The organism is Nostoc foliaceum FACHB-393 (assembly GCF_014698505.1).
GTDB lineage: Bacteria > Cyanobacteriota > Cyanobacteriia > Cyanobacteriales > Nostocaceae > Nostoc > Nostoc foliaceum_A.
In genome coordinates this window covers 57,672-115,342 of sequence record NZ_JACJTD010000021.1, presented here as the reverse complement: position 1 = coordinate 115,342, position 57,671 = coordinate 57,672, and the positions used below count along the sequence as shown (strand labels likewise).

Here is a 57,671-nt window from a genome sequence, read left to right as displayed (position 1 = left end):
AGCCACATCAACATTATTGTCATTTAACGCCGATAGCAATTTAACTTTCATTGAGGAGGAGTATCTTGCAAAACTGTTTTGGAGACAATTCTGGTTTTCTTGCGATCGCTTTCAGATAAATCTCCACCAGATTGTAGCTGGGTGGCAGAAGTTTGCAACACCGTCGCTGCACCAGTGTCTCCCATTTGCAAGGCAGTTTTAGCAGCCGTTTGTAGCATTGTCGCTGCACCACTGCGATCGCCCTGCTGTAATTTCGTTTCGGCTAGCTGGGTTTGGCGATACTTAGCTAATGCCAAAATAGACTGTTGCACCTGCGGATTTGGGTCTGCTTGGTAATTTTTCACTACATGGGCATAAACTGGGACATTTGGTGTAACTAAACCTACCTTGTTGGCGGCTGGGTCATCGTAGCGGACTTGCACATTAGCGATCGCTTGTTCACCTGTTGGCAATTGTCCCAAATAAATATTAGCTAAGATTACCCGTTCTGCATCTTTCATTAAATCTCCCAACCGCACAGCGAAACGTCCATCAGCTTCTTGTTGCAGTGGTAACTCAATTGTGTCTGGAGAAACTTGGGCAACGGGTTTAAGTTCTGCTAATCTGACATGGGGCATCAGGGACAATAACAGATAAGCATTAGTCAATCCCACTGTTTGAATGCGGCTAAACAGGCGATTAAACTCATCCACTGCCTGTTCGGGTTTTTGAATATAAGATAAAGTACCTAAGCCAGCATCAGCAATTTTTTCTAAAATATCTTGGTTCCAATTGTCACCAAATCCCAAAGTATTCAAAGTCAAATTATAGCTAGCAGCCAATTGGGCGAATTTTAAACAGCGATTGTTATCACCGTGTTCATTTTCCCCGTCAGTTAATAGGAAGGCTTGGGAAACAGTATCTTTTTTGCCCTTTGCCAACTCTTCAATCCCCAATCGCAATCCTTCATCAATCGCAGTTCCACCATCGGCGGCTAGGCGATTAATTTGCTGTTTGATTTTTTCTGGATCTTCGACACTTTGATTGGGTACTAAGACTTTGGCACGGTGATCGAAAACTACCACACTGAGGCGATCGCCAGGATTAAGTCTATCCACCAGACGATTCGCTGCTTTTTTGACCGTTTCTAGCGATCGCCCATTCATGGAACCACTATGATCGAGAATTAAACATAAATTCAGTGGCACATGGCGATCTTGAGTCTCTGCGATCGCCGAAATCGAAATTCCCAACTGACGTTGACTATTCAGTTGATTCGCGTCCAAATTACCATCATTCAAGGCAGGCTGCAAGCTAACCTTCATAACTCAAAGTCCTTATTCAGGATATACATATTAATAAATAACTTCAAAGCACCACTTTAGCTCTACGGAAAACCTATCCAACACAAATACATTAATATAATCAGAATATCTTAGAAGCCAAACATTGGCAGATGCGAAGCCGCCTGAAGCATTAGGGAGAAATCCGCACCTTGAGGGAAGCTTGCATCGCGCTAGGATGTATTACAGTTAACGGCATAGTTTCAGGCGATCAGTTGCTATGGACATTTCCCCAATCAAAGCTGTTCAAGCCCCATATTACGGCGATAGCTCTTACCGGACACCACCGCCAGATTTACCTTCCCTCTTATTGAAGGAGCGAATTGTCTATATTGGGATGCCACTGGTGCCTGCTGTCACGGAATTAATTGTGGCCGAATTGCTGTTTTTGCAGTCCGACGACCCCGAAAAACCCATTAAAATCTATATCAACTCCACCGGCACTTCCGGTTACAGTGGCGAACCCATTGGCTTTGAAACCGAAGCCTTCGCCATCTACGACACCATGAAATATATCAAGCCTCCTATCCATACCATCTGCGTCGGTTCCGCGATGGGTATGTCAGCCATGCTTCTCAGTGCTGGGACAAAAGGTTGCCGCGCTAGTTTGCCTCACTCCTCGATTATCCTGCATCAGCCCAAGAGCTACGCCCAAGGTCAAGCAACGGATATTCAAATTCGGGCAAGGGAAGTTTTGGTAAATAAAGGGGCCTTAGTTGATATCTTACATCAGACCACCGGGCAACCACGAGAAAAAATTACTAAAGACATGGATAGGCTGTTATATCTAACACCTTATGAAGCGAAGGAATACGGGCTAATTGACCGAGTTTTTGAGAAAGAAGAACTCGCAAATCCCCCACTTCCAGCCAGTGTCCTTTAGTGAATGCTGAGTGCTGAGTGCTGAGTAGAGACGCGATTAATCGCGTCTGTACAGGAGTTATGAGTTATTCCTAACTCTCCTACCATCCGCAAATTATTAATTAAAAACGGAGTAAATTATGCCTATAGGCGTTCCTAAAGTTCCTTACCGGATGCCCGGAGGACAATATACAGATTGGATTAGCATCTACGATCGCCTTTACCGGGAACGAATTATATTCTTGGGACGAGACATTGATGATGAAATTGCCAATCAAATAATTGCTGTAATGCTGTATCTGGACTCAGATGATCCAGGTAAAGATATTTATTTATACATCAATTCCCCAGGTGGGATGGTCACCTCTGGCATGGCTATTTTTGACACCATGCAACATATTAAATCAGATGTCGTGACTATTTGTGTAGGTTTAGCTGCCTCAATGGGGTCTTTCCTGCTGGCAGCTGGCACCAAAGGCAAACGGCTAGCATTGCCTCACTCACGGATTATGATTCACCAGCCTTCAGGTGGCACCCGTGGGCAAGCAACCGATATCGAAATTGAAGCTAGAGAGATTCTGCGGATTCGTCACCAGCTGAATGGCATTTATGCCGATAAAACTGGTCAGACCATACAAAAGATTGAAAAAGATATGGATCGTGACTTTTTCATGTCTGCCGAAGAAGCAAAACAATACGGTTTAATTGACCGTGTGATTGAAGAACGAACCTCTATAGTAGCAGGGGAGTAGGGATTAGGAGAAGTAGGGGAGCAGGGAGCAGGGGGCAGGGAGCAAGGGGGAGAATATAAAATTACCTCTTCCTCCTCTGCTCCCTGCTCCATACCCCTCTGCCTCTTCTCCACTCCCCTTCTTTAAACAAACTGTCAACATTGAACTTTAAAATAGCAAATTTGCCCTTATTATTAATAGTTCAGGCTTAAAGCTCATAGCTGATAGCCCCTAGCTGGATATTCGATAGCTCATAGCTCAAGATGGATCTTGGAGATTGCTACCGTTTATTGGGTTTAAGGTCGGGAGCTTCTTTTGCTGACATCAAATCGTCTTACCGACGATTAGCGCAGCAATATCATCCCGATATCAACCCAGATGACAACAAAGCCAAAGATAAATTTATTGCGTTGACAGAGGCGTACAAACTCCTGCTGACAGTGGTACTGCCAGACGAAACCGCTGCATATTCAAATCAAGTGCCAACATCTGGTGGGCGTGATGGCCCTAAGGCAACGCATAGGCAAAAAACACCAGTAGCAACGGCGACAAGCCAAGAACCAGGAAAACCAAAGCCGCCTAATCTGTTGGAAATAGAAGAACGGCTGAAGTGGAAGACTTATGAGCAATTGCAGCGGTTTTTGCAAGAAAGGCGATTTCCGCAAGCGATCGCCCTGGCGGAAGCTCTAGCAGATCGTTTGTCAACAGATGCAGAAGTTCGCCAATGGCTAGCGATCGCTTATCAAATTTGGGGACGGGCGCTAATCTCCGAAAATCAACTCCTCAAAGCCAGAATTTATCTCAAAAAAGCTCTGAAAACAGATCCACATAATAAAAGTCTATGGTATGAAGTCCAGCGCGATTTCCAGCGCTTAGAACAAATTTTTTAAAGATTTACAAAATTTCTTGAAAATCAAAATCTCGTTTCCCGGTCAAAGAAGGAAATGGTATTCATTGTCTTGCGCCACTGAGATGGGAGGCTCCCGCCTCCCAAAGAGCATTCCCAGTCTCAGACTGGGAACGATGTACCAATTACGAATTAGGAATTACGAATTACGAATTACCGCAATCCGTGCAACACTGCTCCTAATGTAGCGATTCCCTCAACAATCTTCTGTGTTGGCTGAAAGCTGAAAGCTAATCTGATGGCATCATCGCCCTGTCCATTGGCGTAGCAACGAGTCCCTGGCAGAAAACTGATGCCGTGTTCGCTAGCAGCCATTAGGAGTGCTTTGGCGCTGATATCTGACGGCAATTTACACCAAACGAAGAAGCCGCCATCGGGACGCAAAGCAACTATATCACTTGGAAACTCGTGAGCGATCGCCTCTAACAACAAATTACACTTATGCTTGTAGCAGGCAATTAGCTCCTGAATGTGATTCTCTAATTTGCCTGTGGCACAATAGCGGGCGACCACATGACTGACAAATGGCCCCACAGGTCCCTCACTTTTAAACATTGCCAGCCGCTCAATAATCGCTGGATCGCCACAAGCCCATCCCAACCTTATACCAGGCGCAATAATTTTCGAGAAGGTACTTACATATAATACCCACCCCTCTTGGTCTAGGGTTGCGAGGGGGGGCACAGTTTCTCCTTGGAAGCGCAAATCGCTATAAGCATCGTCTTCTACTACCAGCACGCCATACTCAGCCGCTAATGCTACCAGTTTTTGGCGGCGAAATAAGGGCATAGTAGCGCCTGTGGGATTGTGAAAGGTCGGGATGGTGTAAATAAACCGGGGTCGAATACCCTGTTTTTTCAAGTCGCTCAATGTTTCTTCTAGGGCATCTACATCCATCCCCAACTCATCCACAGGAATGGTAATTACGCGTGCGCCAGCGTGGACAAATCTAACAACTACTCCCAGGAAGGTTGGACCTTCTACAATTACCACATCACCAGCTTCGATAAACACATCTGGTAGCAAGCCCAAAATCTGACCAGAACCGTAGCCAATGATCAGGCGATCGCGATCTGTAGCGATTCCTTTAGCCTGCAAGCGGAGGATAATTTGCTCATAAAGTTGATCTGAAGGTGGGCCGTAATTGAGGGCGATCGGAGCCTCTTCTGCCAGCACGGCAGCGCTTGCAGCCGCCAAGTCAGCATGAGGAAAGAGAATTGGGTCAGCTAGACCGTAGGCAAAACTGACAGTGGCGATTTTGGTTAACTCTGTACCGTAGGTTGGTGGTGCGAGGTTTTTTGCTCGTTCGGCGAACAAATCAGTAATTCGGTAAGCAGGGGTTGTAGAAACCATAAGTAGTTCAAAATTGGAAGTCAGAATACAGAACACACAAGAAGGCAATTGGCAAAAAGTCAGATCGGAAACTTCCTGTGATCTCGACTTTTCAAGAGAGTGGCGGTCTTAAAATTTCGTTAATCGCCTAGAATTCATGATGGATTGTGGCTGCTGACGTATGTATTCTTTCTTATAACATCATGACAAGTATCGTGAATCTTGACTTTGCAAGCTAAAAGAGTTGATGCCGCAATTAGTGGAATCACGATTACCGCCGAACGACCTTATTTTAAAGCCGGACTAGCGATGTCTATGACGGGCTACGCCTACGCTGTCCGCGAAGACAACCAAAATATTAAAGACTTCAATAGTCTTAAAGGTACAAAAATTGCCGTACAAATTGGTTCCACTGGGGCAGATTCTGCCAAAACCATCTCCAACGCCAAAATTAGTACTTTTAATTCTGGGCTAGAATTTTTCCAAGATTTGCTCAATGGCAATTTTGATGCTGTAGTTAGCGATGCTTTCCCTACTTTTGCTCCTCATCTTCTTCATGCGCCATTTATAAGGAATTGGCTGCCAATATATTAAATATTGATCTAATATGCGTCACAATTAATACTGCCACCAAAATTCATTGATCAACTACAATCTTTTCTAGGTCTACTGTAGTCAGGGACAGCCAATTGCGGCACCTTGGATCTTAGTGGCTAGAAGCACCTTGGAACGGGAATAAAGGAACTTCCACTATGCTGATTTGCCCTCAGTGTAAATTTGAAAACCCCAATAGCAACAAATTCTGCCAAAGCTGTGGCACGTCCCTGACTCACAAGGTTTGTCCTGAATGCAGTACTGATGATGTACCTGTGAATGCACTACGTTGTCATAACTGTGGCACGGAATGTGGAACAGTGTTTTGGGCAATTATTGCTAAGGAAACGACTGGAGAAGCTTTGGGAATAGACAAAAATGAGGGAGATGAAGGAGCAATATCCTCCTCATCTCCTCTATCCCCTAGTTCTCAGATTGCATTAGGCTCCTATTTAGACTCCCAAGAGCGGTATCAATTGTTAGATCCGCTACCTGCCAAAACTGAAACTGCAATCATTACTGATGTAGGTGTGAGAGTTCTAGACTCTCAGCCGTATCAAATATCACCCATTGAGGCAGTGCTAGCAAGTCAGCAACCAGATTTGCTAACGCCATCAGTGGAAGCAAATGGAATTCCTCACCTTGCGAAGGTTTATATTGCCTTACAATCCCAAGGTCAGCGGAGGATACCGCCGATTCACGATGCATGGCAGCATGGGGATGTGGAGGTAGTCATAATTGAAGACCGCTCACATTGGCAGCCTTTACTCGACTTGTGGCAAGAAGAAACAACGAGTTCGTTAAAAATTTTACACTGGTGTTATCAAATGACCCAACTTTGGGCATTATTGGAACCAGTAAATTGTCGTCAAAGCCTTTTAGATTTGTCTAATTTGCGATTGGATGAAGACCAAACGCTAGCGCTACAAAGGTTGTATGTGGAATCATCGAATTCTGTGCCCGCCACCGAGTCACCAGAAGATGCCCAAGTTCAAACATCTGCGATTCCAGATCAACCGTTAACTATTCAAGCTTTGGGGCGGGTTTGGCAAGCGCTATTTAGGCAGTCTCAACGCACTCAATTTGGTTCTGTAGTTCAGATGTTGGGGGATTTAGATGTAGGTAAGATTCAGACGATCGCACAATTGCGATCGCGTTTGGAAGAAATCTCTGTTGAACTGGAAGCACTAGGAACCGCAACTTTGCCCCCAATAAAGGAGAAAAATACTGCTGTGCCCACTATCCCGCAATCAGATGAGCCAGAAGATATCATTAGCAAAACTGATGATATGCCAACTGTTGTGCTGGCGATGCAGTTAAGTAGCTTGGAAGATGCAGGACGCACAGATGTGGGGCGTCAACGTCATCATAACGAAGACTACTTTGGCATTGAAACCAAAATTCAAAAGCTGGAGTTCCCCAAAAGTCGAGTCTTGCAAGGGCATGGTTTGTATATTCTCTGTGATGGTATGGGTGGACACGCTGGCGGCGAGATAGCCAGTGAGTTAGCAGTCAACACCCTACGGCAATACTTTCAAGAACACTGGACTGCCAACCAGCTGCCAACAGAAGATAGCATTCGTGAGGCAGTGTATTTAGCTAATGAGGCGATTTACAAGCTTAATCAACAAGATGCCCGTTCTGGAGTGGGGCGCATGGGTACAACTCTGGTAATGCTTTTAATTCAAGATACTCAAGCAGCAGTTGCTCATGTGGGAGATAGCCGTCTCTATAGCTTGACGCGTAAGCGAGGGCTAGAACAAGTCACAGTAGATCACGAAGTTGGACAACGGGAAATTAACCGAGGAGTGGAAGCAAGCATAGCTTACGCCCGCCCAGATGCCTACCAACTTACCCAAGCCTTGGGACCTCGTGATGAAAACTCGATTAGTCCCGATGTAGGCTTTTTCGAGATCAATGAAGATACACTTCTGCTGTTGGCATCGGACGGTCTATCAGATAATGATTTACTAGAAACCCATTGGCAGACTCACTTAGAACCGTTACTTAGTTCTGGCGTTAACTTAGAACGGGGTGTTACAGAGTTAATTGATTTAGCGAACCAACACAATGGTCATGACAACATTACTGGTATACTAATTCGGGCAAAAGTACGCCCAAATCTAGAAAGTTAGAAATAAATTGGCATAGGGAATGGGGCATGAGGCATGGGTAATAAGAAGAAAGAACAATCACCAATTCCCAATACACATATCAGCGTATTAACCTCAAAACCTTATAAATTAAGGGTTAAAACCTAATTTACGGATAAGTTTAATGCCTAATGCCCAATGCTTAATGCCCAATGCCCAATCCCTGATCCTTTTACCTTGTAGGTTGTATTGTGGTTAGTCTGACTCTGTTAGAACCGCAACAGAAAACGCCCCTCCAGCAGTGGTGCTTTGAGAACTCTTCCATAATTCGGATTGGTCGAGCGGCAGATAATCACGTTGTTTTAACTGATAGTTTAGTTTCGCGGCATCATTTAGAACTGAGACAAGTCGATTCTGCCGGCAATGGCGGTAATTGGCGGCTGATTAGTCAGGGTACTAATGGGACTTTCCTCAACGGTGTCCTTGTGATTCAGAGTCCGTTACCAGATAATTCCCTTTTGCAACTGGCACAGGGAGGCCCAATACTGCAATTCCAAATTCAGGAGGTAACAGTACTAGAAACTGGTGTGCGATCGCAACAACAAATACAAGAGACAGAAGAAAACGCCGCTGCAACTCTCTACTCAGCCCAAGGTAGATACACTTGCACACACGAAGGCAACTCCCCAAACAATCTGTTTTGCATCCACTGCGGTCAACCTCTCTCAGTGCAACAAAAAATTCGCCATTATCAGGTGTTGCGAACTCTCGGACAAGGAGGTATGGGTACTACTTATCTCGCTTGGGATGGTACTGGTCAGATTGGGAGTATCCCACAACTGCTGGTGTTGAAGCAAATGAATGCTGATATGGTAAGAATTGCCAAAGCTCAAGAATTATTTGAGCGTGAGGCGTATACTCTCAAATCCCTTAACCATCCTGGAATTCCCAAGTATTACGACTTCTTTGTAGAAGACGGAAAAAAATACTTAGCAATGGAATTAATCCACGGACAAGATTTAGAGAAACGTGTCTATACCACTGGGCCAGTTACGCCAAGCCAAGCGATCGCTTGGATGATCCAAACCTGCGATATTTTAGAATATCTTCATAGCCAAGAGCCTCCACTGATTCACCGCGACATTAAACCCGCCAACTTGATGGTGCGGAGTTCAGGAAATCGCATAGTAGTGCTAGATTTTGGCGCAGTTAAGGAAATTGGCACAGCGCCCGGTACTCGGATTGGTGCAGAAGGTTACTGCGCTCCTGAACAAGAACGAGGACAACCTTTGACTCAATCTGATTTGTATGCAATTGGGCCAACGCTGATTTTTTTGCTCACAGGCGAAAACCCTTTCAAGTATTACCGCCAACGGGGGCGAAACTTCAGGTTTGATGTGGCAAAAGTTCCCACCATTAGTTCCCAATTAAGAGATGTGATTGATCGCGTTACAGAACCATTGCCACGCGATCGCTATCAAACTGCAAAGGAATTAGCTGCGGCGTTAGCTGCTTGCAAAGTATAGGAGAGACGCGATTAATCGCGCCTGCACTGGGGAGAAGGGAATATTGAAAATCCCTATTCCCTATTCCTCATCCCAAGTTTCTACAGCTAGCAATTCACTAACTGGGTCTTGCATACTAAAGCCAAAGTCTAGCAGTTCTTGTTTCCAGTGCTGCCATTCATTACCGTAGAGCAAAGCGATTTTCCAGATGCTATCGCTTGGCTTGATAATATTCGATTCTATGAGTGATTGCACGTTGCGCTGCAATTTCACCATTGGGTGAATCACTTGCTGAGTCATAACCTCGATTGAATTCAGATTTGGTTGGTAAATACTTAATTAAAACTGCTTCCCATTCTGCAATTGTTGCCGGGCCGTAGAGTGGTGTAATTTTGGTAAAGCTAGTCTTAACTTTTTAACTATACCATAACAAACTCTACTAAATTACTGGTAAATTCACTTTTGTACGGTAATTACCACCACAAAACTCCAATTTTACCAAGCACTCCTTAAACTTTTTGCAGAAGTCAGGCAAAGGTTCAGGGCAAAGGCTTAAGGGATGAAGGGGTAAGGGATGTTTCTGTTTCCCCTTTTCTCTTTAACCTTTCGCCGTCTTCTTTTTCATCTTAACCTTTAACCTTTTTACACAAGAGTGCAACAGTACCTTTTGTAAGATATCTGTTGTGAACGCAGAGCAAAATAATTAGTCATCTGGGAAGTTGCACTAAGTAGTGTGACTGAGGACGACTGGGAAAATTCTATTTGTTTTAATCACAAAAAATATGTGTGGTTGTTGAAGAACCCATAGGACACGGGCTAGTTTGAAAGTTTTTGACTGACAGGTAAATTTGAAATTGAGTAGAAATATCTACTGTTTCTATTTATTTAAACGTTATTTAGAATATCGCAAACATCTGGCATTAGGTAGAATCATCGCAAATCTTTATATAATTTTAATGTTCCACTCACTGAATAAGACCTGGAAAGTTGCCCTGTTTAGGTGCAGGAGAGGGTTTTGTTGTGAAGCATGCGGGCGGGGGCGATCGCATGGCGAAATTGTCGGTACAGTATGGGTCTACCATAAAGTTGCCTCGTCTTCAGAGTCAGGATTTGAAGTTTGTGTAAAAAATTTTTAGCCAGAATGTTAGTTTTTCTTGGGCAGATGGGCATCCTCAAAACGAGAGGGTTGCTGGTATTTAATTATTAACCGCGTAGTAACTATTGAGACACAATTGCTTTGGTAGAGACTTTATCAAACCTAAATTTAGATACATTTACTTTATTTTTAATATGAACTCTGAGCGTGCTGTTGATGATATATATTTGCAATATATTCAAAAATTACTGCCAGCTATTAATGCTGATATGTTATCAAAAGTTACTGGAATTCTGTCACAGACTTCTTGGGATACTCCTAATTCTTCAGATGATTGGAATAACGTGGCAGTGGTAGCTTTAAGCGAGGCAGAAGAGTGTGTTGATAATCTAGTTCTGCGCTCAGTCTATCTGGAAATGGCTTTTGAAGCATTGAATAATGGTTTAAATATAGATGGACATCCACTGTGTGCTGCTCATCTTGCTTTAATTTATAGCATGATTGGAGAAAAACAAAAAGCAATAGAGATAGCACTTAATGCCTTGATAAATAATCTCCAGGCAGCTTATACAACTTCCAACAGTTATTCTCATTGTTTAATATATATATTTACAGATAATAAAAATATCTCTGATAATGATCGCAAATGCTTTGAACAAATTTTATTAGCTGAAAATAGCTACGAGAAAGCAGTTTTTTTGCTAATTGAAATAATATGTCATTCACAGTTAGTTTTTTACACTGCTGTGAGTCGCCGTTTCTTACATCTAGCTTCTCAACTTTTCCCAAATTCAGTTGATGTTGGGCTAAAGCTAGGAATATCTAGTTTAATGACTGGAGAGCTAGAAGGAATTTTATATTTACATCAAGCTAGAAAATTAGCACCAAATTATGCACCTATTCTTCAAGCACTGCACTTAGCTTACCGAGATTTAAACCAGATAGAAGTCTCAGATTATTGGCAGGAAATATCTCGTAAATTTTATCAGTCAAATTCTCCATCTTCAGATTGGCACTGGACACAATTAGCAAGCAATAGCCTATTTACTTATGTGCCTTTTGAAGGTGATTTAATAATGGCAGTTGAGCCAAGCTTGCGTAGTATTGCCACTAGTGTATTAATTGCCGAACAAGACTGGTTTGAGAAAGAAATGGAGTTTTGGCGCAATAGTATTAAACCCGGTATGACGGTAATTGATGTCGGTGCTAACGTTGGAGTCTATACTTTCAGCGCTGCTTTAAAAGTTGGTTCTGAGGGAAGAGTGTTAGCAGTTGAGCCTTTCTCAGGTTGTATACGTTGTTTGCAAGAAACCTGTAGAATTAATCAATTATCATGGGTTAATGTTTGTGAAGGGGCAGCTAGCGATCGCAATGGCACTGTAAAATTACTACTACATTCTGCTAACGAACTTAACCAGATAATTTCTAGTGATGCGGCAGAAAATATGTCTTCAGAGTCTTTTGAGGAAGCCACCTGTTTTACTTTAGATAGTCTGATTGAGCAAGAAAACATCGAGAGGGTGGATTTTCTCAAAATAGATGCAGAAGGCCATGAAATGGCGGTTCTTATTGGTAGTCAGAAGTTACTGACTGAGTTTTTGCCAATCATTTTATATGAAAATATTGCGGGTAGCCAAGGCAGTAATATTGAGGTTGCACAGTATTTAGCTGATAAAGGATATGAACTATTTCACTATCAACCTTATACACAAAAACTGATAGAAGTAGATTCAGTTAAAGATTTTCAAGAACAGCTAAATCTCATTGCTTTTCCGCCCCATAAAGCAACAGGACTAAAGTCCTGACTACCAACAAAAAGTTCGTAGTAAGCACTTCAGTGCTTAAACAAATTTATGTATGAATATCATAAACTCACGCCAGAAAAAAAAGCTGAATTAGTTAAACAACGCTTAAGTCGTGGCTATCCACCCCACTCGCCACCACATCTAATACGGGATAGACAATTTTATCTGTTAACGGCAGCTTGTTATGAGCATAAGTGTTACATGCAATCTGAATCGCGCCGTCAGCAATTATTAAATATGATATTTGATAAGTTTAGCATTAGTGAAAATGATAATGAAAGCGCTGAAGCGCTTACTACAAACTTAACAATCTGTGCTTGGATTATTTTGCCTAACCACTATCTATTTACTAGTTCAGGTTGTAAATTTTGATGTTTTGAGTGACTTGTTCCGCAGAATACATGGTGCGCTTTCGCGACAGTGGAATATAGAAGACAATATCACTAAGCGTAAAATCTGGTATTCTTGGAGCGATCGCGCTATCCGCTCTGAACGACATTACTATACAACTCTTAACTATATTCATTACAACCCAGTCAAGCATAGTTTAGTTCAATCGCCTTATGATTGGCTTGAAAGTAGTGTTCACTGGTATTTAGAAACTTGTGGAAAGCAATGGCTGCGTGATTCTTGGACTAAATATCCACTGCAAGATTATGGCAAAGACTGGGATAATTTGTAACCTTCCTAACGTTCCTAAAGTTCGTAGTAAGGGCTTCAGCCCTTATTAAAGTCTAATTTTAGGGCTAAAGCCCTTACTACAAGCTATTTACCCTCAATATAGCTTTGCCACATCTGCTCGTAAGCCTTTTCCATATCACGGGTAAACTGCTTACCATTCCACAGGGGTGCTGTTTGTCGAGATGCTTTCAACTTCAAAACCACCTGCTGGCGTAAAGCCTCATCTTTCCCCAAACGCACACCCCACTCTACATATTCTTCATCAGTCCAAGCAATACCTTCTGTGATACCCGCATTCATCATCATGGTGTAACTATTACGAGCTGCAAATTGCTGTCCGACTCTAGTTACTAACGGGATACCCATCCAGAGGGTTTCTAGGGTTGTAGTAGCGCCGTTATAGGGATATGTGTCTAATACAACATCAGCAATTGTTAAATTCGCTCTGTGGATAGCTTCAGAGGGATCTTGAGGCAAAAATCGCAGTCTGGAACACTCCACACCCTCTTCTTCAGCTATTTTGTAGAAAAAATGTTTAATCGCTTCTTCTTCAGCATCACCTTTAATCAAGAAATAACTATTTGGGACTTCTTTGATTATTTTCATTTGCCATTTTGTCGTTTCAGGGTGACGTTTATATCCACGTTGAGCGCTGAGATAGATTACAGCATCATTAGGAATATTTAACTCATCTCGACGTAGAGTAGGGACACCCACTTCAAAACCATCAACGGCAATATAACTATGGGGTAATCGCCAAATTTTTTCTGTATAATAATCCTGGGCTGAATTTGGTAATACATAAGGGTCGGCGATAAAGTAATCAATTGCAGGTATACCAGAAGCATCCCAACCGAGCCAAGTAACTTGAATTGGTGCTGGCTTGAGTGCCATCACTTCACTGCTAATATCTAGGGTTATACTATCTAAGTCTACTAAAATATCTATTTCATCTTCATATATTTGTTCCGTAATTTCAAAGGCATTAATTCCTAATTTTCGAGCCTTAGATGATTTATTTACATACCATTCTTGCAAAAAATCATCTACTAGTTTATAGCTAACTGAATAGTTATAAATTTCAAATTTTTCTCGATTATGATGCTGTATTAGCCAGCGAGCTAGCCAGCCTACAGAATGCCTTCTTAAGGCATAAGATATATATCCAATTTTTAATGGTTTGGTGGAAATTCCTGAACTTTGATTATTTATAATCCGCCGTGAGTAACGCGCTGTTTCCTCATGAGCTATGGCTTGAATATTATTCTGGAATATTTGCGCTACTTGATTATGAATTTTTCTAAAATCTGCTGGACTGTCTTTAATATGTGGTAATGCAAAGGATGGTGTAAGTAAACGTAGAGTCCTGACTTCATCTACTGCAAGTGGCTGCGCTTTGATAAATTCTTGTAGCACACATTCTAATTCTTGGCTGGTTGAGCATATTTCTTGCCAATATCCGCCAGCAGACATTAATCCACGTAGAACTAAATGAAGGGCAAATATTTTATCAGGTAATTTTTGTGATAGAGAATAACACAATTTAGCTTTTTCTATTCCCAGTGTATAGTTGTGAGAATCTTGATAAAAAATAGCTAAATGTCGTAAAGTTTCTAGTTCTTGTGGGTCTAGGCGCAAGTAGAACTCTAAAATCTGCGCTGCTAGTTTAGGCTGCTTGAATGTATGACCAATTTTAATTGCCGCAGGTAAAAGTATGCAGAAACCTTGATGTGGATTTGCAAAGTAAGGTAAACAAGCTTCTACTAAGTCTAGATATGATAGATGTAAAGGTTGAGTGTCAAGAACTTGTTGTAATACTTTATTTAATAGTTCTAAATTTAAATCTCCAATTTTTTGGGAATTTAATAATTGGATAATACCCACATCATTTAACTGTGCGCCATCAAAATTATTTAATTGGATGGACAATTGAATAATATTTAATAGGTTATTGATATCAGAAGGGCTAATTTCTCGGATGTGCTGACGGATTAGCCAGGATATAGAAAATTCTTCGAGATGTTCTCGTCGTTCTGCTTCTATTTTTAAAACTTTAATTAATTCCGTTGTGTGAAATTGGATTTTTTTTTCTTCAACTTCTGCTATTGCTAGCATCCAAGTCATTTGTGCTTCTGCTTCTTGCCCTTGTAATAGTAGGCTTAGTCCTAGATGCCAGTAATTGGAGATTACTTCAGGTTCATCAGTGATTGCTTGTTCATATAGATATGCTGCTTGAACATATTCACCTGCAAGAAAATTTTGATAGCCTTCTGTCTGAAAATTCGTGATATTAGTAATCATCAGTAATTAAGTAAGTATATGTAGTTATTAGGTGTAGGGAGCTTTGATGCCCTAAGATGAGGTTTTTTAAGGACTGAAGTCCTTACTACAAACAGGAAATACTCCCTGTCTCAATTAATAATACCCATTTAGAAAGCAAAGTAAGAAGATGGGTAATCTTTTGGAGGTCAGGGAGTATTTGATAATTATCTAAATAAATAACAGTGGATAGAATTCTCTAACCACTGATGTACAGTACCTAACTCAACTGAAGAACTTGATTGAAGTATTGAGTCGTTACTTTATGAATATCTAAATTATTTACTTAGCTAAGGAGTCGTACTTATCAGGACAACTTGTGGCACCTCCGGCAGCAGGAATATTAGCGTCAACAAATGTTTCTGTACCATCTGCTGCGTCAGTAACGTTACCAGGTAGTTTAGATTCACACAATAGAGCTACAGTAGTTGCTTCACTTGTGTCAGAAACAACAGCAACACCTACTCCACCAACATAAACTTTAAGAGGAGCACCCGCAGTTTTGAGTTGGGCTTGATTGGTTACAAGTTTTTCACCACCGACAATTCCATACTTGTAATTTTCAGTTTGTGTTTTCACACCTAGACCTAAACTACCAAAAGCCGCAGCACTGTCGTCATCAGTGCCAAAGACAAACTTACCGTTTTCAAGATAGTAGGCTTGCTGCGCTCGGTTCATTGAACCAGTTATTGTTTTTGCTTCAGACTGTTTAGCTTTATTAGCTTGGTTCAAGAAAGAAGGCAATGCAATAGCTGACAAAATACCGATAATGATGATTACTACGAGTAGTTCAATAAGTGTGAAACCCTCATTTTCCTTCTTTTTGTTGAGGATGTGTTGGATAAATTTGGCTTTCAATTCGGTTTTCATAAGTGTTTTCCCTGTGGTAGGAAGTGGTTGTGTGTTCTAGATGTAACTTACCCACTCCCGTTTTGTTTCATATCACCCCACCAAAAAAAGTTTTGACCAAATCATAGCGGTTATAGTTTGGATGCTATTAGTGCTTTGGTGGCAAAGCTGTGCTACCGTTCGAACAACCTGATATTGCATACAATTGAAAAAAAACAGATGTAAGTAGGTAGGCATAATTAGAAGTAAAATAAAATCTTAGTTCGTAGTGAGCGATTCATCGCTTCTTCAGGATTATCAGGACTAAAGTCCTTACTACAAACTTTAATTTATTTACGCCTAGCTACTTATCAATGAGTAACATCCTCATCTGATTGGCGTTCCAGCATTATGTAACCAAGACTCTCCAAACTCAGCAGCAGCTGTTGCACTATATAAAAGGCTTGTTTCTCATCTGTAGGCTTTAAAGTGACAGGATCTATCGGTCTGAATTGCTTCCAGTGCTGCACTAGAGATATCATCGACTGGGGTTGCTCTAACAAAGGTATCAAGCAAAGTGCTATTGAGCTATCTATACCAACAAATTCCTCACTTGGCGATAAATATTGACTAATGGGAAACGCTCTAATCTCTGTAATACAGGCTACGAGGTCTTCTCGGAAATTAGGAGTTTTTAACTGAGGATATAGATGCACCTTCGCTACTCGCCAATCAGAGTCAGTCCATTCTGAAACTGGTACGAAAGTTTGTGCTTGGTTGGGATGACCACACCAAAAGTCAATTAACCGATGAATAGGATGTATAAGTTCAAAAAGCTGTAGTTGCTGTTCTACAGAAATCTCTGGTAAGCTCATCCCCAGAAAGGCAGGTAAATTATCTGGCTCTTTAAACAGATTCATCAAGTCCCACTTTCGCCAGTTAACCATGCTGATAAAATCTAGATCAGCTGCTCTCAAAGCTGTGAACAAATCAGAGATAGTATAACCTTTATCACCATGAAACAAATAATTCATTAAGATTCGCTCTTTCCCGTCTTCTCCTTCATAATTAGAATTCCACGTTGTAGCTTTGAGTTGAACATTATCCTTCAAAGCTTTCATTGTTTCTACTACAATTCCCATTTCTAGGTCTTCTGGATTTTCGTCCATCAAACCCATCATTGTGAAGACTTTCTGAGCGCGGAAATAATTAAACCTCTGGATTGAACTATGCAAATTGCTGCGAATAATACCATCAGGTTTTAAAACTGATTTCATTGCTTGTAATGCAACAGTTAAATCAGGAAAAAGATACAGAAGCTCATCGCAATTAATATAGTCAAATTGGTAATCTAGCTCTGGTAATTCCTCAATTGGCAATACATGAAACTCTGCGTTGTCAAATCCATGATGTTCTAAACGTTGCCGTGCTAATTTAATCGATTCTTCTGATATATCAATTCCAACAATTTTCGCGCCTGGATTAGCTTCTGCTAAGATTAATGATTTATAGCCAGTGCCGCATCCAGCATCTAAAATTACTTTGCCTTTAGGATCGATAACTTTTTGATTCCTCAAATAGTAAGGTGTTACTAAGTTATGAATATAGAGTGAATTAGTATCATTTTTAGGAGATTTATCAAGAGGAATTCTTGGATAAGGAGAAGCGTCAAATTGCTGACGAATTTTATCCAGTAAATCAGATGATGGACTAATCATTGAAATTGCTCCTGTTACTAACTTTGTTCTGGTGCATTCCACAGCTACATAAACTCATTTTTGAGTTTTGACACACACGCGAATATTTCCCATGCTGCTCAAGCAGCGGGGTACACCCAACCTTGAGTATTCCCAACTTCTGAGGCTTTCTATCACAACATTAGGATTTATGCACTGAAAGCCTGAAACCTTTTCAATAACCGTAGGGTAAGCACTGCCCAACCTACTAGTCCATCAAGCTAAAGCTTGGTATGTTTTAAGCACTTCAGTGCTTAAAACAAGGACTAAAGTCCTTACTACAAACTTATAGTTCCCAACCTAGTAGCAAGTCTGGTAATGTCAGTGTGTGTCCATTTTGCAACACCACTGGAGCTTGGTTTAATCGGTAAACCATTACTATTAATTTGATTACAACAGCCGAATCGCAATTTCCAACCCTTCACATACACCGCTAAGAAAATCTAAATCCAAAGTAGCGATCGCATCACTAGGTTTGTGATAATGGGGATTTCGCAAGAATGCCGTATCTGTCACCATCATTGCTGGATAACCCAAATCCCAGAAAGGTGCATGATCACTAAGTCTGGTTTGGGAAACTATTAAACCTCGATTCGGCACGGGTAGCCATTGACTAGATACGCCAGCTTTGCGAATATTACGGCTCATGCCAATTAAGTCAGGCAATGTCCGCAAATTCCCAATTAAAGCAATAAAATCACCTCTGTCTGGATAGAAGCGTTCCAGAGGAGGGGGATAATTTTGGGAACCAGGCGTAGAATCCTTATAGCCCAGCATTTCTAGGGAGATCATTAAGCGTAGCTGTTGCTTTTGTTGGTGCAACAGGGCTGCATAGTCAGCACTACCCAGTAAACCATATTCTTCCATATCGAAAGCAACTAGCCTTAAGGGATATCTCACAGGTTCAGCAGCAAACTTTCTGGCTAATTCCAGCAACACCGCCACACCTGTAGCATTATCATCAGCCCCTGGTGTTCCGGGAACGCCATCATAATGAGCGCCAATTAAAATCGGTGACAAATCCTTTTTTTGCCATCTAGCTTGGGAAGGTAAATTTAATATCAAGTTTTTACAAGCTTTACCCCTGACTTCAAAGGTGTGGATTTCCACACTCCCCCATTGGGAAAATTGCTGGCGAATGTATTCTTGGACAAAAAAATGTCCAGCGGTTGCCATGTAAGGATCACGTTCTCGCGCGATCGCACTCAGGGAAGTTTGTAATCGCTCTGTTAAATTCAAATGTTTAAAATACTAGTAATATTAAGGTTTTCAGGCACTCAAAGAACCAGAGCAAGTATTATTAAGGTGCATTTACCAATTTGCAGATACAGTGCATAGAAGTAGTTAGATAACAAGAATTGAGGCTGCTTGGACACACCAATCATCGTCAATGCTATCCTAGTCTTGCAACTATCTCCTCTAGCTGCACTTCTTAGCTTACTGCCTTAATGAAGACTATTATACCATTGAGGTGTTTTCATCCAATAGCACAAAGCTAGAGGTAGTTCCGCCCAATCATAATAAATATATAAGACACTTTAGGAGAAGAGTAACGCATGGGCAAGGTAGTCGGCATCGACTTGGGTACAACCAACTCAGTAGTCGCCGTTATGGAGGGTGGCAAGCCGGTGGTGATTGCCAATGCAGAAGGAATGCGAACAACCCCCTCCGTAGTTGGCTTCAGCAAAGATGGCGAAAGAGTGGTAGGGCAAATGGCACGGCGACAAACCGTTCTCAATCCACAAAATACCTTTTTCGCAGTCAAACGCTTTATTGGGCGGAAATATGGCGAACTTAATCCTGATTCCAAGCGTGTACCCTACACCATTCGTAAGGATGAAGTAGGTAATATTAAAGTTGCCTGTCCCCGTCTCAATAAAGATTTCGCCCCAGAAGAAATTTCGGCAATGGTGCTGAAGAAGTTGGCAGACGATGCTAGTCGCTATTTGGGTGAACCAGTGACAGGGGCAGTAATCACAGTACCCGCTTATTTTAACGATTCTCAACGGCAAGCAACCCGCGATGCTGGCAGAATTGCCGGTTTAGAAGTGCTGCGGATTCTTAATGAACCGACTGCTGCATCTTTGGCTTATGGATTAGATCGGGGTGACACGGAAACTATCTTAGTCTTTGACTTGGGTGGTGGCACCTTTGACGTATCAATTTTAGAAGTAGGCGATGGAATATTTGAAGTCAAAGCTACCAGTGGAGATACGCAACTTGGTGGTAACGACTTTGACAAAATAATAGTAGATTGGTTAGCAGAGCAATTTCTGGAAACAGAAGAGGTAGACTTAAGACGCGATCGCCAAGCTTTACAACGTCTGATGGAAGCGGCGGAAAAAGCCAAAATTGAGCTTTCTGCTGTCAGCGTCACTGATATTAACTTACCCTTCATCACCGCCACGGAAGATGGCCCCAAACATCTGGAAACTCGTCTAACTCGTTCCCAGTTTGAAGGTTTGTGTGGTGATTTGGTAGGGCGATTGCGAACACCAGTGAAACGCGCCCTCAAAGATGCCGGACTTTCACCTAGAGATATTGAAGAAGTGGTGTTAGTTGGCGGTTCTACACGGATGCCAATGGTGAAACAGCTAGTGCGGGACTTGATTGGCACAGAACCTAATGAAAACGTCAACCCGGATGAAGTAGTGGGAGTGGGTGCAGCAATTCAAGCAGGCATTCTCGCAGGTGAACTCAAAGATGTGCTGCTTTTAGATGTCACACCGTTATCTTTAGGATTGGAAACCATCGGCGGCGTGATGAAAAAACTTATTCCCCGCAACACTACCATCCCAGTCCGGCGTTCTGACATTTTTTCCACGTCTGAAAATAACCAAAATACTGTGGAAATCCACGTAGTTCAGGGTGAACGAGAAATGGCAGCAAACAACAAGTCTTTAGGACGGTTCAAGCTCTATGGCATTCCACCAGCACCACGAGGAATTCCCCAAGTTCAGGTGTCATTTGATATTGATGCTAACGGTATTTTACAGGTAACAGCCCTAGATAGAACCACTGGGCGAGAACAGAGTATCACTGTTCAAGGCGCTTCTACCTTGAACGAATCGGAAGTGAATCGGATGATTCAAGATGCACAAAAATACGCCGATGTCGATCGCGAACGTAAAGAACGGGTAGAAAAGCGGACTCGTTCTGAGGCGTTGATTTTCCAAGCAGAACGACAGCTTAGAGAAGTAGCACTCGAATTTGGTATGCAGTTTGCCCGCAGCCGCCGCCAAAGAATTGATAATATTTGCCGAGACCTAAAAGAGAGTCTCAAGGAAAATAGCGATCGCGGTATTGACCAAGCCTACGCCGATTTACAAGATGCTCTCTATGAGCTAAATCGGGAAGTCCGCCAGACTTATGCTGAAGATGAAGATGACGACTTGTTTGGTACAATCCGTGACATCTTTACTGGTGATAAAGATAAAGAACGCGAATCCCCCAGAGATACATATCGGGAACGCGATTCCTATGGTAACGACTATGGCAGAGATTACGGTAAAGACTATGGCAGAGACTATAGCCGAGACAGTCGTTCTTCCTCCTATGACAGCCGTCCTCCACGCAAATCCCGTCCCAGCTACCAAGATAACTGGGATGATGAAGAAGATAATGATTGGTTGTAATACTCCTAATAAACGTTAGAAGTTAGGAGTGAGAAGTTAGAAGTGAGGAGTAATAAATTAAAAATTAAATCTTTCAACTCGTAATTTTCAACTCATAACTCCTAACCCTTAACTCCTAATTAATCCAAAATCGTTCGACCGAGCGCTCACGCCGAAGACTAAAATCTAAAATTTAAATAACTGACTATGCAAAATTTGCCGAATTTCCGCGATTACTACGAGATTTTGGGAGTATCTAAAGATGCCTCTAGCGAGGAAATTAAAAAGGTTTATCGGCGGTTAGCGAGACAATATCACCCCGATCTTAATCCGGGTAATAAAGCATCTGAGGATAAATTTAAGGATATCGGCGAGGCTTATGAAGTCCTTTCAGACACAGCCAAGCGATCGCAGTACGACCAGTTTAGCCGCTACTGGAAGCAAAAAGGCTTTGCGGGCAACAAACAGACACCAAAGGCTAAAACTTGGCAAAGTGCTCCTAGCGATCGCAACGGGAATCAGGACGTAGATCCAAGCCAATTCTCTGACTTTGAAAGCTTTATTAATCAAGTTATCGGCGTCAAAAATAAGAGTGCAGCAAGTAACTCCAATAATGGCAATACTAGCGATCCGTTTCGTTCCCCCAGAACAAAAGTTGCCTACACCGTTAACACTCCACCTCGCACTACCCGTCGAGATATAGAAGCCAGATTAACGCTCCCATTAGAAAAAGCTTATCAAGGTGGTAATGAACGCATTCGTTTGGAAGATGGGCGATCGCTAGAAGTTAATATGCCACCAGGGATGGTAACAGGTCAAACCATCCGTTTGCGGAACCAAGGCGTTGGTGGTGGTGATTTATACTTAAAAATTACCGTTGAACCTCATCCATTATTCAAGCTAGAAGGTTTAAATATCGTCTGCCAAGTACCGGTTACTCCCAGCGAGGCAGTTTTAGGAGGACAAGTAGAAGCACCTACTCTTGATGGGCCTGTAAAAATGACTACCCCTCCCGGAGTTAGGTCTGGTCAAAAATTTCGATTAGGCAATAAAGGCTATCCCAGTGAAGACGGTAAACGTGGCGATCAGTTAGTAGAAATTCAAATAGTTACACCGAAAAATATTAGTCAAGAAGAACGAGAACTTTACGAAAAGTTACGGCAAATTGAAACCTTTAAACCTCGTGCTGATTTAATCCGTTAGGGATGAGATAGCATATCCAGCTATTGACCAAAATAATTTGTAATTAATGCTATAAATCCCTGAATTTATTAATGGATAAAAAATGTAATCAATATTTCAAGCCCTGTCATCTATTCGTGGGGACTTAACTATGAATTACGAATTATTTTGACCATTAGCAGCGTTCAAATTATTTGGCGCTGCATATTTCCAGATATTTTCAATATCTTGCGCTGCTTGGGTAGAAATCCAAAATCGACTCATACAGAATCGCTGTCAGCCAATTTTTCCTGCTCTCGTGCTTTAATATTTGCAAAAAAAGCCGAAAGTGACTCGTCATTATATTCAGTATACTGGCCGCTTTCAAGTTGCTTAATCCCAATGTCGATCTGACTCCGTAACGCTTCTAGCTTAAGTTTTTGCAGTTCTTCCTCAAGGCGAGCGAGTTTATCTATCATCTGCTGAAACGCTTGCGCTTCATGTACCACAACCTCCGCTTTCCCGTTTACAGTTAGTACAAGCGGGGATTTTGTGGTCTTGATCCGCTCTAGGTAGTCTTTAGCATTGCGCTTGAAGTCGGTGAGAGTTTGAATATTGTCAAGATTAATTTTGATATCCATCGCATCTAATTAAATGCTTTATAAAATATTTTATCAGATACTTGAGATGCTGTGTCTTCTTCTGTCTTCGCCAATCACAAAGGATTTAGAATATAAAAAATATCTTTGAGCAAGGTGACTCAAACAGCCGTGAATCACAACGGGGCAATGCCACAAAGCAGTAAACCAACTTATTACTCCCTGCTAGGACTGCATCCCTCGGCATCGGTAATCGACATTCGTCGTGCTTATCGGCAACTGAGCAAACGCTATCATCCTGATACTACAGACTTGCCTACTGCGATCGCCACTCTCAAATTTCAGCAAATCAACGAAGCCTACGCTACCCTAAGCCATCCAGAACGGCGGTTAAGCTATGATTCAAAAATTGGCTATTCTCGCTTTGCGGTGATTCAACCACCTCCAGACTTGAACCGTCCCGTCTCGCGTCATGACTGGTCAAAATCAGCTTACCTCGATGCGAGCGATCGCCCTCTCTCATCTGGCGAAATTTTTGCTTTATTTATGCTGGTGTTAACATTTGTAGGTTGTCTTCTACTAGCAATTACCATTGGCTTAACTCGTGGTGATGCTGCGATCCATTCGCATTTGCTACAGCCAACTCCATCTGTACAACAGCAGATTACTCATGTATCGCAACTAATTACCCTTATGGTAATTAAAAATTAAAAGATTTCCTAATCCAAAATCGCAAATTCCTATGCCTCTTCTTCCCTCTGATACCCCGTTATATAATCATCCCCTGCCACAAATTGAACAGTGGCTAAAAGATCAAGGCTGTCAACAAGACGACACACAGAGACATTGCTGGCATGTGCAGCGGCCTAGTTGGAAAGCTGAACTATGGCTCGATGTTGAGCAAATCGTAGTGCGATATGTCCAATCTGGGGAAAATGGACAAGATATCCAACGTTCATTCAAGTATTCTCTTAGTCGGGATGATGTAGAACAAGCGGTGTTTTCTGGGCCATAAGGAAGAGTACAGTTCACCGTAATAAGTGCGTAATTTACCGCCGTAGGCATCGCCAATTTTATAAAGTAGGTAAACCAAAAAGTTTTTCCCTCTCAAATTAACTTTATTTGCATCGATGCTATTTAGATCGCAGAGTGATTGCACCCTGAAACCACTCAACAACGCCATCTGCCAAGACTCGCGCTAATTTTTTTTGTTCATCGGCATTGGTTATCCATTCAAATTCTTCGGGGTTGGTCATAAAACCCAGTTCTATTACCACTGATGGTGCTGTAGAGGGACGAGTTAGCGCCAAGTTATTCCAAAATACCCCCATTGATGAACGTCCTAGCTGGTTAACTAGATAATTGTGGAGAAAAACGGCTAGGCTATGGGCTTGGGAATGATACCAAAAAGTTCTAATGCCCTTGGTATTCTCTGCATCTCCATCGTCAGGTACTGCCGTGTAATGTATAGTTAGAGCGATCGCTGGTTGTTGTTGATCAATCATGGCTTGGCGATCAGACAAAGCTAGTTCTCTGTCATCTTCTCGCGTCATCACTACTAACGCGCCTCTTAAGACCAGTTCATCACGCAGCAACTTAGATACTGTCAGGCTGACATCTTTAGCTAAATATCCTGTTGGCCCAGCCGCGCCAGTTTCTTGCCCTCCGTGCCCTGGGTTAACTAAAATCTTAATCCCAGATAAGGGTTGTAATTGTAACTGTGCAAAAGCTGGTGAAGAAATGAATATGGAACTGATCGCTAAACCTAAAATTCGTTTCACTTCTTAATATAGACTCCTATGTAACCATTCTTCGACCTAAAGGTACGGAGCTTTGTCCCCCTCCCAACACTACTAACAATTGCTTGTTCACTTATGTTGTTTGCGGAACTTACAGGCGCGGTTACGTTTGACCAGAGGATGTACTCACCCCCACACCCCACGACTCAATTTGCGTGGATACGCGCTATCTCACTCGGTTACTACTTAAGCTTTGGAAACGAGTCAATTTCCTGCATTTAGTAATTTCACCGTATATTGATTTTATAGTAAAGCTGTCCTCCAAAGACGGGGTTTCTACCCAAATTTCTGATGAGGAAGATGAGGGAGATGAGGAGAATAAACCAATGCCCCATGCCCCATGCCCAATGCCCAATGCCCCTCCCTTAAACTTTCCCAAATCGCCGTTCCCGTTGCTGGTAGGCACACAAAGCGCGATGAAACTCAGCCCGATCAAAATCTGGCCAGAGAGCATCGGTAATATAAATTTCTCCATAAGCCATTTGCCAGAGAAGAAAATTTGAGAGGCGCATTTCTCCACTGGTACGAATTAACAAATCTGGGTCACTAATTCCTGCTGTGTACAAGTGGCTTTCAAACACCTGTTCATTAATTTCATTGGGTTGTAGCAGACCTTGCTGAACTTGTTTGGCGATCGCTTGACAAGCTTGTAAAATCTCCTGCCGTCCGCCATAATTAGTAGCTACCGAAAACCGGATACCCCGATTATCCTTAGTTTCTTCCATTGAACGGGATATTTCTTGTTGGAGCGATCGCGGCAAGTCCTGCAAATTTCCCACAAACTTAATTTGAACATTCTCTTCGACCATTTCCCGTAATTCTTGGCGCAAAACTCTTTGAAACAGAGTCATCAAAAAATCCACCTCTTCCTGTGGTCTTTTCCAGTTCTCTGTCGAGAAAGCATAAGCTGTAAGTGCCTGAATCCCCCAATCTTGACAACAGCGAAGTAAATCTTTGAGAGCATCTACCCCTCGCTTATGACCCATAATCCGAGGTAGACCCTGACGTTTAGCCCATCGACCATTGCCATCCATGATCACGGCAACGTGCTGCGGCAATAGTTCTCGTTTTAAGTCAGTAGGCAAATCTTGCAGTTTAGTTTGTTGTGCTGTCATTTTTTATCTCGAGAAGCGGTCGATGGTAATCCGAGTAAACGTGAAACCAGTGCTAGTGTCTTCCCACCTATCTGACGAACAAAACTCAACAGACCAGGAGCAACAGCTTCCCTATCGACGGTTGGGGATAAAAGAGCCTCTAATGACTCTTTCAGTTTCCTAATCGTCAGCGGTCTATTTAGGGTTCCCCTTTCCGCTAAGGAAATGGAACCTGTTTCTTCAGATACGACGACACAAATGCAATTTTCGACCCGCTCAGTAATTCCCATTGCCGCCCGGTGGCGTGTTCCCAACTGGCGCGAGGCTGTGCGTCCCGAAAGTGGTAAAATTATACCCGATGAAACGATCCGTGAGCCACGAATTAATGTTGCTCCATCGTGTAACAAAGTTTTTGGCTGAAAAATTGTCTGGATTAGTTCTTTAGAAACTTCCGCATTTAGCTTTACTCCTGGCACAGAAAAATCTCGCTCATCAATTGGCCCTGTGGTTTCCACAATTAGTAAAGCTCCAATGCGGTTTTTTGACAATTCTTTAACAGCCTCAACAATTTCATCAATTACACTATCAGATTTGGGGATTGCCAGCCGATCGGGTTGAAACAACTGGCGGAATTCGCCACGCCCCAATTGCTCCAAAAATCGTCGAAACTCTGACTGTAGAGCAACTGCCATCGCCACAGCACAACCAATCACCAACTTTTCCAGTACAAAACTTAGCAGAGGTAGTCCTAATCTGCCACTTAGTGCTGAGGCTAGCATTAAGATAATGAATCCCCTCACCATCCATAGTGTTCGGCGCTCACTAATGATAACTAGTATCATGTAAGTCAGCGCCAGCACTAACACAATATCCAGAGTCCCAAGTAGCAAGGACTGTGACCATCCTAGGTTTATCAGCCATTGCTTCCACCAATCTCTCATGACATCTGGATTACACTTTTGCCTCTAATTACATTTATTCATTAGTCATTAGTCATTAGTCATTGGTCATTAGTTCCTGGCTAATGACTAATGACCAAGGACTAATGACTACATTTTCAGTCTTTCTGGTAGGCGATCTTGTCGAATTAAATCTTGATAAGTTTCACGTTGCAAAATTAAATTTGCTTCGCCATTCGCCACAACAACTGCTGCCGGTCGGGGCAAGCGGTTATAGTTAGATGCCATACTGTAATTGTACGCACCAGTTCCCATAACTACGAGAATATCTCCTGGTTCAGTCTTTGGGAGTAGTGCATTGTGAATCAGAATATCTCCTGATTCACAATGTTTACCAGCAATTGTGACTGTTTGGGTTAAAGGAGAAGACATTTTATTGGCAACTACTGCCCGATAAACTGATTGGTAAGTAATTGGGCGGGGATTATCGGACATTCCCCCATCGATCGCTACGTAGGTACGAATTTCTGGGATAACTTTGGATGAACCAATAGTATAGGCAGTGACGCAAGCTGTGGCAATTAGCGATCGCCCCGGTTCACACAGTAATTTTGGCAAAGGTAAATTTTCGGCTACACAAGCTTCTTGAATTACCTCACAAATCGGTTTCACCCACTCTTCAATGCTGGGGGGATCGTCTGATTCTATATACTTAATACCTAAACCACCACCGACATTTAACTCTGTAAAATTTAACCCATACTTCGCTGCATCACGTAACCACTGTACCATCAGAGCCGCTAAATCTCGATGCGGTTGGCGCTCAAAAATTTGGGAACCGATATGAGCATGTAACCCTAAGCAGTTAAGGAAAGACTGTTTGCTGACAAAAGTAAATAATTCCTCTAACTCATTTGGATCAAAGCCAAATTTACTATCTAGTTGCCCCGTGCGGATATATTCATGTGTGTGACATTCAATACCTGGGGTCAAGCGCAACAAGAATCGAGGCTGTACGGAGGGGGAATTTGCTGTCTCAACAATTTCTACCAAAGTGCGTAACTCATGCCAGTTATCCACCACAATAGTGCAACCGACTTCTGTGGCAAAAATCAGTTCTTCACGAGATTTATTGTTGCTATGAAGATAGATTTTCTCAGGATTGACGCCTGCTTGCAGCGCAGTGTAAAGTTCACCGCCTGATGCGACATCAATTCCTAAACCTTCTGATGCGGCGATCGCACAAACTGCTAAACAATTCCAAGCTTTTGAGGCATACAATACTTGAGATTCGCCCTTGTAGTACTGCTTGAAAGCATCTCGGTATTGCTGACAAGCCGAACGCAGGGTTTCTTCATCTAAAATATATAAAGGTGAACCAAACTGCTCAACTAGGGTTGTGACATCACACCCACCAATTTCCAGGGAGTCATGATTATGAACTCTGGCAGTTAAGGGTAAAAGTTCTTGATTAGGCGATGGATTTGCCTTGGTGTCGTGCCTGTGAGGTAAATATTGACTTCCAGAATGTTGAACCCCAGTGGGGTGAGTCGATACCATAACTATAAAAATTGTCCTTGTTCAAATTAGGGGCTTTGAGTTAGTCTCCCGATTCCCAGTTTACAAAGGGTTTGTAATCTTATTCAATAAATGTGATCTCATTAGATTTAGAAATTAAATTACTGACACTAGAAAATCTCAGTGCTATTCTGGAACTCGATCAAGCCTGTTTTGGTGGACTTTGGACTCGGGACGGCTACAAACGAGAATTGGATAGTCCCAACAGCGATTTACTCGGTTTATTTTCCCCATCCTCCAGCACAAGTTTGCTAGGAATGGGTTGCTTTTGGTCAATTTTAGAGGAAGCCCACATTACAATTTTGGCGGTTCATCCCCAATATCACCGTCAAGGAATGGGTGCAGCTTTACTATATTCACTCATTAAGACAGCTTGCGATCGCAAAATGGAGCGAGCTACCCTCGAAGTCCGAGCCTCTAACTTGGCGGCAATATCTTTATATCAAAAATTTGGCTTCAAAACAGCAGGGCGGCGGCGGCGTTACTACCAAGATAACGGTGAGGATGCATTAATCCTTTGGATGTCAGACCTGCAACACCCGCATTTTCAAAAGACTTTGGACAATTGGCATACCCTAGTTAGCGATCGCTTGAGCAAATCCTCTTGGCACTTGCTTTTTAAGTAGTTGAGGATTATTAATTTTGAATTATCCGGGTTTATGATCAGCTTCAGCAAAAAAATGCAACTTTGCTGCGTTTATCTATATTTAAATATTTTATAAAAAAATAAAAGACTATAACAAAATTTTATATAAATTGGTTTTGGTTGATATTTAAAAACAAATATGTTATTAGTAGTTGTTTGGGATTGAGTGAATCAACTCTCAATGTAAGCAGTGAACTGTTTGTAATAAATCCCAAAAAGGCTGGTGAACTAAACCTCCTCAGTACACTAGCCAGATAAAAGTAGTCAATAGTTAATCAATTAGCCCATCAACTCAAGTCATAGCTTCAGGATGTCTATAATCTGTTATACAGGCATCCAAAAGCTTTGCCTGTGCTAAAATCAGCATACCGGCACGACCGCAGGTGATGGGAAAAATGCCATGTTTGAACGCTTCACAGAAAAAGCCATTAAGGTAATCATGCTGGCCCAAGAAGAGGCCCGCCGTTTAGGTCACAACTTTGTTGGAACCGAGCAGATCCTCCTGGGTCTGATTGGCGAAGGCACTGGAGTGGCTGCCAAGGTGCTGAAATCAATGGGCGTCAATCTCAAAGATGCCCGAATTGAAGTTGAAAAAATTATAGGACGGGGATCAGGCTTTGTTGCCGTGGAAATTCCGTTTACGCCACGGGCAAAGCGAGTTTTAGAACTCTCCTTGGAAGAAGCACGCCAACTGGGGCATAACTACATTGGCACCGAGCATCTGCTGTTGGGCCTAATCCGCGAAGGGGAAGGTGTAGCAGCCAGGGTGCTAGAAAACCTCGGTGTGGATCTATCTAAGGTAAGAACCCAAGTCATCCGCATGTTGGGAGAAACTGCCGAAGTTTCACCAGGCGGTTCATCCGGGCGCACAAAAACCCCGACTCTGGATGAATTTGGCTCAAACCTAACCCAGATGGCGATAGACAATAAGCTCGATCCAGTGGTGGGACGCGCCAAGGAAATTGAGCGTGTAATCCAGATATTGGGTCGCCGAACTAAAAATAACCCAGTGCTGATTGGGGAACCAGGGGTTGGTAAAACAGCGATCGCTGAAGGTTTAGCTTCACGCATTGCCACCAAAGATGTCCCTGACATCCTCGAAGATAAACGCGTAGTCACCTTGGATATTGGTTTGCTCGTAGCAGGAACCAAGTACCGGGGTGAATTTGAAGAACGCTTGAAAAAAATCATGGATGAAATCCGCTCTGCGGGTAATGTCATTCTCGTGATTGATGAGGTACACACCTTAATTGGTGCGGGTGCAGCAGAAGGTGCCATTGACGCAGCGAATATCCTCAAGCCAGCTTTGGCAAGAGGTGAGTTGCAGTGCATCGGTGCTACAACCCTAGATGAATACCGGAAGCACATCGAGCGAGATGCAGCTCTAGAGCGGCGTTTCCAGCCAGTAATGGTTGGTGAACCTACAGTTGATGAAACAATTGAAATTTTATATGGTCTGCGCGAACGCTACGAGCAACACCATAAACTGAAAATCTCCGACGAAGCATTGGTAGCGGCGGCGAAGTTATCAGATCGTTACATTAGCGATCGCTATCTCCCAGATAAAGCCATCGACTTAGTTGATGAAGCTGGTTCTAGGGTGCGCTTGATTAACTCCCAACTGCCACCCGCAGCCAAAGAGTTAGACAAAGAACTGCGTCAGATATTAAAAGAAAAAGATGACGCGGTGCGCTCTCAAGACTTTGACAAAGCTGGGGAATTGCGCGATCGCGAAATGGAAATCAAAGCCGAAATCCGAGCGATCGCTCAAAGCAAGACCAATGCAACAGGCACAGAAGGTGAAGAACCTGTAGTTACAGAAGAAGACATTGCCCATATTGTCGCTTCTTGGACTGGGGTACCGGTGAACAAACTCACCGAATCTGAATCTGAAAAGCTGCTGCACATGGAAGACACCTTGCATCAGCGTTTAATCGGTCAAGATGAAGCTGTGAAGGCAGTTTCACGGGCAATTCGTCGCGCTCGTGTCGGTTTGAAGAATCCCAATCGACCCATAGCTAGCTTTGTCTTCTCTGGACCTACTGGTGTAGGTAAAACCGAGTTGGCGAAGTCCCTAGCTGCTTACTTCTTCGGTTCCGAAGAAGCAATGATCCGCTTAGATATGTCCGAATACATGGAGCGTCACACCGTCAGCAAGCTGATTGGTTCCCCTCCAGGTTATGTTGGCTATAACGAAGGTGGTCAGCTGACCGAAGCCGTGCGGCGGCGTCCTTACACCGTGGTGTTGTTCGACGAAATCGAAAAAGCGCACCCCGATGTATTCAACATGCTGCTGCAAATTTTGGAAGACGGTCGGTTAACTGATGCCAAAGGTCGCACGGTGGACTTTAAAAACACCTTGCTGATTTTAACTTCCAATATTGGTTCTAAGGTAATTGAAAAAGGCGGTAGCGGTATCGGCTTTGAATTCTCCGAAGATGCCAGCGAGTCAACTTACAACCGGATTCGCTCTTTGGTTAACGAAGAACTCAAGCAGTACTTCCGTCCAGAGTTCCTCAACCGACTTGATGAAATTATCGTCTTCCGTCAGTTGAACAAGCCGGAAGTGACCCAAATCGCCGAAATTATGCTCAAGGAAGTATTTGGTCGTCTGACGGAAAAGGGTATCACCTTAGAAGTCACAGACCGCTTCAAGGATCGGTTGATTCAAGAAGGTTACAGTCCCAGCTACGGCGCAAGGCCATTACGTCGGGCAATTATGCGCCTGTTAGAAGATAGCCTAGCAGAAGAAATTCTGTCTGGTCGTATCAAGGATGGCGATACAGCCCTTGTTGATGTGGATGAAAATGGCGTTGTGCAAGTTAGTTCTCAACAGCGCCGGGAATTGTTACCCCAAGGTGTTGAGTAAGATTTAGGGTTTGGGATTTGAATCTCAAATAGAAAATTAGAAAACGGTAGAGCAATAAGCACTCTACCGTTTTTTATTGTCAATATATACAAATCAAGGCTGATAAGCTGTTTCACATTTAACTTGCATAATTAAAGCGGATAAGATGCCCATGCTACAAGACTTCATAAAATCTGACTATAGCAAATTAGATAAGTTTTAGCAGACCATAACACTAATGCTGGACATTTAACGATACTGATTGGTATGCTATATTTGATACAAAATTTACAAGTCTTGCTAAGTATAGGCTAGGTGTAATAACTTCTTATGAAAAAAGTAAGAAAAATATCTACTTTTCCACTAATATTACTACTATTTGTATTGCAAACAGCTTGTAGTCGTCTTTCTTCACAGCAATTAGATAGTGGTATACAAAAATCACCTGACCATAGAAATCAGTCTCATGATCCCACAACACAGATTAGTAGTGAGCCTAGTGAATCAAGGCAGAATTCACAGCAAGAATATAGTTATGATTCTGAAGAAGTAAATGAAGCATCCAATATTTCGGAGCTACCAGGAAATTGGACACTATTAGCAAATAATGATACAGAGCAGGCTGGATTTTGGGTTGAAGTTGATTCAATTAAACGAAGTGGAAGTACAGTAATAGTGAAGACTTTGTTTAAAAATCCTCAACAAGGATATACGCAACTTTTAAGATTTGACTGTGAGTTTTATATAGTTCGGTTGCTTGCGACAAATGGAGAGCAACCCGATCCATATCATCAGCCTGAAGCATATGCATCGATTGGAGAGAAAATTCAGCCTGGAACTTTTGTTGACAAGCTTTATCAATCTGTTTGTCGAAAGTAGATTTACAGTAGAAGGTCTACTAGTGGATATGGATGTTAGTTTGCCGACGCAAAAATTCTTAGAGGGTATAGATTAATAAGTATGCGGCTAATAAACGTTTACTTGAAGCTAGTATAGTATAAATTTTTAGTTTTTATTAGGAAAATTATCAAAATGTACAAAATGGAAATAAAGACTTTAGAACTTTTCAATTACAAAGCATATGAATTAGGCCAATCGAGTTTCAATACTTTTTTGCTAAACTCAGAACCTAAGATAACTATAGGTTCTGGAAGGTTGAATCAAGAAAACTTTCCGAGTAAAGACTCTATCAACGCTTGTGTTTTAACTATTCGGCTTTTTATGCAGGATAACGAGCGTATTTCTCTGAGAAAAGTTAAGCGCATATATGAAGATTTACCAATAAATACTGAGAAAAAAGCACGTTTTGATAACCTACGAAATAAATTTAATGATTTTTTAGATAGGAAATCTCTCTGTCAAAGAAATATCATTATTATTATTGGTGAGGCTGCAACTAACACGCCAACCAATAGAGATATTTTAGAAGCTTTTATATATGGTGAGTATGCACATTTTACTCAAAGAGAAAAATACGAAATGCTCACGAAACAACCATTCGATGAACTTTTTACAGGGATGGAGTTTATTATGATTTTGAGGAAAATGATACAAACAATTTTGGATGTCTCTGATGTCAACCAAGAAGTTATCTCTGATTTTAAAAAAACAGTCACACTCACTCAATAATATTGATTTTTCTCTTAGTCAACCTTAATAGCGTACTTTAAAGCAACACGTAACGCACATAATTTTTACCTTGAGATAGAATCAACATAAGTCAGCAATTAGTGTTAATTTATAGAAGTTCTACTCTCTCTTGTAACAAGAATTGCGTCATGTTGATCAGTAGGTATTGATGTAGGGCTAACTAATTCGAGATTAGCTGAACGCCACTTATCATACTCAGTTCTAATTTCAGTGAGATATTTTTTACTCTCAACATCTCTGTCTTTCGTGCGGTGATTTTCCTTTTGTTCAAGATTAGAGCCGTGAACTAAAGGGTTCCTAAAGCGATATAATCAGTAGATAAATTAAGTAAAGTCGATATGAAGCCCACAAACGAACAAACTCAGGGACTCTACAGGCTTTGTTATCGACTTACTAATGTCATTTACCCTGGATGGCCATACACAAACATCGAACTTGTTAGGGTAGATGAACGTACTGGAAACTTATACGTACTTGCTGGCGAAAATCTGGACTTTGAGATTAAACCAACCGGAGGGTATGAACCATGACAGTAGCTAAGTATAAAGCAATGAATCTCAATGAACTACGTCGCTATGTTCTCACTCACCGAGAAGATGTTGCAGCTTTCCATGTGTATATTGATCGCTCAAAGTCTGAAGGGCAAATGATCAGCATAGACTTGAATGATGAGAATTGGGAAGACAAAGTTAAAGAAGCAATTAAATATAGTTCCAATGCTATTCGTTGGCACTGTAAGAATACACCAAAATATACTAAAGAAGCTCAGATAATTTCTGAATGGTGGAATCATTTAGATAATAAATTTGTTACCAAGCATCATCTTACTGGAATAGAAATTGATCAAACTGGAATCTGGGAACCAATTCAAATTAACCCGCCAGTGCAAATACGCATCAGCGAACCAAGTTTAGAAATTGGTCAATCTACTACGTTGCTCAAATATAGAGGTCAAGATAACTCTATAAATCAAATAGAAGCCGATGCTATTGACTTGGATATTGCAAAGCAAAACCTTTTTGTTTGGCCGACTCAAGCAGCAGAGGTTTTTATTTTCTCAACAGACGCTACTTAAAACTTTGCTGTACTCAGTTCTAATCTTGCTGAGATATTTCTTACTCTCAACGTCTATGTATTTTGTGCGGTGATTCTCCTTTTGTTCGAGATTAGAACCGTGAACTAAAGGGTTCCTATCGCTTTTGGGCATAGCTCTAATTTATCTTGAAGATAAAGTGCGATCGCTTTAGCAAGAATAGGTGGTACAGCATTACCTACCTGATTGTACTGGCAAAGAAACTTCTCATCAAATCTCTCTTCTCGATGTAATAACTTGTGAGATACAACAGTCTTCTTCCCTATAAAGCGATAAGTGTCAGGAAAAGATTGGATACGTGCCCCTTCACGGGCTGTCAAATTGCGATGCTGGAAAGGATGAAGAAAATTGGCGTAAAACGAAGCGGCTATTGTATGTGATGGTTTATATGGATTTAAACGTCGGTTATTCTGGTCATAACTTATCTCAGATAACTCACCATTTCCGCTACGCCGTCTAGCCCCATGTTCTTTTGGTGCGTCTGAACTTGATTCACCCCATTTAATATGTTTGAAACGTTCTACAAGCCTCTGGGAATGATCCATTGCAACATGATTGTAAAGTGTTTTACTGCCATTCCTGATCCAGCTTTGATAGTTATTGAGAGGTTTTGAAATGTAAGGTTGTTCCTCTTCACCCTCACGTGCATTCAGTGGTGGTAAATCTGATATGGCATCCCACAAGCTAAGGGCAGGAAGTAAACCCATACAGGTAAATATTGATAATTGAGAGCTATTTATATGTAATAAATCTAAAGAGTGTGTTTTTGGAGGAATACCTAATTCTTTTCCTGTTTTATTTCCAACAATAAAAATACGCTCCCTAATTTGTGGTACACCATATTCAGCAGCATTTAATGACCATATTTCTACAAAATATCCTAGATTTTCAAAAGTTTCTTTAATGATATCTGTTACTTTTCTGCCTTCATTATTTTTGCGCGAAAACAAACCTTTAACATTCTCCATTACAAAAGCTTGAGGTTCGAGAAAACATATCCACTGAGCAAAGTTAATGAATAAACTATTTCTAGGATCTTTAGGATCTTTTTGTGCTGGCCCGGCAATGCTAAAGCCTTGACACGGAGGCCCACCAATAACAATATCCGGCTTGAAATGACAGATATCCTTAATGCTACTTGCAGAGTTTAAATCACGAATATCCTGTTGAATAACTGTCATATTAGGGCGGTTATGGCGCAGTGTATCACAAGCCCAGGCATCAATCTCAACGGATAAAGGAACAGAGAAACCTGCCATCTCGAAACCTAGACCAAAGCCGCCAGCCCCAGCAAACAAATCAATAGTGATAGGTTGTGCTGTTAGCATAGACTCTTAATGTGGTTACTCATGTGATTTACATTCTAAACACTCTAGGATGATACCCTTGTAGCTCTTTGTCAACCTGCTACACGGTTATTCTGGTCAAGGTATCTGGCTATAAGTAATTTTTAATATTCTTAAGGACAAACTGTCTTTATCTTCAATCAATCAACTTCTTTTAAATAAGACCTGAAGTGCCTTTAAAATGGGAGAATATAAAGAATCATTGGGAGAAATCAATCGTCATGACTGTGATAGTTGCTGAGTGGACGATTGACGAATATCACCGCATGATTGACGCTGGCATTTTGAGCGATCGCAAAGTGGAACTACTTTAGGGAGAAACCGTATTAATTCCACTCCTAGCACAAATGCTGTTTCAAAAATACCAAGGTGCGATCATTTACCCGTTCTGCGGCTTCGGATTTTCCATTCCTTTTCCCCATCAAGTTTTAACCCAGTTGAAGAGGCTGAACAGATTTTAGCAATGCCTCCCCCTCTCCTTGTTCTCTTTTGGTCAACATGAGCTAGCGTATCTCACAAGTTTCTCAAATTGTTCTCCTATCATCATAACTGTGAGACTCGCAACATCCTGAAGAGACGAGAGGCTCAAACGATGAATTCAGAATCTGCTGTTAAGAGGAACAACACGACAAAAACACCCTCCCTAACTCGTGGTGATAAGCGCTTTAAAATGCTGGAAGCAACTATAAAACGCTACCAGTATCAACAGGATGCACTCATTGAGATATTGCATAAAGCGCAGGAACTGTTTGGTTATTTAGAAAACGATGTATTAATTTACGTTGCTCATAATCTCAAGTTGCCACCTAGTCGAGTTTATGGTGTTGCCACTTTCTACCATTTATTTTCACTTGCCCCTAGCGGCGTACATACCTGCGTGGTGTGTACGGGTACAGCTTGTTACGTTAAAGGCGCTGAAGCTATCCTGGCAAATTTAGAAAAGTCTATTCACATCCACGCTGGTGAAACCTCAGCAGATAGACAAATTTCACTGCTAACAGCAAGGTGCCTGGGTGCTTGTGGAATTGCACCTGCTGTAGTATTTGATGGTACCGTTTTAGGCAATCAAACTGCTGAATCAGTCCTTGATCGCATCAAAGGATGGTTACAAGATGGATCTACCTGAGTTAATTGAAATTGCCCAACAAGAAAGTGCTTCAGAGAAACCTGTGCAAATTCGCTGTTGTGTTGCGGCTGGTTGTCTGTCTGCCAATTCACAAGCCGTCAAACAGCGTTTGGAAGAAGCTGTCACAGCAGAAAATTTGGCGGAAAAAGTAGAAGTTCGTGGCGTTGGCTGTATGCGTTTGTGCTGTCAAGGGCCATTAGTACAGATTGAGAGAAACACCGAATCAGAAAGTCTAGATACACTTTACGAGAAAGTCACACCTGATGATGCACCCTCAATTATTGCCGCTCTGAATGGGGGAGAGACAACAGTCCAACAAGGTGATTTAACTCATCCATTTTTTACATACCAGATGCCGATTGTTTTAGAAAACAGTGGCAAAATCGATCCAGAACGCATTCAATCTTATATTGCCGCCAAAGGTTATCAAGCCCTTTACCATGTCTTGCGGGAAATGACTCCTAGCGAAGTAGTAGATGCTATTACCCGCAGTGGTTTACGGGGACGTGGTGGTGCTGGTTATCCTACAGGTTTGAAATGGGCAACAGTTGCTAAAGCAAAAGGCGATGCCTACGGCGAGCGAAGCGATCGCAAATTTGTAATCTGCAATGCCGATGAAGGCGATCCGGGGGCGTTTATGGATCGCAGCGTCTTAGAAAGCGATCCCCATCGCGTTTTGGAAGGAATGGCGATCGCAGCCTATGCTGTCGGCGCAAACCAAGGCTACATCTACATCCGAGCAGAATATCCTATCGCCATCAATCGTTTGCAAACTGCAATTCGTCAAGCACAACGCCTTGGCATCTTAGGCAGTCAAATTTTCGATTCTAGCTTTGATTTCAAAATTGATATTCGTATTGGTGCTGGTGCTTATGTATGTGGTGAAGAAACTGCTTTAATGGCTTCTATTGAAGGTAAACGCGGTACTCCTCATCCCCGTCCGCCTTATCCTGCTGAGTCTGGTTTATGGGGCTATCCAACCTTAATTAATAACGTTGAAACTTACGCCAATATTGCACCTATTATCCACAAAGGTGCTGACTGGTTCGCTAATATTGGCACTCAAAAGAGCAAAGGCACAAAGGTTTTCGCTCTAGCTGGCAAAATCCGTAACACAGGTTTAATAGAAGTACCGATGGGAACTTCACTAAAGCAAATTGTGGAAGCAATGGGCGGTGGCGTACCAGATGGCGGTGTGGTAAAAGCAGTCCAAACTGGCGGCCCTTCTGGGGGATGTATTCCAGCAGCAGCTTTTGATAGTCCGGTGGATTATGAATCACTCACTCAACTTGGTTCAATGATGGGTTCCGGCGGCATGATTGTCATGGATCAAACTACCAACATGGTGGATGTCGCCCGCTTTTTCATGGAATTTTGCATGGATGAATCTTGTGGTAAGTGCATTCCCTGTCGGGTGGGGACGGTGCAGTTATATAAATTGTTGACAAAAATTAGTGAAGGTAAGGCATCCTTTGCTGACTTGGAACTGCTAGAAGAACTATGCGACATGGTAAAACATACCAGCTTGTGCGGTCTTGGTCAGTCTGCACCTAATCCGGTATTTAGTACCTTGCGTTATTTCCGTGATGAATATTTGGCTTTGATTAAAGAAACCGCCATATCTAAATAGGTGGGTCAAATGTTTACCAAAATTTTCTTCGGCATTGGTGCATTGCTGGCGATCGCATTCATAGTTTTAGTCATCATTCAGATAAAGAACGAAAAAGAAGTGAGTAAGATTTGGCGATCGCTAGAATCGTCACCAACAAGCGATCGTGTCACTGAACACAATTCAGAGTTCTTTCAAGCAAATATTGAGCGGGCTGAGTTTTGTTGAGTATAGCAGGAGGCAGGAGGTTAAACATTACTGTTCCTAACATTTACACTCTCAAAATGTCCTAATCTATATGCTCTTTACCGGAACTCAAAACAATCACTCTTGTGTTGATGAATGACTAAAAAAGTGAGGTAAAAATGGCAGTCAAAACTTTAACAATCAATGAGCAATTAATCAGCGCCCGTGAGGAAGAAACTATTCTCCAAGCAGCGCAGGATGCAGGGATTCACATTCCGACTTTGTGTGACCTAGAAGGAGTTGGAGATGTTGGGGCTTGTCGGCTTTGTTTAGTAGAAATTGCTGGCAGTAATAAACTTCAACCTGCTTGTGTGACGAAAGTTACTGAGGGTATGGAAGTTGAGACAAATAGCGATCGCTTACAAAAATATCGTCGCACAATTATCGAAATGTTATTTGCTGAAGGTAATCACATTTGCTCGGTTTGCGTAGCTAATGGTAATTGCGAATTGCAAGACTTGGCAATTGAGATGGGTATGGATCATGTGCGTTTGGATTACCATTTCCCCGATCGCAAAGTCGATGTTTCTCACGATCGCTTTGGTGTTGATCATAACCGTTGTGTTCTTTGCACTCGTTGCATCCGTGTTTGTGACGAAATTGAAGGAGCGCACACTTGGGATATGGCGGGTAGAGGCACAAATTCCCATGTAATCACTGATTTAAATCAGCCTTGGGGAACCTCAGATACTTGTACTTCCTGTGGCAAATGCGTTAATGCTTGCCCTACAGGTGCGCTTTTTAACAAAGGATCAAGCGTCGGAGAAATGAAACGCGATCGCGCCAAGCTTGATTTCTTAGTCACAGCACGGGAAAAACAACAATGGCTTATTTAGTCACTAATCATGAATTAGCACAATGAGGTAAATCTAATGTTACGCCGCATCTTAAAAACCTTTTGGTGGCTCCTATTGCTGGGAATATTAACAATATATATATACCTGGGTTTAGCAACTTTCACATCTCAACAGGTGATTGCTGCTGTTATTCAATTAGAAGAAGCGCCAGGAGAAATAGTATATCGCTCACAGCAAAAATTAAATGATGAATTAGGAAATTATTGGCAGGTTGTCTTGTTTAAGCGAGTTAATTCTAACGGCAATAAAATATCTTCAATAAATCTCCGGTTGGTGGGATTTCCCGGTTCTCAGGAACTGGGCCATCCCTTACCCCTGAAGATTACTACTGATACAGGTAAAGTATTGACTGCTCCTGATATTTTCCTCGATGAAGCACCAGCACCAACTATTGGTCAGTATGACTTCAAGGATGTTTTACCTCAATTGCCAACGGAAGATTTGTTGATTGGTATACCTGTAGGTAAACAACACTTCATCAATCTATCAATACCTCAATACATCGTGCAGGAATGGCAAGAAATTGCACTAAAGTCCTGAATGCTAAGGTCAAAATTCATTTGCTCCTTAAAAAAAGAAAATGGCTCGTTTAAAATTAGCGACGGTTTGGCTAGGCGGCTGTTCTGGCTGTCATATGTCTTTTCTCGATTTGGATGAATGGCTGATTGATTTAGCACAACAAGTAGATTTAGTTTTTAGTCCCTTTGCTGATGCCAAAGAATATCCTCAAGGGGTGGATGTGGTGTTAGTTGAGGGTGCAGTTGCCAATGAAGATCATCTGCAAATGATTCAGATAGTAAGAGAGCGATCGCACATTCTTGTTTCCTTTGGTGATTGTGCTGTTACTGGTAATGTTACTGCTTTACGCAATCCTTTAGGTAGTGCTGAACCGGTTCTTCAACGTTGTTACATCGAAGCAGCAGATATTCACGGCACAATTCCTCATGAACCTGGTATTGTACCAACCTTGCTAGATCGTGTGATACCAGTACATACAGTAGTACCAGTTGATATTTATTTGCCAGGATGTCCACCTTCAGCAACTCGGATTAGAGCAGTGTTAGAGCCGCTGTTAAGGGGAGAAAAACCACAGCTAGAAGGACGTGAATTTATCAAGTTTGGTTAACTTCACAAGTTACTCAGATTATTTATCTAAGTTGGAGTGAGGCAATTACCAAGTATCTTAGAAGCAATTTATACCCATATTGCATCAGCAACATTAGAAATTTGCTTGACCTGAAATAGTTATGAAAAAAGTAATCATTGACCCAGTTACCCGAATTGAAGGACACGCCAAAATCACTATTTATCTAGATGATACGGGACAAGTAAGCGATGCTCGTTTTCATGTCACAGAGTTTCGTGGTTTTGAAAAGTTTTGTGAGGGCCGTCCGCTTTGGGAAATGCCAGGAATTACAGCGCGAATTTGTGGGATTTGTCCGGTGAGTCATTTATTAGCATCAGCAAAGGCAGGCGATCGCATTCTTGCGGTTACAATTCCTAAAGCTGCTGAAAAACTTCGCCGTTTGATGAACTTGGGACAAATTATCCAATCCCACGCCTTGAGTTTCTTCCACCTCAGCGCCCCAGATTTATTATTAGGAATGGATAGCGACCCCGAAAAACGCAATGTATTTGGCTTAATTGCAGCAGAACCAGAACTGGCGCGTGGAGGAATCCGCTTGCGTCAATTTGGACAAGAGATTATTGAACAATTGGGAGGGCGCAAGATACATCCATCATGGGCGGTTCCTGGTGGTGTCCGCGAACCTTTATCAATAGAAGGACGCACCCATATTCAGAACCGCATCCCGGAAGCACGCACCACAATATTAGATGCACTGGGTAGATTTAAAGGCTTACTCAATGATTATCAAAGAGAAGTGCAAACCTTCGGGAATTTTCCTAGCTTATTTATGGGTTTAGTCACTCCTGATGGTTTGTGGGAGAACTACGACGGACATATTCGCTTTGTAGATAGCGCCGGGAATATTATTGCTGATAAACTCGATCCAACTAATTATCAAGAATTTATCGGTGAAGCAGTTCAACCGGATTCCTATTTAAAATCTCCCTATTATCGTCCTTTAGGTTATCCTGACCAGAGCGACCATTGTAGTCTCGATAGTGGTATTTACCGAGTAGGGCCTTTAGCGCGTTTGAATATTTGCAGTCATATTGGTACACCTTTAGCTGATGCGGAATTGAGAGAATTTAGAGATAGAGGTAAAGGCACAGTTACCTCATCATTTTTCTATCACTATGCCCGGTTAATTGAAATTCTGGCATCAATTGAGCGAATTGAAATTTTACTAGATGACCCAGATTTACTATCAAATCGACTGCGTGCTGATGCTGGCATTAATCAATTAGAAGGAGTGGGCGTAAGTGAAGCACCACGTGGGACATTATTTCACCATTATCAAGTTGATGAAAATGGCTTACTTCAGAAAGTAAATTTAGTAATTGCCACAGGTCAGAACAATTTAGCAATGAATCGCACAGTAGCGCAAATCGCGCGGCATTTTATTCACGGTTCAAAAATTCCTGAAGGTATGTTAAACCGTGTTGAGGCGGGAATTCGAGCTTTTGACCCTTGTTTGAGTTGTTCAACTCATGCGGCGGGGCAAATGCCTTTGCATATTCAATTAGTTGGGACGGATGGAAGTGTTGTTAATGAAGCTTGGCGAGATTAATCTATTCTGAATTCTTGCTTAAAAATAACGCAACTACAAAAGTTATCTCGTAACATTCAACATTCATTCTTTTGTAATTTGTATTTCAAAACGCAAATCTACCGGGCGCGATAATGCCTAATGGTACGATAGCAGAAGCATGAAAGCGTGAATACAAAACTCCTCATTTCTCCTCAAGAAGTCACGTCCCTGTTAGCAGAAAAGTCATCACAGGCTGTCATTATCGATACGCGAACTCCCGAAAATTATGCTATTTCTCATATTCCTCAATCCATAAATATTAGAGATTTTTTCACCTATCTTTTAGAGAATTCCTCTCCAGAAGTATTAAAGGTATTGCAAGAGTATTTTGCAGAAATTATGAGCAAACTGGGAATATCGGGTGCAGAACGGATAATTGTGTATGAAGATGCTTTAAATAGAGGTTATGGTCAATCTTGTCGAGCAGCTTTCTTACTGAAGTATTTGGGTTGCACTCAGGTATCTATCTTACACGGAGGATATAGAGCATGGCTCAGAGAGGGATTACCTACTACCGATGAAGTACCATTACGTGAAAGCAGCATATTTAGATTGCATCCCAACGCTGACATGATGGTGACTACCGCCGAGATGTTGCAAGCAATTGACAATCCAGCAATTATTAAATTAGATGTGCGCGATCGCAACGAATGGCTTGGGCTAAGTTCTTCTCCCTACAATCCTGATTTTTGTCCTCGCAAAGGTAGAATCCCTAACGCTGTATGGTTAGAATGGCATCATCTAATGAATTCTGAATCGGAAATCCCCACGTTCCGATCGCCAGATGAAATCCGAGAAATTTGTCAGTCAGTAGGTATTACTTCAGAGTCCATTGTGTATATTTACTGCTTTAAGGGTTCAAGGGCTGCTAATACATTTGTAGCCCTAGAACAAGCAGGAATTTCTGCTAAAAATTATTTTGGCTCTTGGAATGAATGGTCTCGTGATTTTTCACTACCCATCGATAGCACAGTCATGTAAGCTTCAGATAGTTAGCCAACCGATTGTAGCTGCATTTTCTCTGCGCGTAGGCGTAGTATGCCGTAGACATCGCAGACTCCGTTTCTTACTATTTCATGCTTTCCATAGGCTTGTAGCATTTAGAATTGGAAGGGAGCGCCCAAGCATGGTTACAGGTATTGTATCGGTCATCGAAAACAGTACCCGGTCTACAGTCAAAGTCGAACTTTGTTAACGATCTACCATCGCCAAAATCTACGCAACGGAAGAATTTGGTGCAGTCCTCTGGATCGGGGAAAAATCCCTCAGATGTACATTAGCCGGCCAGTGCAGTGCTGTTGCTATCCGTAGCAGGTGCAGGACTATTGCTATCAGCAGCGAGTGCAGGGCTAATGGCGACCCACATTGCTAAAATCATTGCACAACAGCACAACAGTATTTTTTTCATGGGTTCTTTTTACTTGTAAATTACAAGTTGGTGTATCAATTTGAATATATTCTCAGCATAAAAGTGAGAATGCAAGGACAGATAAGACAGTTAAAGAAAAAACCAGAAAATTTGTCGATTGAGCAGTTCTTCACAAGTTCTTCAAGTTTTTTGCATAACTTGAAAGTAGTGTTAGACAGCCAAAAACTATGAATTGCAATGCGATGGGCTACGCGCCGCCGGAGGCGATCGCCATTGGTTACGGTAATGAATTGCGTAGTGATGATGGCATTGGGCAACGAGTAGCTAAGGCGTTGCATCTATCAAACGTGAAATCTCTTGCTGTCCACCAACTCACCCCTGAACTGGCTGAAGCTTTAGCAAATGCTGATTTGGCAGTCTTTATCGATGCTTGTTTCACCTCTGAAAGTTCTCAGGTACAAGTACAATCGCTTTCACCTGAATCTTTCAAGATTATTGCAGGGCATATAGGCGATCCGCGATCGCTCTTAGCTCTGACTCAAGCTGTATACGGTCGTTGTCCGCCAGCTTGGTGGATAAAAGTACCAGGAGTAAACTTTGAATTAGGTTGCTACTTATCACCATTTGCTGAAATTGGAGTAGCGATCGCCCTAAAAAAAATTACCCAAATTATAGACGAAAATTTCAGCTTACTTCTTTAAAATTTTCTTGAACGGTTACTTTCCACCACAGGTAACAGCGAATCATGCAAAAGCCTATCCAGTCATCCGTTGATCGCGCCTATGATATTTTGCGAACCGAGAAAGCTAATCCCCTTGATGCTATCTTTGCCGCAAAAAGTGTTGCTGTAATTGGTGCTAGCGAAAAAGCTGATAGTGTTGGACGCACTCTACTATGGAACTTGATTAGCAATCCTTTTGGTGGAACTGTTTTCCCTGTCAATCCCAAGCGGCATAGCATATTGGGAATCAAAGCATACCCGACTATCTTTGATGTCCCAGAACTAGTGGATTTAGCAGTTATTGCCACCCCAGCACCAACAGTCCCAAGCATTATTAATGAGTGTGTGGATGCAGGTGTCAAAGGTGCAATTATTCTTAGTGCTGGTTTTAAAGAAGCTGGTGCAGAGGGTGTAGCTTTAGAACAGCAAATACTTGAGCAAGCACATCGTGGCAAAATGCGGATTATTGGCCCGAACTGCTTAGGTGTGATGAGTCCACGAACAGGTTTAAATGCAACTTTTGCCAGTACAATGGCACGTCCTGGAAATGTCGGCTTTATTAGTCAAAGTGGAGCGCTTTGCACTGCTATCCTTGATTGGAGTTTTCGGGAAAACGTCGGATTTAGTGCCTTTATTTCCCTTGGTTCAATGCTGGATGTGGGTTGGGGAGATTTGATTTACTATTTGGGTGATGACCCGCAGACCAAAAGTATTGTCATTTACATGGAATCAATTGGGAATGCGCGATCGTTTCTCTCAGCAGCGCGGGAAGTTGCTCTAACCAAACCAATTATTGTGATTAAAGCAGGCCGTACTGAAGCCGCAGCTAAGGCAGCAGCTTCTCATACTGGTGCACTAACAGGAAGTGATGAGGTTCTTCATGCAGCTTTCCGATGTTGTGGAGTGTTGCGCGTCAACAGCATCTCCGACTTGTTCGATATGGCGGAGGTGCTGGCAAAACAACCCCGTCCCAAAGGGCCACGCCTGACAATTTTAACTAACGCAGGTGGCCCTGGAGTACTTGCCACCGATGCTCTGATTGCTGCTGGTGGAGAAGTTGCACCAATTTCTCAAGAAACTAGCGCATCCCTTAACCAACTATTACCAGCACATTGGAGTCACGGCAACCCGATTGATATTCTGGGCGACGCTGACCCACAAAGATATACCAAAGCGTTAGAAATAGCTGCTCAAGATCCAAATAGTGACGGCTTATTGGTGATTCTCACTCCTCAAGCAATGACAGACCCTACCCAAACAGCCGAACAATTGAAACCCTACGCACATATGGCTGGTAAACCCATCCTTGCCAGTTGGATGGGAGGAGCAGATGTAGCAGCAGGTGAGATGATTCTCAATCGTAACCATATCCCCACATATCCTTATCCTGACACTGCTGCTCGGATATTTAGTTATATGTGGCAATCTAGTTATAACCTGCGTGGTATCTACGAAACTCCTGTAATGCCTGCACTTGATTCCTCATTAGAGATACCAGACCGTAACTGCGTTGAAAAAATCATTCAAACAGCACGTCAAGCACAGCGAACTATTCTCACAGAGTTGGAATCAAAGCAGATTTTGGCAGCTTATGGTATTCCGGTGGTTGTAACTTGCGTTGCTAAGACCGAGGATGAAGCAGTTCAATGTGCTGAAACAATTGGCTATCCAGTGGTTTTAAAGCTCTTTTCCCAGACAATTACTCATAAAACCGATGTTGGCGGTGTGCAGTTAAATCTGAAAGATGCTGAAACTGTACGACACGCTTACAAAGCTATTGCAGAATCAGTGAGTGAGAAAGTAGGTGTTGAGCATTTTTTAGGTGTAACCGTGCAGCCTATGGTAAAAATGGCCGGTTATGAACTGATTATCGGCAGTAGTCTCGATCCACAGTTTGGCCCGGTATTGCTTTTTGGCACAGGGGGACAACTAGTCGAGATTTTTCACGATCGCGCGATCGCACTTCCACCCCTGAATACAACTTTAGCGCGCCGCATGATGGAGCAAACACAGATTTACAAAGCGCTGAAAGGTTTTCGGGGACGCAAAAGTGTTGATATAGCCGCCCTTGAACAATTAATGGTGGTATTTAGTCAATTAGTTGTCGAACAGCGTTGGATTAAGGAAATCGATATTAACCCATTGCTGGCTTCATCTGAACAATTGATTGCTCTCGATGCGCGGATTATCCTTTATGAACCAAATGTTAAAGAAGAGCAACTACCAAAGTTAGCGATTCGACCCTATCCCACACAATATAGTGGCAAGTGGATGATGAGAGATGGCACTCCTGTTACCATCCGTCCTATCCGTCCAGAAGATGAGCCGTTGATGGTGCAATTTCACAAGACACTCTCAGAACAAAGCGTTTATTTTCGTTATTTCCACTTAATTAAACTCCAGTCGAGAGTAGCCCATGAACGATTAACACGCATCTGCTTTATTGATTACGATCGCGAAATAGCCCTAGTTGTGGAATATCAAAATCTTGAAACCCAGACACGGGAAATTTTAGCAGTCGGTCGGTTAAGTAAAATACATGGTACAAATGAAGCAGAATTTGCTATTGTGGTGTGCGATCGCTCTCAATGCCAGGGGATAGGAACCGAATTACTACAAAGATTATTGCAAGTTAGTCGAGATGAGCAACTGAAAAGAATCACTGCTGATATCTTGGTTGACAATTATGCTATGCAAAAAGTTTGTGAAAAACTTGGTTTTCGGATCGAGGAGACAGATGATCCAACTGTAGTCAAAGCCCAAATCGATATCAAAAAAGTTCATCCCGGAAAATAACGTGAGCTTCTAACGAACACCATTCTTTATGCCTTAAAATAACCCCACAATGCTTGGACATGAGAAATAGAACTACGTCCGTGGGTAGAGAACTTCTAGCCTATGCATCAGGTACATGAACAAACTTTCGCTACTATTAATATTTACAGCGAAAGTAGGGTTGAAGCAGAATGTGTGGACAGCAGGCTCAAGCCTGCCGAGTCGTTTTTCCTGCCAGGGCTAAAAGCCACTGGGTTTCCAAACTCCCGTGAGGTTTTTGATGAAAATTGATTTTGGTGCAACTGCTACTGATTATGCAAAACACCGCGCTGGCTTTCCCAGTTCATTATTTAACAAACTGTCTGAATATGGTATAGGTTTACCAGGGCAGAATATTGTTGACCTCGGTACAGGAACAGGAACACTAGCGCGGGGCTTTGCTGATAGAGGTGCTTATGTGATTGGCATAGATCCATCAGTATCACTTTTAGAACAAGCGAGACTGTTAAGCGAATCTGTCCAACTCAAAGTAGATTATCGAGTCGCAACTGCCGAGAATACCGAGTTACCAGATGCAAGTGCAGATGTGATCACTGCTGGACAGTGTTGGCATTGGTTTGACCGTCCGCGGGCCGTCCAAGAAATTACTCGCATATTGAAAAGAAATGGCTCGCTGGCGATCGCTCATTTTGATTGGATACCCTTAAAAGGTAATGTAGTTGAAGCAACAGAACAACTGATCAAGGCTCATAATCCAGCGTGGAATCTGGGCGGCGGTAATGGATTGTATCCCCTGTGGTTACAAGACATTGGCGAAGGAGGATTCCGAGAAATCCGCACATTTTCTTATGATGTGTTTGTGTCTTATACACACGAAGCTTGGCGGGGACGAATTCGTGCTAGTGCTGGCGTGGGAGCCAGTTTGACACCAGAAAAGGTAGAAGTATTTGACCAGGAATTGGCGACATTACTCGAAGCAAAATATCCTACGCCAATTCTTCAGGTTCACCACAGAGTTTGGGCAGCGATCGCAAAATCACCACGATGAAAAAGTATAATGGTCGCTGCCAAGGTGATGCAGCACAAATTCCTTAGGCAAAGTTAGCTCCTCACACCCTGATCTGCAATATTGGTTGACCAATTGTGAACAATTCGCTTCTGGGCAAAAGGCGCTATTAATTGGCTGTGGCTTAGGAAATAATGCCGCAGCTTTACCGTTAAATGTGCGTTCTTCATCCTATGGGGAAAATTGTAAAGTTTTACCACCGCCAAACAAAGACTAGAATTTTCAATCACTCTATATACTGACTCAGTTTTTGCAGAAGTCAGTAATAGAGCGATTGGCAGTAATAATAGTAACAGTATATATTATAAAGATAAAAACTTTCCCAGATAATTTATGCTTTTTTCTTTTACTTTATCAAGGTGAAATTGACTTATATCCTATATCTAACAATAGTTTTATACTCCAAACAGGAAGAATTATGACATATTTTTTCACCCGTAATGACAACAGTAAAAACACTATATTACTTGTACTTATAGCTACATTTTTTTTCAGTGGAATCGCGCTTAGTGGAGTAATGGTGTATCGGATGATGGCGAGGAGTGAAGCAGTCAAACCTCAGCCAGTGGTTGAAACACCAGTGGTGCAAGCGGTAACGGCTTTGGGGCGTGTGGAACCAGAAGGAGAAGTGCTTCAAGTGTTTCCGCCTTCTTCAACGGAATCAGCCCGCATCCAACAGCTACGGGTGAAGCAAGGGGATTGGGTGAAGGCGGGGCAAGTGCTTGCGGTGTTAGATAATTATACTCGTCGTCTAGCGACTGTGAAGACGGCGCTAGAAGAGGTGGGAGTAGCCCAAGCACGATTAATGCAGGTACGAGCGGGGGCGAAACAGGGAGATTTACAGGCTCAACAAGCAGCGATCGCTCGTCTGGAAGCAGAATTGAAGAATGCTCAGGTGGAGGAGTCACGGTATCGCAGTTTGTACCATGAGGGGGCGGTTTCGGCTTCCCAGTACGATAGCAAACGCTTGGGGATGGAAGCTGCACAACGACAGGTGAATCAAGCCCGTGCCTCTTTGAATAGTTTGGCAGAAGTGCGCCCAGTAGATGTGCAGTTGTCCCAGGCAGAGGTGAAACAGGCACAGGCAAAGGTGGTGCAGGCTCAGGCGGAACTGGACTTAAGTGTGGTGCGATCGCCCCGATCTGGACAAATCCTCAAGGTGCAAACGTTTCCTGGTGAAATGGTGGGGACGAAAGGCATCGTGAGTTTAGGTAATACGATGCAAATGGTGGTAGTAGCAGAGGTTTATGAAACAGATATCCCCAAAATACATCTAGACCAAACAGCAACGATTACCAGTCCCAGCCTCACTAAACCGCTTTTTGGAAAAGTATCCGAAGTGGGTTTAGAAATTGGTAAACCCGATGTTTTAGATACAGATTCTGCAACAGATGTCGATGCTCATGTAGTAGAAGTGAAAATTCGCCTGGATCGGGAAACTAGCCGTGTTGTAGCAGGAATGACGAATCTCAAAGTTGATGTATCAATAGGACTTGAAGAATGATCAGACGTTTTGTAATTGAACTTCAAAAAATTCCTATTGCTTGGTTGCAATTGAGATATCAACGTAATCAAACTATTGCAGGAATTGTAGGAATTTTTTGCATTACATTTCTCATTTTTATGCAGCTTGGATTGAGAAATGCGTTTTTAGAAGGGGCGTTGCAATTACCTTTGAATTTTAATGCAGATATTGTTTTAGTTAGCTCTCTCTCTTCAACTGTACTGCAACCAGTAACTTTTTCCTCTAGACCTTTATATCAAGCACTAGCGTTAAAGAGCGTTGAATCTGTCGCACCACTTTACATTACTTCAACCCAATGGTACGACAGAAATCAGTCTCTTTATCGCATTAGAGTGAATGTCATAGGCATTCCTTCTAATATACAAACACTAAATCTCCCCGGACTTAAAGAGAATATTGAAAAACTAAACAAGCAAAAATTTGCTTTATTTGACCGGAATGCCAGAAATGAATTTAATCCCATCATTGCTGAATTCAACGAAAGAAGAGAATCATCAGCAGAAGTGTTAGCAGGAGCTACCGGCTCATTACGAGAACTTAGAGTTGTTGGACTTTTTGAATTAGGAGTTAATAATGCTTATGATGCTAGTTTTGTCATCAATCCAACGACTTTTAGTCAATTATTTGGACGGAGCTTAACAAAAATCGATGTTGGCTTAATTAAATTAAAGTCAAATACTAATTCCAAGGACAATATAGAGCGAACTGTTGAGCAACTGAGAAGTTATCTTCCTAGAAACATTAAAGTATTTTCAAAATCAGAACTAATCACAAGAGAAAAAATATTCCATGAAAACAATTCACCTATGGGCTTCATATTCCGGTTTATTTTGATCATTGCTGTAATTATCAGTATTTTTATTTTATATCAAATACTTTATGTAAAGGTTACGCATAATCTTGCCAGTTATGCAACCTTAAAAGCTCTTGGGTTTAGTCAAAAATCTCTGGTTTCTATAGTTTTTCAAGAGGCAATATTTTTAGTTATTGCCGGATATATTCCAGGTGGAATAATATCATGTCTGGCTTATGATTACTTAGTGAAAATTACAAAGATATTTATCCAAATGACTGTAGAATCAGCATTTTTTGTTCTAGGATTAGTCTGCATTATTTGCCTAATATCAGCAGGGCTTTCCTTACTAAAGGTTAAAGATGCAGATCCAGTCGATGTTTTTAAGTAAATTTAATTCATTAATTTTATAGATTTATGAGTCAGGTAATAGCCATCAAAAAGCTAAATCATTATTATCAAGAAGGCAAAAATCAAAAACAAATTTTATTTGGAATTGATCTGGATATTTACCCAAAAGAAGTTGTTATTTTAACTGGAGCATCTGGTTCTGGAAAAACAACGCTACTATCTCTAATTGGCTGTATGCGTTCTGTTCAAGAGGGTAGTCTCCAAGTGCTGGATCATGAATTGAAGGGAGCCAACGAAATCCAGCGAATGCAAATACGGCGAGGTATCGGCTATGTTTTTCAGCATTTTAACTTACTGGATTTTATGACTGTCCAGCAGAATGTGATGGTTTCTCTGGAACTACAGGATAATTTCACGCCTCAAGAAGCAAGAAGCCAAAGTACGGAAATCCTGAAAGCGGTAGGGTTAGGGCAGCATCTGAGCGCTTATCCAAGGGATCTCTCTGGCGGACAAAAACAACGTGTTGCGATCGCCCGCGCCCTCGTTCACCGCCCTCGATTACTTCTGGCGGACGAGCCTACATCCGCTTTAGATCGGCAAACAGGACAAGAAGTCACCGAATTGATGACGACACTAGCGAAAGAACAAGGAAGTGCAGTTTTGATTGTTACCCATGACAGTCGTATCTTTGGGGCTAGCGATCGCATCGTGCGTATGGAAGATGGCAAACTTGATGTGGACTATGAGGGTCAGCTATCTGTTGCTTTACCAACTTTAACGGATAAGCAATTAATTCAATTGATTCCCAAGTTAAAAATGTTGACCTTCCAGCCCGGTGAAATTGTTATTCGCCAGGGTGAGGTGGCTGATAAATTCTATATCTTGATTGAAGGGGAGGTAGAAATCATTCAAGAGTTTTCAGGTTCGGAATCAAAATTATTACAAACATTGGGGCCTAATAACTATTTTGGTGAAATAGGATTACTGCACGAAACCACGCGCAAAGCAACTGTACGTGCGGCACATGACGCAGCGATCAAAGTTATTGCCATTGATCGTTCCGATTTTCATGAAATGGTCGTCAGTTCAAAAATGACTCATGCACTTTTGGACTACCAAGCAATAAAATTGTTTTATCAAGACGAGCTACAGGGGCATGATGAATTGAAGCTCTATGTTTCATCCAGAGAAAGCCATCACTAGCGGCACATAGCCAGTCGCTAGTGATGGCTTATAATACAAAGCTAGTCGTGCTTGATAGGTTTGATTCTAGCGATCGCTTGTATTAACATTTTTGGCAGCCAAAAAAGATAACAATATAGTTGTTTTACCTGACTATAAAGCGAGAATAACTTTCCTTCACTCAATAAAGTATATGGTCGAACTGCTCTGAGAATTTCTGCAAATTTATCTTCCGCCGCAGTTTGAACTGAACCACTTACAGAATAACCTTGTAAATGTGGAGGTAGGGGCCAGTTAATTTTAGGATCTGGCTGATGTATTACAGGCTCAACATTTCCCCGCCACGCAACTCCCATAATTTGCATAGTTTGATAGACCATTGTGTTCCACCCTTTCTCTTTTAAGTAGTCCAAGCCTTGTCCTACGTCGGGAGAAGCCAAATCATGAAATAAAATTAAAGCATCTGCTTCTGCAAGTTGTTCGCAAATAATTGTATCATTCAGCGGAGCCGGTGCTTCGTGATTACCATCTATAAATATCAATGACCATTTCCGTTGAAATTTATTTGCTATCTCTTCTACTTTTTGAGGGCTATATCCTGGTATTAGATTCACGGATTCTTTAACGCCTGCCGACTTTAACGAATCTGTGACGCTTTCATTAAATAATTGTTCGGATAGCATAGGATCGATGACATCTAGCTGCACTCCTCCTAGAGCTAAATGACAAGCTGACCAACCCATCCAGCAACCTATTTCTAAAGCTTTTTTACCCTGAAATTTTAAAGCTGTATTGTATATAATATGAGCTTCATCTCTGCTGACAAATCCTACATTTTGCCGTCGCTTATCAACGTACCAATTATGAGTAATATCCCTTCGCAAGTAAAGCCAAAAAGAATCATATTTATTTCCTAAAATTATATTGGGAAAATATAAATCTGGCTGGATAGTAGCAAATCCTGAGGAAACATAATCTCCTTTTGGCAATAAGTTTCCTTCAATCAGTTTTACTGTTTTTTCAATCATAAGTTACTCTCTAAATTATTTGAAATTCTCGGTTTTTGGTTACAATTTAACTTCACCAAATTTTCTAAAAGCACCATGTCTCTACAGATGAGCTTCGGACTACACCTCCATCGATAACTAAAGCAAGCTAAGTTACACCCAACATAAATAACCTTTTAGCGCTCTACAGCAAGCGGCCGATAAATGCTTAATCAGGGATAAAATAGATGTTAACCACATAGCCTGAAATTATCGATCTGAGATTCATCTTCAAACCAGGATTCCCAGGCACAACCTGAAAATGTCATCCAGAAACTAAAAAGTTAATTTTTTTTAAGCATCTCATCTTTTTTTGTAATGCAAAATAATCAGTAATAGTCCAGCAAAATATTCCAGTATGGGGCTTTAGCTCCATTCCTGACAGCGATTTTCCATCTTACCTCTAGGACAAGACTTTTGGGTATAAAGTGCTAAAATGCTTACTGTGTATGCATTTTAGCAGTTTTTCCCCTTTCTTTCAGATTTTGCGAGAAATCCGAAAGAGCTGTCCGCACCATTCACTTAAAAAACAATCGCACAATTTTAGGAAAAATAACCATGATTGATCTTTATTATTGGACAACCCCAAACGGTCATAAAATTACGATTTTCTTGGAAGAAGTCGGCTTGCAATATACCATAATTCCTGTGAATATTGGGGCTGGGGATCAATTTAAACCGGAATTTTTAAAGATTTCTCCTAACAATCGCATCCCCGCGATTGTTGACCACGAACCAGCAGATGGAGGTGCGCCAATTTCGGTATTTGAGTCTGGTGCAATCTTGCTGTATTTAGCAGAAAAAACCGGGAAATTAATCCCACAAGATTTACGTAATCGCACTCAAGTTTTAGAATGGTTGTTCTGGCAAATTGCAGGATTGGGGCCAATGGCGGGACAAAATCATCACTTTAGCGCCTACGCTCCCGAAAAAATAGAGTATGCCATTAATCGCTATGTGAATGAGACGGGACGCTTATATGCAGTGCTGAATAAGCAACTAGCAGATAAAGAATTTGTGGCTGGCGATTATTCCATCGCCGATATTGCTGCTTATCCCTGGATTGTGGGCTATGAACGCCAAAGTCAGAATCTAGAGAATTTTCCTCATCTGAAGCGCTGGTTTGAGGCAATTAAGACCCGTCCAGCAACAATTCGCGCCTACGAGAAAGCAGAAGCACTGAAAACTCAAGCGCTTGATCCAGATAAGTCACGAGATTTGTTATTTAACCAGTCGGCGAAAACTATTCAACCTTGAGCGTTTTGAATTGTTTTGTCACTGTGGCGATCGCTAAGTAAGCTCTAAAGGAGCAATTATGAGCAACGAGTTCTCACTATCTTCCTTTCCTGAATTAGAAACAGAAAGGCTCCTTCTTCGTGAGACAACTTTGCAGGATGCTGAGGCTATCTTTGCTATATTCTCCAATCCAGCCGTGACTCAGTTTCACGATCTTGATACTTTCACTTCTATTGAAGAAGCGATCGCTGTGATTGAACGTAGAGCCAAGCGGTTTGAGCAAGGAGAAGGAATTCGCTGGGGAATTGCCCGTAAGCAAGACAACGTTTTGATTGGTTCTTGTGGCTTTAGGTGGAACCCACAAGAACATTCTGCTGAGGTCGGTTATGAGCTTGTCAGTACTTTTTGGAGACAAGGCATAATGACTGAGGCAGTGCATACCATCTTGCAATTTGGGTTTGAGAAAATGGGTTTGTGTTTCGTTGTTGCCCAAGTCATGCTGGACAACATAGCTTCTAAAAAGTTGCTAGAAAAGTTAGGTTTTCAAAGTCAGGGTGTACTGAAACAGCATGGCTTCTTCAAAGGGCAGTATCACGATCTGGAGCAATTCGTGATTAACAAATAGGAGAACTGAGTGGGCAGGTTAGCAACAGATATAGCAGGCAAAACACCTGTCTCATTAGGACTGTTGGGCGCTGCGGCCTTCATGGTGATTGCTGATGCACGGGTGATTGATCCCCTACTGCATATTATTGCCGACGAGTTCAAAGTCGGCGTTGGCACTGCTGCGGTGATTATCTCGGCATATACGATTCCCTACGGGCTATTTCAGTTAGCCTATGGCCCACTAGGCGATAGCATCGGCAAACTTAAGGTAATTACAGTAGCTCTGGCGGCATTTGCTGTAGGTACTGCCGTTTGTGCCTTTGTCTCAAATATAGTCTTACTTACCTTGCTACGGTTTCTCACAGGGATAGCTGCTGCTGGGATTATCCCCGTCACCCTAGCTTATATTGGTGACAACTTTCCTTATGAAAAACGCCAAGCTGCAATCGGTAAGTATCTAAGTGCCCTGATGCTAGGTCAAATAATGGGTGGTAGTTTGGGCGGCATATTTGGGGAATATATCAGCTGGCGTGATATCTTTCTCCTATTTGGCATCGTCTCCCTTGGCATTGCTGGACTTCTATGGCGTAAGACGCGCCATCTGGGTAATGGTCAACGTTCCCAAGGTCGTGTAGGTAGGATAACATTTCGGCCTTATTCCCAACTGTTGACCCAACCGATCGCCCAGACTGTGATTGTGGGGGTGTTTGTGGAAGGCTTTTGCGTCTTTGGGGCATTTGCTTACATCGGCGCATTTCTGCGCGATCGCTATAGTCTAAGTTATGTAGCGATCGGGTTTATGCTCAGTGGTTTTGGATTGGGTGGACTGATTTATAGTCGCTCAGTTAAATGGTTAGTCAGGCGACTGGGTGAAATTGGTTTGATGGGAGTGGGAGGAGGCTTGATGTGTATCAGCTTCTTAGCGATCGCATTGTTCCAGAACTGGATGCTGTTTATCCCCTTGAGTATTTTAATGGGATTGGGCTTTTATATGATGCACAGCACCCTCCAAACCCAAGCCACTGAGCTTTCCCCCCAAGCACGAGGCACTGCTGTTTCGCTGTTCGCCTTCAGCTTGTTTGTCGGACAGGGAATCGGCGCAGCAGTATTTGGTAGGATTGTCGATAACTTCGGCTACATTTATTGCTTTATTCTAGTTGGTGTAGCGATCGCTCTGCTCTCTGTTTGGTTAGTCAAGCAGAAGCAAAACAGCGATAAAAGCTAAGGTATACACAGAGCCTCTAGAGGAGAGCAAGGGATTAGAATGCATCAATGTCAAAAAAGCAGCATCTGTTAAATAAAAAACCCGGTTGGTCTTTGGATGAGCGAGATCCAAAATTCATAGAATCTCTGATGCCCCTGTTGGGCTTTTTCTATCACTACTATTTTCGAGTTCAAACTAGTGGTTGGGATAATATTCCACCCCAAGAAAAAGTCCTATTTGTCGGTTCACACAATGGGGGACTCGCAGCTCCCGATATGACAATGGTGATGTACGACTGGTTCCGACGATTTGGTGTTGAGCAACCCGTTTATGGTTTGATGCATCCCAAAGCTTGGCAGGTTAGCCCGCCAATAGCCCAACTGGCTGCCAAAGCTGGAGCAATCATGGCTCATCCAAAAATGGCTTACACTGCCTTGCGCTCTGGAGCTAGTGTGCTAGTTTATCCAGGTGGAGCCGAAGATGTCTTCCGACCGCATTATTTACGTAATAAAATCTACTTTGCAGGGCGGCAAGGATTTATCAAGTTAGCGTTACGGGAAAATGTGCCGATTGTACCTGTGATTTCCTGGGGTGCTCACGATACGCTGATTGTACTGGCTGACTGCTACAAAGTTGTGCAGCAACTCCACGAATGGGGAATGCCTTGGCTTTTGGGGATTGATCCGGAAGTTTTTCCTATCTATCTCGGACTACCTTGGGGATTAGCAATTGGCCCGTTGCCCAACATTCCATTACCAGTGCCCATGTATACGCAGGTTTGTCCACCAATTGTATTTGAACGTTACGGTCGAGAAGCAGCTAGCGATCGCCACTATGTCAATGAATGTTATGAATTAGTTGTTAGTCAGATGCAGCAAGAGTTAGATCAATTGGTGAAGCGAACTGCTAAAGCCAATTCTCTGTAATGCATATAATTAGTCTGCGTACTGCAAAGCAGAAGCCCTTCAAGCAGCGTCCCTTCAGGTAAATAGACCATGCTAGTAGGGGCATAGCTTTGCTGTGTCCGTAAATGTGAATCAAGATGGTAGGTTCTTGCTGATATTGGGCAATCTAAAAGTAGGCGATCGCTTTTTGTTACCAATTA

The 57,671-nt window shown here is 42.1% G+C and carries 53 protein-coding genes and 3 pseudogenes (1 of these 56 only partly in view); 39 read left to right on the top strand and 17 right to left on the bottom strand.

Annotated elements, in window-relative coordinates; translation table 11 throughout:
* Window positions 1-51, bottom strand: partial view of a vWA domain-containing protein gene (locus H6G92_RS18605; protein WP_190895110.1) — the start only. The gene continues 1,230 nt to the left of window position 1, outside the view; 51 of the gene's 1,281 nt are visible here — the first part of the coding sequence; it begins with the start codon at window positions 49-51; its stop codon lies beyond the left edge, outside the window.
* Window positions 48-1,304, bottom strand: coding sequence for a vWA domain-containing protein (locus H6G92_RS18600; protein ID WP_190895109.1), 1,257 nt, complete (start codon window positions 1,302-1,304; stop codon window positions 48-50). The genes H6G92_RS18605 and H6G92_RS18600 overlap by 4 nt, the downstream gene beginning before the upstream one ends.
* Window positions 1,305-1,542: 238 nt before the next feature.
* Between H6G92_RS18600 and H6G92_RS18595 the strand changes: the two genes are divergently transcribed.
* From H6G92_RS18595 to H6G92_RS18585, 3 genes are all read left to right on the top strand, one after another.
* Window positions 1,543-2,205: an ATP-dependent Clp protease proteolytic subunit gene (locus H6G92_RS18595; protein WP_190895108.1), complete on the top strand. Its 663-nt coding sequence runs from the start codon at window positions 1,543-1,545 to the stop codon at window positions 2,203-2,205.
* Between the two features lie 118 nt (window positions 2,206-2,323).
* Window positions 2,324-2,935, top strand: a complete 612-nt coding sequence (locus tag H6G92_RS18590) for an ATP-dependent Clp protease proteolytic subunit (protein ID WP_190895107.1) — start codon at window positions 2,324-2,326, stop codon at window positions 2,933-2,935.
* 242 nt (window positions 2,936-3,177) lie between these two features.
* Window positions 3,178-3,804, top strand: coding sequence for a J domain-containing protein (locus tag H6G92_RS18585; RefSeq protein ID WP_190895106.1), 627 nt, complete (start codon window positions 3,178-3,180; stop codon window positions 3,802-3,804).
* Between the two features lie 170 nt (window positions 3,805-3,974).
* On the opposite strand, the gene H6G92_RS18580 is transcribed toward H6G92_RS18585, so the two are convergent.
* The gene (locus H6G92_RS18580; RefSeq protein ID WP_190895105.1) at window positions 3,975-5,174 is read right to left on the bottom strand and encodes an aminotransferase-like domain-containing protein; all 1,200 of its coding nucleotides are present in this window, start codon (window positions 5,172-5,174) and stop codon (window positions 3,975-3,977) included.
* A 207-nt stretch (window positions 5,175-5,381) separates the two neighbouring features.
* Here H6G92_RS18580 and H6G92_RS18575 point away from each other — a divergent pair, with 207 nt between their 5' ends.
* The 3 genes from H6G92_RS18575 (at window position 5,382) to H6G92_RS18565 (ending at window position 9,366) form a co-directional block, all read left to right on the top strand.
* The gene (locus H6G92_RS18575) at window positions 5,382-5,747 is read left to right on the top strand and encodes a hypothetical protein (protein ID WP_390625453.1); all 366 of its coding nucleotides are present in this window, start codon (window positions 5,382-5,384) and stop codon (window positions 5,745-5,747) included.
* A gap of 158 nt (window positions 5,748-5,905) precedes the next feature.
* Window positions 5,906-7,882 carry a serine/threonine phosphatase gene (locus H6G92_RS18570; RefSeq protein ID WP_190895104.1) on the top strand — a complete coding sequence of 659 codons (1,977 nt, stop codon included), beginning with the start codon at window positions 5,906-5,908 and terminating at the stop codon, window positions 7,880-7,882.
* 209 nt (window positions 7,883-8,091) lie between these two features.
* Window positions 8,092-9,366: a protein kinase domain-containing protein gene (locus tag H6G92_RS18565; RefSeq protein WP_190895103.1), complete on the top strand. Its 1,275-nt coding sequence runs from the start codon at window positions 8,092-8,094 to the stop codon at window positions 9,364-9,366.
* Between the two features lie 60 nt (window positions 9,367-9,426).
* Here H6G92_RS18565 and H6G92_RS18560 read toward each other — a convergent pair whose 3' ends face one another.
* Entirely contained in the window at window positions 9,427-9,645 is a 219-nt protein-coding gene (locus H6G92_RS18560; RefSeq protein ID WP_012407469.1) for a DUF4327 family protein, read from the bottom strand.
* A gap of 990 nt (window positions 9,646-10,635) precedes the next feature.
* Here H6G92_RS18560 and H6G92_RS18555 point away from each other — a divergent pair.
* Both H6G92_RS18555 and H6G92_RS39560 read left to right on the top strand, forming a co-directional pair.
* Window positions 10,636-12,246 (top strand): FkbM family methyltransferase, encoded by a 1,611-nt coding sequence (locus H6G92_RS18555; RefSeq protein ID WP_190895102.1) that lies wholly within the window; start codon window positions 10,636-10,638, stop codon window positions 12,244-12,246.
* Window positions 12,247-12,559: 313 nt separating this feature from the next.
* A complete protein-coding gene (locus H6G92_RS39560) occupies window positions 12,560-12,928 on the top strand; it encodes a hypothetical protein (RefSeq protein ID WP_242059191.1) in 369 nt (122 codons plus the stop codon).
* Between the two features lie 83 nt (window positions 12,929-13,011).
* Here the strand turns inward: H6G92_RS39560 and H6G92_RS18545 are convergent, their stop codons facing one another.
* The 4 genes from H6G92_RS18545 to H6G92_RS18525 form a co-directional block, all read right to left on the bottom strand.
* Entirely contained in the window at window positions 13,012-15,228 is a 2,217-nt protein-coding gene (locus tag H6G92_RS18545) for an O-linked N-acetylglucosamine transferase, SPINDLY family protein (RefSeq protein WP_190895101.1), read from the bottom strand.
* 300 nt (window positions 15,229-15,528) lie between these two features.
* Window positions 15,529-16,116 (bottom strand): type IV pilin-like G/H family protein, encoded by a 588-nt coding sequence (locus H6G92_RS18540; protein ID WP_190895100.1) that lies wholly within the window; start codon window positions 16,114-16,116, stop codon window positions 15,529-15,531.
* Window positions 16,117-16,445: 329 nt separating this feature from the next.
* On the bottom strand, window positions 16,446-17,792 hold the full coding sequence (locus H6G92_RS18535; RefSeq protein WP_190895099.1) for a class I SAM-dependent methyltransferase: 1,347 nt from the start codon (window positions 17,790-17,792) through the stop codon (window positions 16,446-16,448).
* Between the two features lie 408 nt (window positions 17,793-18,200).
* Entirely contained in the window at window positions 18,201-19,049 is an 849-nt protein-coding gene (locus tag H6G92_RS18525) for a M28 family peptidase (RefSeq protein WP_190895098.1), read from the bottom strand.
* Window positions 19,050-19,366: 317 nt separating this feature from the next.
* Between H6G92_RS18525 and dnaK the strand changes: the two genes are divergently transcribed.
* Both dnaK and H6G92_RS18515 read left to right on the top strand, forming a co-directional pair.
* Window positions 19,367-21,445, top strand: coding sequence for a molecular chaperone DnaK (dnaK, locus tag H6G92_RS18520; RefSeq protein ID WP_190895097.1), 2,079 nt, complete (start codon window positions 19,367-19,369; stop codon window positions 21,443-21,445).
* A 186-nt stretch (window positions 21,446-21,631) separates the two neighbouring features.
* The gene (locus H6G92_RS18515) at window positions 21,632-22,627 is read left to right on the top strand and encodes a DnaJ C-terminal domain-containing protein (RefSeq protein ID WP_190895096.1); all 996 of its coding nucleotides are present in this window, start codon (window positions 21,632-21,634) and stop codon (window positions 22,625-22,627) included.
* Between the two features lie 239 nt (window positions 22,628-22,866).
* On the opposite strand, the gene H6G92_RS18510 is transcribed toward H6G92_RS18515, so the two are convergent.
* On the bottom strand, window positions 22,867-23,226 hold the full coding sequence (locus H6G92_RS18510; RefSeq protein ID WP_190895095.1) for a type II toxin-antitoxin system prevent-host-death family antitoxin: 360 nt from the start codon (window positions 23,224-23,226) through the stop codon (window positions 22,867-22,869).
* 147 nt (window positions 23,227-23,373) lie between these two features.
* On the opposite strand from H6G92_RS18510, the gene H6G92_RS18505 reads away from it, so the two are divergent.
* Both H6G92_RS18505 and H6G92_RS18500 read left to right on the top strand, forming a co-directional pair.
* The gene (locus tag H6G92_RS18505) at window positions 23,374-23,895 is read left to right on the top strand and encodes a J domain-containing protein (protein WP_190895129.1); all 522 of its coding nucleotides are present in this window, start codon (window positions 23,374-23,376) and stop codon (window positions 23,893-23,895) included.
* Window positions 23,896-23,926: 31 nt separating this feature from the next.
* Window positions 23,927-24,199: a DUF3143 domain-containing protein gene (locus H6G92_RS18500; protein ID WP_069071493.1), complete on the top strand. Its 273-nt coding sequence runs from the start codon at window positions 23,927-23,929 to the stop codon at window positions 24,197-24,199.
* Between the two features lie 118 nt (window positions 24,200-24,317).
* Here the strand turns inward: H6G92_RS18500 and H6G92_RS18495 are convergent.
* The 4 genes and pseudogenes from H6G92_RS18495 to lysA all read right to left on the bottom strand — a co-directional run.
* Window positions 24,318-24,893 (bottom strand): annotated as a pseudogene (locus H6G92_RS18495) (N-acetylmuramoyl-L-alanine amidase family protein); the annotation flags it as partial.
* A gap of 455 nt (window positions 24,894-25,348) precedes the next feature.
* Window positions 25,349-26,098: an isoprenyl transferase gene (locus H6G92_RS18490; RefSeq protein ID WP_069071491.1), complete on the bottom strand. Its 750-nt coding sequence runs from the start codon at window positions 26,096-26,098 to the stop codon at window positions 25,349-25,351.
* Window positions 26,095-27,018 (bottom strand): diadenylate cyclase CdaA, encoded by a 924-nt coding sequence (cdaA, locus tag H6G92_RS18485; protein WP_190895093.1) that lies wholly within the window; start codon window positions 27,016-27,018, stop codon window positions 26,095-26,097. The genes H6G92_RS18490 and cdaA overlap by 4 nt, the downstream gene beginning before the upstream one ends.
* Before the next feature lie 108 nt (window positions 27,019-27,126).
* Window positions 27,127-28,536 carry a diaminopimelate decarboxylase gene (gene lysA / locus H6G92_RS18480; RefSeq protein ID WP_190895092.1) on the bottom strand — a complete coding sequence of 470 codons (1,410 nt, stop codon included), beginning with the start codon at window positions 28,534-28,536 and terminating at the stop codon, window positions 27,127-27,129.
* Window positions 28,537-28,628: 92 nt separating this feature from the next.
* Between lysA and rimI the strand changes: the two genes are divergently transcribed.
* The 6 genes from rimI to H6G92_RS39555 all read left to right on the top strand — a co-directional run bounded on the left by rimI (window position 28,629) and on the right by H6G92_RS39555 (window position 34,773).
* A complete protein-coding gene (rimI, locus tag H6G92_RS18475) occupies window positions 28,629-29,180 on the top strand; it encodes a ribosomal protein S18-alanine N-acetyltransferase (protein ID WP_190895091.1) in 552 nt (183 codons plus the stop codon).
* Between the two features lie 420 nt (window positions 29,181-29,600).
* Window positions 29,601-32,069, top strand: a complete 2,469-nt coding sequence (locus H6G92_RS18470) for an ATP-dependent Clp protease ATP-binding subunit (protein WP_190895090.1) — start codon at window positions 29,601-29,603, stop codon at window positions 32,067-32,069.
* A gap of 309 nt (window positions 32,070-32,378) precedes the next feature.
* A complete protein-coding gene (locus tag H6G92_RS18465) occupies window positions 32,379-32,927 on the top strand; it encodes a hypothetical protein (RefSeq protein ID WP_190895089.1) in 549 nt (182 codons plus the stop codon).
* 153 nt (window positions 32,928-33,080) lie between these two features.
* Window positions 33,081-33,677 (top strand): hypothetical protein, encoded by a 597-nt coding sequence (locus H6G92_RS18460; protein ID WP_206758844.1) that lies wholly within the window; start codon window positions 33,081-33,083, stop codon window positions 33,675-33,677.
* Window positions 33,678-34,036: 359 nt separating this feature from the next.
* Entirely contained in the window at window positions 34,037-34,228 is a 192-nt protein-coding gene (locus tag H6G92_RS18455; RefSeq protein WP_190876219.1) for a DUF6888 family protein, read from the top strand.
* The gene (locus H6G92_RS39555; protein ID WP_190895131.1) at window positions 34,225-34,773 is read left to right on the top strand and encodes a DUF6887 family protein; all 549 of its coding nucleotides are present in this window, start codon (window positions 34,225-34,227) and stop codon (window positions 34,771-34,773) included. The genes H6G92_RS18455 and H6G92_RS39555 overlap by 4 nt, the downstream gene beginning before the upstream one ends.
* Before the next feature lie 104 nt (window positions 34,774-34,877).
* Here H6G92_RS39555 and H6G92_RS18445 read toward each other — a convergent pair whose 3' ends face one another.
* Entirely contained in the window at window positions 34,878-36,119 is a 1,242-nt protein-coding gene (locus H6G92_RS18445) for a DNA cytosine methyltransferase (RefSeq protein WP_190895087.1), read from the bottom strand.
* Between the two features lie 239 nt (window positions 36,120-36,358).
* Between H6G92_RS18445 and H6G92_RS18440 the strand changes: the two are divergent.
* The 9 genes and pseudogenes from H6G92_RS18440 to H6G92_RS18400 form a co-directional block, all read left to right on the top strand.
* Window positions 36,359-36,448: pseudogene (locus H6G92_RS18440) on the top strand (Uma2 family endonuclease); the annotation flags it as partial.
* A gap of 281 nt (window positions 36,449-36,729) precedes the next feature.
* Window positions 36,730-37,263 (top strand): bidirectional hydrogenase complex protein HoxE, encoded by a 534-nt coding sequence (gene hoxE / locus H6G92_RS18435; protein ID WP_190895086.1) that lies wholly within the window; start codon window positions 36,730-36,732, stop codon window positions 37,261-37,263.
* Window positions 37,250-38,893: a NuoF family protein gene (locus tag H6G92_RS18430; RefSeq protein WP_190895085.1), complete on the top strand. Its 1,644-nt coding sequence runs from the start codon at window positions 37,250-37,252 to the stop codon at window positions 38,891-38,893. The genes hoxE and H6G92_RS18430 overlap by 14 nt, the downstream gene beginning before the upstream one ends.
* A gap of 9 nt (window positions 38,894-38,902) precedes the next feature.
* On the top strand, window positions 38,903-39,100 hold the full coding sequence (locus H6G92_RS18425) for a hypothetical protein (protein ID WP_190895084.1): 198 nt from the start codon (window positions 38,903-38,905) through the stop codon (window positions 39,098-39,100).
* 137 nt (window positions 39,101-39,237) lie between these two features.
* Window positions 39,238-39,954, top strand: coding sequence for a bidirectional hydrogenase complex protein HoxU (gene hoxU / locus H6G92_RS18420; protein WP_190895083.1), 717 nt, complete (start codon window positions 39,238-39,240; stop codon window positions 39,952-39,954).
* A gap of 36 nt (window positions 39,955-39,990) precedes the next feature.
* Complete coding sequence (locus tag H6G92_RS18415) at window positions 39,991-40,515, top strand: DUF3122 domain-containing protein (protein WP_190895082.1); 525 nt, start codon at window positions 39,991-39,993, stop codon at window positions 40,513-40,515.
* A gap of 40 nt (window positions 40,516-40,555) precedes the next feature.
* Entirely contained in the window at window positions 40,556-41,101 is a 546-nt protein-coding gene (locus tag H6G92_RS18410; RefSeq protein WP_190895081.1) for an NADH-quinone oxidoreductase subunit B family protein, read from the top strand.
* Between the two features lie 121 nt (window positions 41,102-41,222).
* Entirely contained in the window at window positions 41,223-42,671 is a 1,449-nt protein-coding gene (locus H6G92_RS18405; protein WP_190895080.1) for a Ni/Fe hydrogenase subunit alpha, read from the top strand.
* Window positions 42,672-42,818: 147 nt separating this feature from the next.
* The gene (locus H6G92_RS18400; protein WP_190895079.1) at window positions 42,819-43,673 is read left to right on the top strand and encodes a sulfurtransferase; all 855 of its coding nucleotides are present in this window, start codon (window positions 42,819-42,821) and stop codon (window positions 43,671-43,673) included.
* 88 nt (window positions 43,674-43,761) lie between these two features.
* On the opposite strand, the pseudogene H6G92_RS41160 reads toward H6G92_RS18400, so the two are convergent.
* Window positions 43,762-43,956 (bottom strand): annotated as a pseudogene (locus tag H6G92_RS41160) (chitin binding peritrophin-A domain-containing protein); the annotation flags it as partial.
* Between the two features lie 12 nt (window positions 43,957-43,968).
* Window positions 43,969-44,100 (bottom strand): hypothetical protein, encoded by a 132-nt coding sequence (locus H6G92_RS40375; protein WP_277926757.1) that lies wholly within the window; start codon window positions 44,098-44,100, stop codon window positions 43,969-43,971.
* Window positions 44,101-44,288: 188 nt separating this feature from the next.
* Between H6G92_RS40375 and H6G92_RS18390 the strand changes: the two genes are divergently transcribed.
* From H6G92_RS18390 to H6G92_RS40880, 8 genes are all read left to right on the top strand, one after another.
* Entirely contained in the window at window positions 44,289-44,762 is a 474-nt protein-coding gene (locus tag H6G92_RS18390; protein ID WP_242059189.1) for a hydrogenase maturation protease, read from the top strand.
* Window positions 44,763-44,806: 44 nt separating this feature from the next.
* On the top strand, window positions 44,807-47,578 hold the full coding sequence (locus H6G92_RS18385) for a bifunctional acetate--CoA ligase family protein/GNAT family N-acetyltransferase (RefSeq protein WP_190895078.1): 2,772 nt from the start codon (window positions 44,807-44,809) through the stop codon (window positions 47,576-47,578).
* A 102-nt stretch (window positions 47,579-47,680) separates the two neighbouring features.
* Window positions 47,681-47,848, top strand: a complete 168-nt coding sequence (locus H6G92_RS18380) for a hypothetical protein (RefSeq protein WP_190895077.1) — start codon at window positions 47,681-47,683, stop codon at window positions 47,846-47,848.
* Window positions 47,838-48,605, top strand: coding sequence for a class I SAM-dependent methyltransferase (locus H6G92_RS18375; protein ID WP_190895076.1), 768 nt, complete (start codon window positions 47,838-47,840; stop codon window positions 48,603-48,605). The genes H6G92_RS18380 and H6G92_RS18375 overlap by 11 nt, the downstream gene beginning before the upstream one ends.
* 85 nt (window positions 48,606-48,690) lie before the next feature.
* A complete protein-coding gene (locus H6G92_RS18370) occupies window positions 48,691-48,840 on the top strand; it encodes a hypothetical protein (protein ID WP_190895075.1) in 150 nt (49 codons plus the stop codon).
* A 201-nt stretch (window positions 48,841-49,041) separates the two neighbouring features.
* On the top strand, window positions 49,042-50,127 hold the full coding sequence (locus H6G92_RS18365; RefSeq protein ID WP_190895074.1) for an ABC exporter membrane fusion protein: 1,086 nt from the start codon (window positions 49,042-49,044) through the stop codon (window positions 50,125-50,127).
* Window positions 50,124-51,332, top strand: coding sequence for an FtsX-like permease family protein (locus H6G92_RS18360; protein WP_190895073.1), 1,209 nt, complete (start codon window positions 50,124-50,126; stop codon window positions 51,330-51,332). Before H6G92_RS18365 ends, H6G92_RS18360 begins: the two co-directional genes overlap by 4 nt.
* 26 nt (window positions 51,333-51,358) lie before the next feature.
* Window positions 51,359-52,495, top strand: coding sequence for an ATP-binding cassette domain-containing protein (locus H6G92_RS40880; protein WP_190895072.1), 1,137 nt, complete (start codon window positions 51,359-51,361; stop codon window positions 52,493-52,495).
* Window positions 52,496-52,536: 41 nt separating this feature from the next.
* Here the strand turns inward: H6G92_RS40880 and H6G92_RS18350 are convergent, their stop codons facing one another.
* Window positions 52,537-53,502: a class I SAM-dependent methyltransferase gene (locus H6G92_RS18350; RefSeq protein ID WP_190895071.1), complete on the bottom strand. Its 966-nt coding sequence runs from the start codon at window positions 53,500-53,502 to the stop codon at window positions 52,537-52,539.
* 576 nt (window positions 53,503-54,078) lie between these two features.
* Here H6G92_RS18350 and H6G92_RS18345 point away from each other — a divergent pair.
* From H6G92_RS18345 to H6G92_RS18330, 4 genes are read left to right on the top strand one after another with little or no spacing between them, the layout of a single operon-like run.
* Complete coding sequence (locus H6G92_RS18345) at window positions 54,079-54,777, top strand: glutathione binding-like protein (protein WP_190895070.1); 699 nt, start codon at window positions 54,079-54,081, stop codon at window positions 54,775-54,777.
* Window positions 54,778-54,835: 58 nt separating this feature from the next.
* Window positions 54,836-55,381 (top strand): GNAT family N-acetyltransferase, encoded by a 546-nt coding sequence (locus tag H6G92_RS18340; protein ID WP_190895069.1) that lies wholly within the window; start codon window positions 54,836-54,838, stop codon window positions 55,379-55,381.
* A 9-nt stretch (window positions 55,382-55,390) separates the two neighbouring features.
* On the top strand, window positions 55,391-56,587 hold the full coding sequence (locus tag H6G92_RS18335; protein WP_190895068.1) for an MFS transporter: 1,197 nt from the start codon (window positions 55,391-55,393) through the stop codon (window positions 56,585-56,587).
* A gap of 47 nt (window positions 56,588-56,634) precedes the next feature.
* Complete coding sequence (locus H6G92_RS18330) at window positions 56,635-57,492, top strand: lysophospholipid acyltransferase family protein (RefSeq protein WP_190895067.1); 858 nt, start codon at window positions 56,635-56,637, stop codon at window positions 57,490-57,492.
* Window positions 57,493-57,671: the final 179 nt, after the last annotated feature.

Coding starts and splice junctions, on each gene's coding strand:
- H6G92_RS18390 (WP_242059189.1), top strand. CDS start 44,289: ATGAATTGCAATGCGATGGGCTACGCGCCGCCGGAGGCGATCGCCATT.
- H6G92_RS18470 (WP_190895090.1), top strand. CDS start 29,601: ATGTTTGAACGCTTCACAGAAAAAGCCATTAAGGTAATCATGCTGGCC.
- H6G92_RS18430 (WP_190895085.1), top strand. CDS start 37,250: ATGGATCTACCTGAGTTAATTGAAATTGCCCAACAAGAAAGTGCTTCA.
- H6G92_RS18585 (WP_190895106.1), top strand. CDS start 3,178: ATGGATCTTGGAGATTGCTACCGTTTATTGGGTTTAAGGTCGGGAGCT.
- hoxE (WP_190895086.1), top strand. CDS start 36,730: ATGAATTCAGAATCTGCTGTTAAGAGGAACAACACGACAAAAACACCC.
- H6G92_RS18510 (WP_190895095.1), bottom strand. CDS start 23,226: ATGGATATCAAAATTAATCTTGACAATATTCAAACTCTCACCGACTTC.
- H6G92_RS18560 (WP_012407469.1), bottom strand. CDS start 9,645: ATGACTCAGCAAGTGATTCACCCAATGGTGAAATTGCAGCGCAACGTG.
- H6G92_RS18535 (WP_190895099.1), bottom strand. CDS start 17,792: ATGATTAGTCCATCATCTGATTTACTGGATAAAATTCGTCAGCAATTT.
- H6G92_RS18365 (WP_190895074.1), top strand. CDS start 49,042: ATGACATATTTTTTCACCCGTAATGACAACAGTAAAAACACTATATTA.
- H6G92_RS18455 (WP_190876219.1), top strand. CDS start 34,037: ATGAAGCCCACAAACGAACAAACTCAGGGACTCTACAGGCTTTGTTAT.
- H6G92_RS18345 (WP_190895070.1), top strand. CDS start 54,079: ATGATTGATCTTTATTATTGGACAACCCCAAACGGTCATAAAATTACG.
- H6G92_RS18415 (WP_190895082.1), top strand. CDS start 39,991: ATGTTACGCCGCATCTTAAAAACCTTTTGGTGGCTCCTATTGCTGGGA.
- H6G92_RS18580 (WP_190895105.1), bottom strand. CDS start 5,174: ATGGTTTCTACAACCCCTGCTTACCGAATTACTGATTTGTTCGCCGAA.
- H6G92_RS18600 (WP_190895109.1), bottom strand. CDS start 1,304: ATGAAGGTTAGCTTGCAGCCTGCCTTGAATGATGGTAATTTGGACGCG.
- H6G92_RS39555 (WP_190895131.1), top strand. CDS start 34,225: ATGACAGTAGCTAAGTATAAAGCAATGAATCTCAATGAACTACGTCGC.
- H6G92_RS18425 (WP_190895084.1), top strand. CDS start 38,903: ATGTTTACCAAAATTTTCTTCGGCATTGGTGCATTGCTGGCGATCGCA.
- H6G92_RS18405 (WP_190895080.1), top strand. CDS start 41,223: ATGAAAAAAGTAATCATTGACCCAGTTACCCGAATTGAAGGACACGCC.
- H6G92_RS18465 (WP_190895089.1), top strand. CDS start 32,379: ATGAAAAAAGTAAGAAAAATATCTACTTTTCCACTAATATTACTACTA.
- hoxU (WP_190895083.1), top strand. CDS start 39,238: ATGGCAGTCAAAACTTTAACAATCAATGAGCAATTAATCAGCGCCCGT.
- H6G92_RS18490 (WP_069071491.1), bottom strand. CDS start 26,098: ATGACAGCACAACAAACTAAACTGCAAGATTTGCCTACTGACTTAAAA.
- H6G92_RS40880 (WP_190895072.1), top strand. CDS start 51,359: ATGAGTCAGGTAATAGCCATCAAAAAGCTAAATCATTATTATCAAGAA.
- lysA (WP_190895092.1), bottom strand. CDS start 28,536: ATGGTATCGACTCACCCCACTGGGGTTCAACATTCTGGAAGTCAATAT.
- cdaA (WP_190895093.1), bottom strand. CDS start 27,018: ATGAGAGATTGGTGGAAGCAATGGCTGATAAACCTAGGATGGTCACAG.
- H6G92_RS18595 (WP_190895108.1), top strand. CDS start 1,543: ATGGACATTTCCCCAATCAAAGCTGTTCAAGCCCCATATTACGGCGAT.
- H6G92_RS18590 (WP_190895107.1), top strand. CDS start 2,324: ATGCCTATAGGCGTTCCTAAAGTTCCTTACCGGATGCCCGGAGGACAA.
- H6G92_RS18380 (WP_190895077.1), top strand. CDS start 47,681: ATGCATCAGGTACATGAACAAACTTTCGCTACTATTAATATTTACAGC.
- H6G92_RS18410 (WP_190895081.1), top strand. CDS start 40,556: ATGGCTCGTTTAAAATTAGCGACGGTTTGGCTAGGCGGCTGTTCTGGC.
- H6G92_RS18330 (WP_190895067.1), top strand. CDS start 56,635: ATGTCAAAAAAGCAGCATCTGTTAAATAAAAAACCCGGTTGGTCTTTG.
- H6G92_RS18515 (WP_190895096.1), top strand. CDS start 21,632: ATGCAAAATTTGCCGAATTTCCGCGATTACTACGAGATTTTGGGAGTA.
- H6G92_RS40375 (WP_277926757.1), bottom strand. CDS start 44,100: ATGAAAAAAATACTGTTGTGCTGTTGTGCAATGATTTTAGCAATGTGG.
- H6G92_RS18375 (WP_190895076.1), top strand. CDS start 47,838: ATGAAAATTGATTTTGGTGCAACTGCTACTGATTATGCAAAACACCGC.
- H6G92_RS18460 (WP_206758844.1), top strand. CDS start 33,081: ATGTACAAAATGGAAATAAAGACTTTAGAACTTTTCAATTACAAAGCA.
- H6G92_RS18500 (WP_069071493.1), top strand. CDS start 23,927: ATGCCTCTTCTTCCCTCTGATACCCCGTTATATAATCATCCCCTGCCA.
- H6G92_RS18505 (WP_190895129.1), top strand. CDS start 23,374: ATGCCACAAAGCAGTAAACCAACTTATTACTCCCTGCTAGGACTGCAT.
- H6G92_RS18445 (WP_190895087.1), bottom strand. CDS start 36,119: ATGCTAACAGCACAACCTATCACTATTGATTTGTTTGCTGGGGCTGGC.
- H6G92_RS18360 (WP_190895073.1), top strand. CDS start 50,124: ATGATCAGACGTTTTGTAATTGAACTTCAAAAAATTCCTATTGCTTGG.
- H6G92_RS18350 (WP_190895071.1), bottom strand. CDS start 53,502: ATGATTGAAAAAACAGTAAAACTGATTGAAGGAAACTTATTGCCAAAA.
- dnaK (WP_190895097.1), top strand. CDS start 19,367: ATGGGCAAGGTAGTCGGCATCGACTTGGGTACAACCAACTCAGTAGTC.
- H6G92_RS18545 (WP_190895101.1), bottom strand. CDS start 15,228: ATGATTACTAATATCACGAATTTTCAGACAGAAGGCTATCAAAATTTT.
- H6G92_RS18385 (WP_190895078.1), top strand. CDS start 44,807: ATGCAAAAGCCTATCCAGTCATCCGTTGATCGCGCCTATGATATTTTG.
- H6G92_RS18555 (WP_190895102.1), top strand. CDS start 10,636: ATGAACTCTGAGCGTGCTGTTGATGATATATATTTGCAATATATTCAA.
- H6G92_RS18340 (WP_190895069.1), top strand. CDS start 54,836: ATGAGCAACGAGTTCTCACTATCTTCCTTTCCTGAATTAGAAACAGAA.
- H6G92_RS18570 (WP_190895104.1), top strand. CDS start 5,906: ATGCTGATTTGCCCTCAGTGTAAATTTGAAAACCCCAATAGCAACAAA.
- H6G92_RS18540 (WP_190895100.1), bottom strand. CDS start 16,116: ATGAAAACCGAATTGAAAGCCAAATTTATCCAACACATCCTCAACAAA.